The sequence below is a fragment of the Aeromonas sp. R2-3 genome, assembly GCF_040908375.1.
In the GTDB taxonomy this organism is placed as follows: Bacteria; Pseudomonadota; Gammaproteobacteria; order Enterobacterales; family Aeromonadaceae; genus Aeromonas; species Aeromonas veronii.
In genome coordinates this window covers 1-56,315 of sequence record NZ_JBFODP010000022.1, presented here as the reverse complement: position 1 = coordinate 56,315, position 56,315 = coordinate 1, and the positions used below count along the sequence as shown (strand labels likewise).

Annotated in this window: 54 protein-coding genes (1 of these 54 running past the window's edge); 23 read left to right on the top strand and 31 right to left on the bottom strand. The window is 58.6% G+C overall.

The window, feature by feature from the left end; translation table 11 throughout:
- On the top strand, positions 1-1,302 hold the 3' end of the coding sequence (gene ppc, locus AB5Z02_RS10850) for a phosphoenolpyruvate carboxylase (RefSeq protein ID WP_368215990.1). It extends 1,332 nt beyond the left edge of the window; only the last 1,302 of its 2,634 coding nucleotides appear in the window; its start codon lies beyond the left edge, outside the window; it ends in the stop codon at positions 1,300-1,302.
- A gap of 105 nt (positions 1,303-1,407) precedes the next feature.
- Here ppc and AB5Z02_RS10845 read toward each other — a convergent pair whose 3' ends face one another.
- On the bottom strand, positions 1,408-2,043 hold the full coding sequence (locus AB5Z02_RS10845; RefSeq protein WP_042079715.1) for a Vat family streptogramin A O-acetyltransferase: 636 nt from the start codon (positions 2,041-2,043) through the stop codon (positions 1,408-1,410).
- A 23-nt stretch (positions 2,044-2,066) separates the two neighbouring features.
- Positions 2,067-2,384 carry a hypothetical protein gene (locus AB5Z02_RS10840; protein ID WP_120416042.1) on the bottom strand — a complete coding sequence of 106 codons (318 nt, stop codon included), beginning with the start codon at positions 2,382-2,384 and terminating at the stop codon, positions 2,067-2,069.
- A 349-nt stretch (positions 2,385-2,733) separates the two neighbouring features.
- Between AB5Z02_RS10840 and AB5Z02_RS10835 the strand changes: the two genes are divergently transcribed.
- Together AB5Z02_RS10835 and AB5Z02_RS10830 are read left to right on the top strand one after the other, a co-directional pair.
- A complete protein-coding gene (locus AB5Z02_RS10835) occupies positions 2,734-3,624 on the top strand; it encodes a diguanylate cyclase (protein ID WP_368215989.1) in 891 nt (296 codons plus the stop codon).
- Between the two features lie 471 nt (positions 3,625-4,095).
- A complete protein-coding gene (locus AB5Z02_RS10830; RefSeq protein ID WP_005340121.1) occupies positions 4,096-5,370 on the top strand; it encodes an amino acid permease in 1,275 nt (424 codons plus the stop codon).
- A gap of 66 nt (positions 5,371-5,436) precedes the next feature.
- Here AB5Z02_RS10830 and AB5Z02_RS10825 read toward each other — a convergent pair whose 3' ends face one another.
- Positions 5,437-6,075 carry an exopolysaccharide biosynthesis protein gene (locus tag AB5Z02_RS10825; RefSeq protein WP_064341822.1) on the bottom strand — a complete coding sequence of 213 codons (639 nt, stop codon included), beginning with the start codon at positions 6,073-6,075 and terminating at the stop codon, positions 5,437-5,439.
- Positions 6,076-6,326: 251 nt separating this feature from the next.
- On the opposite strand from AB5Z02_RS10825, the gene AB5Z02_RS10820 reads away from it, so the two are divergent.
- Entirely contained in the window at positions 6,327-6,950 is a 624-nt protein-coding gene (locus AB5Z02_RS10820) for an outer membrane beta-barrel protein (RefSeq protein ID WP_368216041.1), read from the top strand.
- A gap of 90 nt (positions 6,951-7,040) precedes the next feature.
- On the opposite strand, the gene AB5Z02_RS10815 is transcribed toward AB5Z02_RS10820, so the two are convergent.
- Positions 7,041-7,964, bottom strand: coding sequence for a GGDEF domain-containing protein (locus tag AB5Z02_RS10815; protein ID WP_103252254.1), 924 nt, complete (start codon positions 7,962-7,964; stop codon positions 7,041-7,043).
- A 505-nt stretch (positions 7,965-8,469) separates the two neighbouring features.
- Between AB5Z02_RS10815 and amt the strand changes: the two genes are divergently transcribed.
- On the top strand, positions 8,470-9,897 hold the full coding sequence (gene amt, locus AB5Z02_RS10810; protein WP_128834301.1) for an ammonium transporter: 1,428 nt from the start codon (positions 8,470-8,472) through the stop codon (positions 9,895-9,897).
- A gap of 70 nt (positions 9,898-9,967) precedes the next feature.
- Here amt and AB5Z02_RS10805 read toward each other — a convergent pair whose 3' ends face one another.
- The 9 genes from AB5Z02_RS10805 to AB5Z02_RS10765 form a co-directional block, all read right to left on the bottom strand.
- Positions 9,968-10,435, bottom strand: coding sequence for a glycine zipper 2TM domain-containing protein (locus tag AB5Z02_RS10805; RefSeq protein ID WP_005340126.1), 468 nt, complete (start codon positions 10,433-10,435; stop codon positions 9,968-9,970).
- Positions 10,436-10,532: 97 nt separating this feature from the next.
- A complete protein-coding gene (locus AB5Z02_RS10800; RefSeq protein ID WP_005340127.1) occupies positions 10,533-11,030 on the bottom strand; it encodes a GNAT family N-acetyltransferase in 498 nt (165 codons plus the stop codon).
- A gap of 111 nt (positions 11,031-11,141) precedes the next feature.
- Positions 11,142-11,546, bottom strand: coding sequence for a nitrous oxide-stimulated promoter family protein (locus AB5Z02_RS10795; RefSeq protein WP_005356534.1), 405 nt, complete (start codon positions 11,544-11,546; stop codon positions 11,142-11,144).
- 87 nt (positions 11,547-11,633) lie between these two features.
- Positions 11,634-13,436, bottom strand: a complete 1,803-nt coding sequence (locus AB5Z02_RS10790) for an aminopeptidase P family protein (RefSeq protein WP_201948143.1) — start codon at positions 13,434-13,436, stop codon at positions 11,634-11,636.
- A 33-nt stretch (positions 13,437-13,469) separates the two neighbouring features.
- Positions 13,470-14,135 (bottom strand): GntR family transcriptional regulator, encoded by a 666-nt coding sequence (locus AB5Z02_RS10785; RefSeq protein WP_005340138.1) that lies wholly within the window; start codon positions 14,133-14,135, stop codon positions 13,470-13,472.
- A gap of 193 nt (positions 14,136-14,328) precedes the next feature.
- The gene (gene pckA / locus AB5Z02_RS10780) at positions 14,329-15,954 is read right to left on the bottom strand and encodes a phosphoenolpyruvate carboxykinase (ATP) (RefSeq protein ID WP_005340139.1); all 1,626 of its coding nucleotides are present in this window, start codon (positions 15,952-15,954) and stop codon (positions 14,329-14,331) included.
- Positions 15,955-16,103: 149 nt separating this feature from the next.
- Positions 16,104-16,988, bottom strand: a complete 885-nt coding sequence (gene hslO, locus AB5Z02_RS10775; protein ID WP_005340140.1) for an Hsp33 family molecular chaperone HslO — start codon at positions 16,986-16,988, stop codon at positions 16,104-16,106.
- A 77-nt stretch (positions 16,989-17,065) separates the two neighbouring features.
- Positions 17,066-17,464 carry a ribosome-associated heat shock protein Hsp15 gene (gene hslR / locus AB5Z02_RS10770; RefSeq protein ID WP_199427846.1) on the bottom strand — a complete coding sequence of 133 codons (399 nt, stop codon included), beginning with the start codon at positions 17,462-17,464 and terminating at the stop codon, positions 17,066-17,068.
- A gap of 256 nt (positions 17,465-17,720) precedes the next feature.
- Positions 17,721-18,101: a hypothetical protein gene (locus tag AB5Z02_RS10765; RefSeq protein WP_005340143.1), complete on the bottom strand. Its 381-nt coding sequence runs from the start codon at positions 18,099-18,101 to the stop codon at positions 17,721-17,723.
- Positions 18,102-18,286: 185 nt separating this feature from the next.
- On the opposite strand from AB5Z02_RS10765, the gene AB5Z02_RS10760 reads away from it, so the two are divergent.
- Positions 18,287-19,675 (top strand): phosphatase PAP2 family protein, encoded by a 1,389-nt coding sequence (locus AB5Z02_RS10760; protein WP_368215988.1) that lies wholly within the window; start codon positions 18,287-18,289, stop codon positions 19,673-19,675.
- Positions 19,672-20,757, top strand: a complete 1,086-nt coding sequence (gene ydiK / locus AB5Z02_RS10755; RefSeq protein ID WP_058059023.1) for an AI-2E family transporter YdiK — start codon at positions 19,672-19,674, stop codon at positions 20,755-20,757. Before AB5Z02_RS10760 ends, ydiK begins: the two co-directional genes overlap by 4 nt.
- A gap of 340 nt (positions 20,758-21,097) precedes the next feature.
- Here the strand turns inward: ydiK and AB5Z02_RS10750 are convergent, their stop codons facing one another.
- From AB5Z02_RS10750 to AB5Z02_RS10740, 3 genes are all read right to left on the bottom strand, one after another.
- Positions 21,098-21,469, bottom strand: a complete 372-nt coding sequence (locus AB5Z02_RS10750) for a hypothetical protein (RefSeq protein ID WP_323928441.1) — start codon at positions 21,467-21,469, stop codon at positions 21,098-21,100.
- Positions 21,462-21,899, bottom strand: coding sequence for a hypothetical protein (locus tag AB5Z02_RS10745; RefSeq protein WP_203512333.1), 438 nt, complete (start codon positions 21,897-21,899; stop codon positions 21,462-21,464). Before AB5Z02_RS10745 ends, AB5Z02_RS10750 begins: the two co-directional genes overlap by 8 nt.
- A gap of 90 nt (positions 21,900-21,989) precedes the next feature.
- Complete coding sequence (locus AB5Z02_RS10740; RefSeq protein WP_323928172.1) at positions 21,990-22,400, bottom strand: hypothetical protein; 411 nt, start codon at positions 22,398-22,400, stop codon at positions 21,990-21,992.
- 442 nt (positions 22,401-22,842) lie between these two features.
- Here AB5Z02_RS10740 and dhaR point away from each other — a divergent pair, with 442 nt between their 5' ends.
- On the top strand, positions 22,843-24,744 hold the full coding sequence (gene dhaR, locus AB5Z02_RS10735) for a dihydroxyacetone kinase operon transcriptional regulator DhaR (protein ID WP_368215987.1): 1,902 nt from the start codon (positions 22,843-22,845) through the stop codon (positions 24,742-24,744).
- 90 nt (positions 24,745-24,834) lie between these two features.
- Here dhaR and AB5Z02_RS10730 read toward each other — a convergent pair whose 3' ends face one another.
- The 8 genes from AB5Z02_RS10730 to AB5Z02_RS10695 all read right to left on the bottom strand — a co-directional run bounded on the left by AB5Z02_RS10730 (position 24,835) and on the right by AB5Z02_RS10695 (position 32,533).
- Positions 24,835-25,917 carry a glycerol dehydrogenase gene (locus AB5Z02_RS10730; protein ID WP_368215986.1) on the bottom strand — a complete coding sequence of 361 codons (1,083 nt, stop codon included), beginning with the start codon at positions 25,915-25,917 and terminating at the stop codon, positions 24,835-24,837.
- 138 nt (positions 25,918-26,055) lie between these two features.
- Positions 26,056-26,772, bottom strand: a complete 717-nt coding sequence (dhaM, locus tag AB5Z02_RS10725; protein ID WP_368215985.1) for a dihydroxyacetone kinase phosphoryl donor subunit DhaM — start codon at positions 26,770-26,772, stop codon at positions 26,056-26,058.
- Position 26,773: 1 nt separating this feature from the next.
- Positions 26,774-27,403 carry a dihydroxyacetone kinase subunit DhaL gene (gene dhaL, locus AB5Z02_RS10720; RefSeq protein WP_005341571.1) on the bottom strand — a complete coding sequence of 210 codons (630 nt, stop codon included), beginning with the start codon at positions 27,401-27,403 and terminating at the stop codon, positions 26,774-26,776.
- A gap of 15 nt (positions 27,404-27,418) precedes the next feature.
- On the bottom strand, positions 27,419-28,489 hold the full coding sequence (gene dhaK / locus AB5Z02_RS10715) for a dihydroxyacetone kinase subunit DhaK (RefSeq protein WP_005340163.1): 1,071 nt from the start codon (positions 28,487-28,489) through the stop codon (positions 27,419-27,421).
- A 238-nt stretch (positions 28,490-28,727) separates the two neighbouring features.
- On the bottom strand, positions 28,728-30,086 hold the full coding sequence (locus AB5Z02_RS10710) for an NCS2 family permease (protein WP_201995368.1): 1,359 nt from the start codon (positions 30,084-30,086) through the stop codon (positions 28,728-28,730).
- Positions 30,087-30,392: 306 nt separating this feature from the next.
- On the bottom strand, positions 30,393-30,605 hold the full coding sequence (cspA, locus tag AB5Z02_RS10705) for an RNA chaperone/antiterminator CspA (protein WP_005316548.1): 213 nt from the start codon (positions 30,603-30,605) through the stop codon (positions 30,393-30,395).
- Between the two features lie 594 nt (positions 30,606-31,199).
- Positions 31,200-31,484 (bottom strand): DUF3811 domain-containing protein, encoded by a 285-nt coding sequence (gene yjbD / locus AB5Z02_RS10700; RefSeq protein ID WP_005340165.1) that lies wholly within the window; start codon positions 31,482-31,484, stop codon positions 31,200-31,202.
- 146 nt (positions 31,485-31,630) lie between these two features.
- Positions 31,631-32,533, bottom strand: a complete 903-nt coding sequence (locus AB5Z02_RS10695; RefSeq protein ID WP_368215984.1) for a cation diffusion facilitator family transporter — start codon at positions 32,531-32,533, stop codon at positions 31,631-31,633.
- Between the two features lie 461 nt (positions 32,534-32,994).
- Here AB5Z02_RS10695 and AB5Z02_RS10690 point away from each other — a divergent pair, with 461 nt between their 5' ends.
- Positions 32,995-33,120, top strand: coding sequence for a hypothetical protein (locus tag AB5Z02_RS10690; protein WP_019445191.1), 126 nt, complete (start codon positions 32,995-32,997; stop codon positions 33,118-33,120).
- Positions 33,121-33,192: 72 nt separating this feature from the next.
- Here the strand turns inward: AB5Z02_RS10690 and AB5Z02_RS10685 are convergent, their stop codons facing one another.
- Together AB5Z02_RS10685 and AB5Z02_RS10680 are read right to left on the bottom strand one after the other, a co-directional pair.
- Positions 33,193-33,936, bottom strand: coding sequence for an ABC transporter substrate-binding protein (locus tag AB5Z02_RS10685; protein WP_103251932.1), 744 nt, complete (start codon positions 33,934-33,936; stop codon positions 33,193-33,195).
- Positions 33,937-34,085: 149 nt separating this feature from the next.
- A complete protein-coding gene (locus AB5Z02_RS10680; RefSeq protein ID WP_005340181.1) occupies positions 34,086-34,673 on the bottom strand; it encodes a single-stranded DNA-binding protein in 588 nt (195 codons plus the stop codon).
- Positions 34,674-35,099: 426 nt separating this feature from the next.
- Here AB5Z02_RS10680 and AB5Z02_RS10675 point away from each other — a divergent pair, with 426 nt between their 5' ends.
- The 9 genes from AB5Z02_RS10675 (at position 35,100) to AB5Z02_RS10635 (ending at position 44,782) form a co-directional block, all read left to right on the top strand.
- On the top strand, positions 35,100-35,747 hold the full coding sequence (locus tag AB5Z02_RS10675) for a LuxR C-terminal-related transcriptional regulator (RefSeq protein ID WP_042080923.1): 648 nt from the start codon (positions 35,100-35,102) through the stop codon (positions 35,745-35,747).
- Complete coding sequence (locus AB5Z02_RS10670) at positions 35,747-36,190, top strand: curli production assembly/transport protein CsgE (RefSeq protein ID WP_064337428.1); 444 nt, start codon at positions 35,747-35,749, stop codon at positions 36,188-36,190. The genes AB5Z02_RS10675 and AB5Z02_RS10670 overlap by 1 nt, the downstream gene beginning before the upstream one ends.
- An 11-nt stretch (positions 36,191-36,201) precedes the next feature.
- Positions 36,202-36,603 carry a curli assembly protein CsgF gene (locus AB5Z02_RS10665; RefSeq protein ID WP_005355004.1) on the top strand — a complete coding sequence of 134 codons (402 nt, stop codon included), beginning with the start codon at positions 36,202-36,204 and terminating at the stop codon, positions 36,601-36,603.
- 7 nt (positions 36,604-36,610) lie between these two features.
- Positions 36,611-37,450, top strand: a complete 840-nt coding sequence (locus tag AB5Z02_RS10660) for a CsgG/HfaB family protein (protein WP_005355003.1) — start codon at positions 36,611-36,613, stop codon at positions 37,448-37,450.
- 186 nt (positions 37,451-37,636) lie between these two features.
- The gene (locus AB5Z02_RS10655; RefSeq protein ID WP_257724934.1) at positions 37,637-38,158 is read left to right on the top strand and encodes a curlin; all 522 of its coding nucleotides are present in this window, start codon (positions 37,637-37,639) and stop codon (positions 38,156-38,158) included.
- A 34-nt stretch (positions 38,159-38,192) separates the two neighbouring features.
- Positions 38,193-39,644, top strand: coding sequence for a curlin (locus tag AB5Z02_RS10650; RefSeq protein WP_231721465.1), 1,452 nt, complete (start codon positions 38,193-38,195; stop codon positions 39,642-39,644).
- The gene (gene csgH, locus AB5Z02_RS10645) at positions 39,644-40,069 is read left to right on the top strand and encodes a curli-like amyloid fiber formation chaperone CsgH (protein WP_368215983.1); all 426 of its coding nucleotides are present in this window, start codon (positions 39,644-39,646) and stop codon (positions 40,067-40,069) included. Before AB5Z02_RS10650 ends, csgH begins: the two co-directional genes overlap by 1 nt.
- An 89-nt stretch (positions 40,070-40,158) precedes the next feature.
- Positions 40,159-42,987, top strand: a complete 2,829-nt coding sequence (gene uvrA / locus AB5Z02_RS10640) for an excinuclease ABC subunit UvrA (protein ID WP_368215982.1) — start codon at positions 40,159-40,161, stop codon at positions 42,985-42,987.
- 121 nt (positions 42,988-43,108) lie between these two features.
- Entirely contained in the window at positions 43,109-44,782 is a 1,674-nt protein-coding gene (locus AB5Z02_RS10635; protein ID WP_368215981.1) for a diguanylate cyclase, read from the top strand.
- Here the strand turns inward: AB5Z02_RS10635 and AB5Z02_RS10630 are convergent.
- Entirely contained in the window at positions 44,779-44,910 is a 132-nt protein-coding gene (locus tag AB5Z02_RS10630) for a hypothetical protein (RefSeq protein WP_019445201.1), read from the bottom strand. The two genes, AB5Z02_RS10635 and AB5Z02_RS10630, sit on opposite strands and share 4 nt — an antisense overlap.
- Positions 44,911-45,240: 330 nt before the next feature.
- Between AB5Z02_RS10630 and AB5Z02_RS10625 the strand changes: the two genes are divergently transcribed.
- The 3 genes from AB5Z02_RS10625 (at position 45,241) to AB5Z02_RS10615 (ending at position 49,517) form a co-directional block, all read left to right on the top strand.
- Positions 45,241-45,837: an OmpW family outer membrane protein gene (locus tag AB5Z02_RS10625; protein ID WP_021231644.1), complete on the top strand. Its 597-nt coding sequence runs from the start codon at positions 45,241-45,243 to the stop codon at positions 45,835-45,837.
- A gap of 222 nt (positions 45,838-46,059) precedes the next feature.
- Positions 46,060-48,039, top strand: coding sequence for a methyl-accepting chemotaxis protein (locus AB5Z02_RS10620; RefSeq protein WP_368215980.1), 1,980 nt, complete (start codon positions 46,060-46,062; stop codon positions 48,037-48,039).
- A gap of 8 nt (positions 48,040-48,047) precedes the next feature.
- Positions 48,048-49,517: an ABC transporter substrate-binding protein gene (locus AB5Z02_RS10615; protein WP_127008711.1), complete on the top strand. Its 1,470-nt coding sequence runs from the start codon at positions 48,048-48,050 to the stop codon at positions 49,515-49,517.
- A gap of 73 nt (positions 49,518-49,590) precedes the next feature.
- Here the strand turns inward: AB5Z02_RS10615 and AB5Z02_RS10610 are convergent, their stop codons facing one another.
- Positions 49,591-50,391 carry a GNAT family N-acetyltransferase gene (locus tag AB5Z02_RS10610; protein ID WP_368215979.1) on the bottom strand — a complete coding sequence of 267 codons (801 nt, stop codon included), beginning with the start codon at positions 50,389-50,391 and terminating at the stop codon, positions 49,591-49,593.
- A 329-nt stretch (positions 50,392-50,720) separates the two neighbouring features.
- Between AB5Z02_RS10610 and metF the strand changes: the two genes are divergently transcribed.
- Positions 50,721-51,611: a methylenetetrahydrofolate reductase gene (gene metF, locus AB5Z02_RS10605; protein WP_005340191.1), complete on the top strand. Its 891-nt coding sequence runs from the start codon at positions 50,721-50,723 to the stop codon at positions 51,609-51,611.
- Between the two features lie 69 nt (positions 51,612-51,680).
- On the opposite strand, the gene AB5Z02_RS10600 is transcribed toward metF, so the two are convergent.
- Both AB5Z02_RS10600 and AB5Z02_RS10595 read right to left on the bottom strand, forming a co-directional pair.
- A complete protein-coding gene (locus tag AB5Z02_RS10600; RefSeq protein WP_368215978.1) occupies positions 51,681-52,745 on the bottom strand; it encodes a DUF3103 family protein in 1,065 nt (354 codons plus the stop codon).
- Between the two features lie 122 nt (positions 52,746-52,867).
- Positions 52,868-54,043 carry a benzoate/H(+) symporter BenE family transporter gene (locus AB5Z02_RS10595; protein WP_368215977.1) on the bottom strand — a complete coding sequence of 392 codons (1,176 nt, stop codon included), beginning with the start codon at positions 54,041-54,043 and terminating at the stop codon, positions 52,868-52,870.
- Between the two features lie 119 nt (positions 54,044-54,162).
- Here AB5Z02_RS10595 and AB5Z02_RS10590 point away from each other — a divergent pair, with 119 nt between their 5' ends.
- Positions 54,163-54,732, top strand: coding sequence for a helix-turn-helix domain-containing protein (locus AB5Z02_RS10590; RefSeq protein ID WP_368215976.1), 570 nt, complete (start codon positions 54,163-54,165; stop codon positions 54,730-54,732).
- 16 nt (positions 54,733-54,748) lie between these two features.
- Here AB5Z02_RS10590 and AB5Z02_RS10585 read toward each other — a convergent pair whose 3' ends face one another.
- Positions 54,749-55,945 (bottom strand): NnrS family protein, encoded by a 1,197-nt coding sequence (locus tag AB5Z02_RS10585; RefSeq protein WP_368215975.1) that lies wholly within the window; start codon positions 55,943-55,945, stop codon positions 54,749-54,751.
- Between the last annotated feature and the right edge of the window lie 370 nt (positions 55,946-56,315).

The window sequence follows — 56,315 nt, the reverse complement described above, 5'->3', positions numbered from 1 at the left end:
AGCGCCGAGGTGCGCGAGACGCTGGATACCTGTCAGGTTATCGCCGAGCACGACCCCGATGCGTTCGGTATCTACATCATCTCCATGGCCGGTGCACCGTCCGACGTGCTGTCGGTGCAACTGCTGCTCAAAGAGGCGGGTTGCAAGTTCCGCATGCCGGTTGCCCCGCTGTTTGAAACCCAGGATGACCTGATGGCAGGCACCGCCGTAATGGAGCGTCTGCTCTCGGTGGACTGGTATCGCGGCTACATTCAGGGCCGTCAGTACGTGATGATCGGTTACTCCGACTCTGCCAAGGATGCGGGCATGATGGCCGCAGGCTGGGCCCAGTACGCCGCCATGGAATCCCTGGTGGGACTTGCCGAAGCCAACAATATTCGCCTCACCCTGTTCCATGGCCGTGGCGGTACCGTCGGTCGTGGTGGTGCCCCTGCCCATCAGGCGATCCTCTCCCAGCCGCCGGGATCCCTGCGCGGCGGTTTGCGTACCACCGAACAGGGGGAGATGATCCGCTTCAAGTTCGGTCTGCCGAAAGTGGCGATCAAGAGTCTGGAGCTCTACACCAGCGCCGTGCTGGAAGGGAACCTGCTGCCACCGCCCAAGCCGAAAGAGTGCTGGCGCGAGGTGATGGAACAGCTGGCCGCCGACTCCTGCGATCACTACCGCAGTATCGTGCGCGGTCATCCGGACTTCGTCCCTTATTTCCGTGCCGCCACCCCGGAGATGGAGCTGGGCAAGCTGCCGCTCGGCTCCCGTCCCTCCAAGCGCAAGCCCAACGGCGGCGTCGAGAGCCTGCGCGCCATTCCATGGATCTTCGCCTGGACCCAGAACCGTCTGATGCTGCCGGCCTGGCTCGGTGCCCACAAGGCGCTGCAGCAGGCCATCGACGGCGGCAAGCTGGCGGTGCTGGAAGAGATGAGCGCCCAGTGGCCCTTCTTCCGCACTCGCCTCGAGATGCTGGAGATGGTGTTCCTCAAAGCTGATGTCTGGCTTGCCGAATACTACGACACCCGTCTGGTGCCGCAGGAGCTGTGGGGCCTTGGCAAACAACTGCGTCAGGAGCTCGCCGAGTCCATCGAGGTGGTACTGAAACTGAGCCCGCGCGGGGATCTGCTGGAGGATCAGCCCTGGATCAAGGAGTCCATCAAGCTGCGCAACCCCTACACAGACCCGCTCAACGTGCTGCAGGCCGAGCTGCTCAACCGCTCCCGCAACCACCCGGAGACCCTGCACCCCGAGCTGGACAAGGCGCTGATGGTCACCATCGCCGGTATTGCCGCAGGTATGCGTAATACGGGTTGATTACCAGTCCAGGCCAGCAGGCTTCAGCAATATCCATCAAGCCAAAGGGCGCCGACAAGGCGCCCTTTGTTGTTTCTACGATCTAGCTTGGTTTACAGGTTGTCTCTATGGGGTTGCCGCTTCCAGCGCGGCTATCTCACCGCCGCTGATAAGCGGCAGATTGCGGCTGATCTGCTCCACCGGCCAGTCCCACCAGGCGATGGCGTTGAGACGGGCGATGGTGTCGTCGTCGAAGCGGTAGCGGATCACCTTGGCGGGATTGCCGCCGACCACGGCATAGGCGGGCACGTCGCCGGTGACCACGGAGCGGGCGGCGATGATGGCTCCGTTGCCGACTTTTACTCCCGGCATGATCAGGGCGTCATAGCCAATCCAGACATCGTTGCCGATGACGGTATCGCCCTTGTAGGGGAGGCTGCCCGGGGCGGGGGCGGCGCTCTCCCAGCCGTTGCCGAAGATAAAGAAGGGGTAGGTGGAGAAGCCGGAGGTCTGGTGGTTGGCGCCATTCATGATGAACTTCACCCCGCGGGCGATGGCGCAGAACTTGCCGATGATGAGCTTGTCGCCGATGAAGGGGAAGTGGTAGAGGACGTTGCGCTCGAAGCCCGCCGAATCCTCCGGGTCGTCGTAATAGGTGTAGTCACCCACCTCGATATTGGGCCCCTTGATAGTGTTCTTGATAAAGCACACTTGGGGGAAGCCGTTCATGGGATGGGGATTGGCGGGATCGGGTCCGTGCATCTGGTCTCCTTGGATTGGCCGGGCTAGAGCGCCGGGAAGTAGCAGGCGCTCATGTCGATGGGGTGATCGGGGCAATTGGGCAGATAGAACTGCCAGCCGGCATCGGAGAAGGCGCGCAGTTCGGTTTCGACAAACTTGATGGCGAGGCTCAGGGCCTGCAGGCTGTCGATGCCGTAGATAAAGGTCTTGTCGCTCAGCCCCGCCAGCTTCACCTTGCAGCGCCAGTCACCGCTGGCGGACTTGGGATCCGGCTCGGGGGCCTTGATGGCGATCTTGAGGGTGAGCTGTTCCCCTTCAAGGCTGACCGCCTCGAAACGGGCTTTGACGATGGCGTTTTTCATCTGGCGATTCCTTTTCCGTGGTACAGCCCCTGCGGTTGCGGGTGGCTGGCGTTCCTGATGGCTGATGAGGTGAAAACTGGACTCAGGACGGCCAGCGTAAATGAACTTGTGAGTTGAAACAATGGGATATGCGTGACCGGGTGAGGGGGCTTTCGCCACTGTGAGCGAGCGCAGTGGCGGGAGTAGCAACGCGCTGGTCACCGGTGGTGGCCGAGAGGCTGGCAGGCTGCTAGATGTAAAGGATTGTTGGCTGTGGCCGCAGATTTTTCTGTTCTGCCGATGAGGGCGAGTGAGTCCTCTTGAGGCAGAATATCTCCCCCCTGTTTGACGTTGAAGTACAGGAGTCTCCGTGGCGCTTTCGGTAACCCAGCTTTATGAAGTGATGGCCCAGCTGCCAGATCCCGTCTTTATCCTCAGTGAAGATGGCTATTACGTGGAATATATCGGCGGCATGGAGCAGCAATCCTATCACGACGGCAATCCGCTGGCGGGCAAGCAGCTGGCCGATGTGCTGCCACCCGAGATGGCCATGTGGGTCAAGGCGCAGGTGGCCGAGTCGCTGGCAAACGGTCAGGTGCGGGTGGTGGAGTATGAGCTCTCCGCCGTCGAAGTGGGGGGGATCAATGCTGCCGTCGGGCCGCAAGGGATACAGCGTTTCGAGGGCAAGATTGCGCCGCTGCCCTCCCTCTATGACGGCAAGCGGGCAGTGGCCTGGGTGACCCGCAATATCACCCGCCAGTACGAGTTGCAGCAGCGACTGCTGCGCCAGAGTGAAACCGACCAGCTGACCGGCCTCTACAACCGCCGGTTCTTCTTTGAGCACTGCCAGCCGTTGCGGGCAGGGGAGGCCCCCTGTGGTCTTATCATGCTCGACATCGATCACTTCAAGCAGATCAACGATCACTACGGCCATCAGCAGGGAGATCGGGCCTTGCAGCGCTTCAGTAGTTGTATCGATGCCCTGTTGCGGGCGGACGACCTCTTTGTGCGCAGCGGTGGCGAGGAGTTTCTGATCCTGCTGCCGCGGATCGATGAAGCCGGTTTGCTGCAGATGGCGGAGCAGATCCGTGCCGCCGTCGAAGCGCTGCCTGCCGATCCGGTCGCCATCACGGTCAGTCTGGGCACAACCCTGGTGCAGCCGGAGGAGGAGATCAATCAGGCGCTGGCTCGGGCCGACGAGTGGCTCTATCGGGCCAAGCGGGCAGGCCGCAACCGGGTGGCGCACTGCCCGGCAGGTTGAAAGTGCCGCTCCGGTCGCTGTTGGAAATAGCCTGCGCTTTTACCCTGAATAAATTGGCTGACATCACTGTCAATTAGTAGAAAAGTTGGCCGTATTATTTAACTCATATTCCACAGCTTAAGGTGTTAATATTATCGGCCTGATCGCTGGTCTTATTTATGTTGTTGGGCAACAGCATGAGGTTTTATCGGTATGTTATCAAACAGGTTTGAATCGGGTTTTGGGTGACGAATGTGATACATCCTGTTGTCTTTTGAAACATTCCGATTCAAACGGTCATGAATTATTAACCTTGACCCGGATTGCGATTTCAACGATGGTAGCGTGGCAGCTCCGTTTCTCTCCGGTGGCCCTGTTGGCCGCTGGCGGCGTTGTTTTTTCATGTGCATGGCGATATGCAACGACATATCTCCAGCCTGTTATTCGGGCCAATAAAAATAATGATGACAGATTAATAAGGTATATATTGCAATGAGTGTTTCTATTGCTGAAAAGAGTAACCCTGTTTCAAAATTGAAATGGGAGAAAAGCGATTCGGTATGGACCATGGGCCTATATGCCACTGCTGTCGGTGCCGGTACGTTATTTCTCCCTATTACTGTTGGCAGTAATTCCCCAGTTATTTTGCTATTTATTTTATTGCTGGCTTTTCCGCTCTCTTATTATTCCCACCGGGCATTGAGCCGCTTTGTGCTCTCCAGCTCCCACAAGGAGGGGGATATCACCCATGTGGTGGAGGAGCACTTCGGAGCCAAGGCGGGCAAGCTGTTGATGCTGGTCTATCTGATGGCCTTCTACCCCATCATTCTGGTCTACAGCATCTCCATCACCAATGCGATCCAGAGCTTCGTTGTTCACCAGCTGGGGGATGCCGAGCTGCCGCGCGGCTTGCTGGTGCTGGGGGTGATGCTGGGCCTGCATCTGGTGCTGCTGGCCGGCAAACAGATCGTGGTGTCGGCCATCAGCGTGCTGGCGCTACCGATGGTCGCCTTTCTGATTGGCCTCTCCATCTATCTGCTGCCCCAGTGGAGCCTCTCCTATTTCAGCGAGAGTCAGGCGGTGGACTGGCGTGATCCGGCGTTCTGGAAATCCCTCTGGCTGATCGTGCCGGTGATGGTCTTCTCCTTCAGCCATGCGCCCATTATTTCTTCCTTCAGCGCGGCGCAGAAAAAGCGTTGCCAGGAGAGTGCCGACCTGCGCGCCAAGCGGATCATCAAGTGCAGTAGCATGCTGATTTGCGGCAGCGTGCTCTTTTTCGTGGTGAGCTGCGTGATGAGTCTGAGTCAGGCCGAGATGGCGCTGGCCCGCACCGACAATATCTCGGTGCTGTCGGCGTTGGCGAACAAGTTTTCCAACCCGCTGATCGCCTATGTGGGGCCACTCATCGCCATTCTGGCCATGTCCAAATCCTTCCTCGGCACCTCCATGGGGGTGAGCGAGGGGACGGTGAGCATGGTGAGCGGTGCCTGTCAGGGGCTGGGCCTCTCTCTCAAGGAGTCGACCATCGCCCGGGTATCATCGGTGATCCTGTTTATGGTGACCGCCGTCATCACCTATCTGAACCCCAACGTGCTCGACATCATCGAGCGCGTCAGTGGCCCGCTGATCGCGGTGATCCTGTTTCTGCTGCCGGCCTGCTCCATCTATCGCTTGCCCGCACTCAAACGTTATCGCGGGCCGAGTACCCTTTTTGTGTTGGTGATGGGGCTGCTTGCCATCTCGGCCCTTATCTACGATCTGCTTTGACCGGGCGGTATCCCGCACAAATCAAAAAGGGCGACCATTTGGTCGCCCTTTTTCTGTGCATCGGGGTTAGCCGAGCAGGCCGCTGGCGCTCTGGCCCGCCATCAGCAAGCCGATGGCCAGCACGCTGAACCAGACCAGGGTTGCACTTACCAGCAGATAGCCGCTGGCAATGAACAGACCGTCCCGCTGCAACATGCCGGTGGCCAGCAGCAGGATGGCCCAGGCGGGCATGGCGTTGGTGAACGGGATGGCGCCCAGGGGCAGCATCAGCAGCAGGGCGGCCAGCATGATCAGCAGGCCGTTGCAGCGGTTGACCGTGTTGCTGCCGGTCAGAACCAGCAGGCGCGGGCGGATAACGCGATCGACCCGGGCCAGCAGGTCCGCCCCTTTGTGCAGGGTCGGCTTGAGCTGGTCGGCGGCGAAGCGGCGCTCCATCAGCATGGCGGGCAGCCAGGGCACCCGATTGAGGGTGATGCCGATACCGATAAAGAGGATCAGCAGGCCAAACGGGGTACTGACCCCGGGAATGGAGACCGGCAGCAGGAAGGGGACGGTGAGCAGGACGCAAAACAGCAGCATGCCCTGTTCGCCCACCAGCGCGAGCATCTGGCGCAGGCTGATGTGGCTCTCGTCGATGGCGTGCGCGGTGGCCCGCAGGGTATCCGCGAGGGTAGTTGTGGGGTCGTTGAGTTGCGCGGCAACCATTCCCTGATGTCCTTTTGAGTAGTGATAACGGGCCCCGATGACCCGATTTGGCGCCAGCATACGTGGCAGAGGTTAACCGTCGATGAATGGTGGCAGGGGGGCATAGGGGTGCCAGTGGGGCGGCTCGGCGGAGGTTCTGGCGAGAGGGACATCGCGCGATGAAAGTGATCCGGTACAGCCGCCGTTTAGGATGGGCCTAGGACGCCTCTGGTATGCTTTCTGCACAATCACACAGGGAGCAGGGGATGATGATGAAGAGAGCCGGGATAGTGATGATGGGGCTGTTGCTGCCACTGGGGCAGGCCTGGAGTAGCGAGGCCGCGACCACATCCGGTTGGCAGGTGACGCCATTTTTCGGCTACAGCTCAGCCATCGACTTCGAGAAGAGTGACGAGGTGGTGCAGCCGGTGCCGGTCTCGGCTTCGCTCGCTTCACTGCAGGGGCAGGGCTCCGGCAGCTGGGGCTTCTTTATCAGCAAGGAGGTGGATGATCCCGGCATGATTGAGCTGCTCTACAGCCATCAGTCCACCACCCTCTCTCCCGACCAGCCTGACCGCCTGACGGTGGACACCCTGCACTTTGCCGGTGCGCTGACCCTCTCTGACAACCTGATGGTGCCCTACATCGGCGCCGGGATCGGGGTGACCCGCTTTGCCGCCTACGACAGCGAGGTGACCCCTTCCATGTCGCTGGCGCTCGGGGTGCAACCGCGCCTCGCCGAGCATCTGGCCCTGCGGGCCGAGGTGCGCGGTTATGGTTCGCTGGTCAACGACAACAACCAGTTTCTCTGCAACCCGGAGCAGTGCGTGTTCAAGGTGCGCGGGGAGCTGGTAACCCAGTGGCAGGCCAATATCGGTCTTACCTTCCGCTTTTAGGCGAGGGGATTTTCCCTATGAAACAGGGGCCATTGGGCCCCTGTTTCAGCAGCAATGTTTCGCCGTGATCGGCAATCAACCTGCAGATCTTCATGCCTCCTTGTTAGTCGGCATCGCCCATACCGCGCAGTTTCTGCCCGCCTCCTTGGCGCCATAAAGCGCCTGATCCACCCGCTTGAACAGCGAGACTGCCGGTTCCTTGGGCTCGCGGATCCCCACTCCCAGACTGACCGTCATGGTATGGGCCGGGTCGGGGGCTATGGTGCGGGTCGCAGTGAGCAGGGTGTTGGCCAGTTGCTGCAGCTCGGCTTCGTGGGCGACGGGCAGCAGCAGGGCAAACTCTTCACCCCCGACACGGGCCGCCAGCGCACCGGGCGGGCAGTGCTGTTGCAACAGCTCGCCAAACTGCTGCAACACCCGATCCCCGATATCATGGCCGTAGTTGTCATTGATCAGCTTGAAGTGATCCAGATCCAGCAGGATGAGGGCGTGGCAAATCCCTTGTTCCAGAAACAGCTGCTGATGAAAGTAGCGCCGGTTTGGCAGCCGGGTCAGATCGTCGAACAGCGCCTGCTGTCTGAGCTGGGTATTGATGTGGAAGAGGTGGTGCATGGTGCTCAGGATACCGATGCTGCTGAGCAGGATGCCGCTGGAGCGCAGCAAATCCTCGGCATAGATGGCGAGCCAGAGTGGCTGTGCCACCAGCTCATCCATGATGTCGGCGGTGGCCCCCATGATCCACAACATCAGACCGCAGGAGAGCATGCGGTAGGTGTGGGTGGGCAGGTGGGCACACTGCACCACCCAGAACAGGAACAGCATGGTGAGCCAGTTGATCACCTCGAAGCCAAAGCTGACGGCGTAAAAGCGCTCGTAGGGGAAGTGGGGCAGCAGCAACAGATGAAGGGCCATGATGGCCAGCATCACTATCCCCAGCAGCGCGATGTGGGCGCGATGCTCCCGGTCGAGGTGACGGTAGTGGGAGAGGCTGATGTCGAGACGATCGAACTGCATGGTGTTCCTCGGATTGGGACTGCCATCAGGTTGCAAACAAGGGGCTGTGTAATGGCATGCCGTGGTCGGATAACAGGAAACGGCTGGTCTGTCAGTGTAAACGAGCGGGCCCGCAGCGCGCGATATCGATGACGTCAGCTTGTGGGCTGGCTCAGGGTTTGCGCACTTCTGGTGCGTGAAGTATCGCCTGCCCTGTGACAGGGCGACCCTGGGCTGGTTAGCGCAGCTCATGCGCCAAATTGGTGCATTGATGATGCGTGATCTTACTAATGCGATGATTTAAAAGGATTTAAATTTGTGGCCCGCTTTATGCTTTTTACATGTCAGACGGTCTCTTGTGGTCATCGGCGGCAGACGCAGTGATGAGGAAGTGGCAAGAGACATCCCCGTGCCGGGCGCGGGTGTAATTCTGGCGGGTTGCAGCAACACCTTGCGGTTCGCCACAGATTCAATCAGGGAAACGGAGCCGGTCTTGTACCGGTACGACAGGGAAGGAGAGTGCTCTATGGTCAAAAAATGGATGATGGCGGGTCTGACGATGTTGCCTGCCTTGCTGGTTACCCCAAGTTGGGCCGAAGAGGTCGCTCAGGTACAGGCGGCGGTGGCTCCGGTTGCCGCCATGACAATCAACAAGGGTGACAACACCTGGATGCTGCTCTCGGCGGCGCTGGTGATCCTGATGTCGATCCCCGGTCTGGCCCTCTTCTACGGTGGTCTGGTGCGGGCCAAAAACATGCTGAGCGTGCTGATGCAGGTCTTTACCCTGTTCTGCCTTATCTGCGTGCTCTGGGTGATCTACGGCTATTCGCTGGCCTTTACCGAGGGGGGCAATTTCTATGGCTCCTTCAGCAAGGTGCTGCTCAAGGGGGTGACCCCTGACTCCATCGCCGCCACCTTCAGCAAGGGTGTCGGGATCAGCGAGCTGATCTATGTGGTGTTCCAGGGGGCCTTTGCCGCCATCACCTGCGGCCTTATCGTGGGGGCGTTTGCCGAGCGCATCAAGTTTGCTGCCGTGCTGCTCTTCTCGGTGATCTGGTTCACCTTCGCCTATATCCCGCTGGCTCATATGGTGTGGTATTGGGCGGGTCCGGATGCCTATACCAGCGCCGAGGCCGCTGCCACAGCGACCGCCACTGCCGGTTATCTGTTCCAGCATGGTGCGCTGGATTTTGCAGGCGGCACAGTGGTGCACATCAACGCCGCCGTGGCGGGTCTGGTGGGTGCCTATCTGGTGGGCAAGCGTCTGGGCTACGGTCGTGATCCCATGACTCCCCACAGCCTGACCATGACCATGATCGGCGCCTCCCTGCTCTGGTTCGGCTGGTTCGGTTTCAACGCGGGCTCCGCGCTGGAAGCCAACGGTATCGCCGCACTTGCCTTTATCAACACCTGGGTGGCGCCGGCTGCGGCAGCTCTCTCATGGACCTTGGCCGAGTGGGTGATGAAGGGACGTCCCTCCCTGCTGGGTGCGGCATCCGGTGCGGTGTCCGGTCTGGTGGTGATCACCCCGGCAGCCGGTTTCGTCGGTGTGGGCGGTGGTCTGGTGATGGGCCTTATCAGTGGCGTGGCGGGTCTGTGGGGTGTCCACGGTCTCAAGCGCATGTTGGGGGCCGATGACAGTCTGGACGTGTTTGGCGTACACGGGGTGTGCGGCATTCTCGGTGCCCTGCTGACCGGCGTTTTTGCCAGCCCGGATCTGGGCGGCACCGGGGTGTGGGACTATGTCACCAATCAGGTTGCCGAGGGTTACTCCATTCTGACTCAGGTGAAGATCCAGGCCATCGGGGTCGGTGTCACCCTGCTCTGGTCCGGTGCCGTGGCGGCGATTGCCTTCAAGGCGGTCGACATGCTGGTGGGTCTGCGGGTGAACGGCGATGCCGAGCGGGAAGGGCTGGATGTGACCACGCACGGCGAGAAGGCCTACAGCATGTAATCCCGAACGTCAGACAACAAAAAACCGCCGGAACCGGCGGTTTTTTTATGGTGCAAGCGCGGTGGCGCTTTTAGTTCACGACGGCCACGTTGATGCTGCCATTGCCCTGGGTCATGCGTACACGGGCGCCCGGGGTGAAGGTGGGGCTGGCTTTCTGCACGACCACGATGGCTTCGCCGTTCTCTTTCTTGATCTCCAGCTCGACGCCGTCGACCTGATTCATCTTGTTGCCGATGGCGTTGCCTGCCGCTGCACCGGCGATGGCGCCGCCTGCGGCTGCGATGTCGCGTCCGGTGCCGCCACCCACAGTGCTGCCCAGCAGGCCACCGACTACGGCGCCGCCAATGGTGCCAATCAGGGAGTTCTCATCGGCCTGGATCTTCACCGGGCGGGTGGAGATGATGGTGCCGTAGCTGACGGTCTGTACCTGTTTGGCGCGGTCTTTGGTGTAAACATCGCCAGAGTAAACGTCACTGTTGGCGCATCCGGTGATGGTGGTCGCTGCCAGCAGGGCAATAAGGGTCATACGCTTCAACATGGTGGGCCTCCTGGGCTGCACGTAATTTGAACAATCCGGTTGATGAGTGAACTTTACTCCAACCCCGTCACACATGAAATCGGCAAAATGTAACCAATTATGCGTTCTGTAACCGGTTTTGTCCTTGAATCGCAGCTGTACCGGAGAGGGTTTTAACCAGCAGCAGACGGTCTTCTCCGGGGCCGAAATAGTCGGCTACTTCTGCCTGCAATGTGTAACCGAGCCGGTAGTAGAGGCGCTGGGCCGGATTGGCCGGATCGACCGTGAGCCGCAGTTCGCTGATCTGCAGCGCCTGCTGGTTGGCCTCCATCTGGCGCATCATTCGCTCGGCCAGACCAAAACCGCGAGCCTCGGGCAGTACCGCCAGCGAGAGCACCCAGCCTTGCGACCGCTCCTGACCAAATCCCCCCAGCACATACCCCACCAGCTGCCCCTCGTATTCGGCCACCAGCAACAACTCGGGCCACAAATCCATCGCCTGACGGAAGAAGAAGGCGGGATAGACATCTTCGCCAAACACCTTGGCATCGATCTGCCAGATGGCGTGCATGTCATTGTGGGTAGCGGTGCGTAGCAGGGGCGGGTTGTGGTGCATCAGGACTCCATCGGCAGCAAAGGATCGGCAACGCCGCTGACCTTGGGGTCAACGGCAAAAAAGGAGTCATAGGGTAGTGGTCATCCCCTGCCGGATGCAAGGGATTGGCGGCTATGGCGGCAGGGGGCGGCTCTGGGGCAGTTTGGGCGCTTTGCGCAAGCCGTCGAGCAGATGGCGGAGGGTGAGCCAGGGGTGGCGCAGCAACATGCGCGGGCCGCTCCACTTCATCACCTGCTGGATCTGTTTGCGCATCGCCGGTGCGTAACAGTGGATATTGCAGTTGGCGCAGGTGGGTTTGTGGCCGTGGCCATAACGGCAGCGACGAAGGCGCTGATGGGCGAAATCCCGCAACTGGCGACAGTGGCGGCAATGGGGATCCTGATGATGGTGCTGGCAGTAGAGGCGGATCATGGCGCTGACCGTCTGCTGCTCGCGCATGAGTCTGGGATGGTCACTCGCCTTTTTGCTGGCTGCGGCGTGTGAGCCCCGGGCTGGGCTGGCATGATGACTTTTCATGGCCGCCATTCTCCTGACCTGCTCGCTTTGGGTGTTGATACAGGTCAAAAGGGGGGATAAAAAACAGGGCCCGCAGGCCCTGTGTCATCAGATGAGGCTGGTTGCCTGCTCCAGCCAGGCGAGATCCTCGCCCTCGAGCAGTGGGCTCAGGCGGCGGAACACCTCGACATGGTATTCGTTGATCCAGCGGAATTCGGCCGGGCTCAGCAGGCTGCGGTCGATCAGGCGGGTATCGAATGGCACGTAGGTCAGGCGCTCGAAGCCCAGCATGGGCAGCTCGCCAACCTGTTCCAGCTCGGTCACCACTACCAGGTTTTCGCAACGGATGCCGAAGCCATCTTCACGGTAGTAGCCCGGCTCGTTGGAGAGCACCATGCCCGGTTGCAGGGCAACCATGCTCCCTTTCGGGGCGATGCGCTGGGGCCCTTCGTGGACGCTCAGGAAGTGGCCGACGCCGTGGCCAGTGCCGTGGTCATAGTTGTAACCGGCCTGCCACAGCGGCATGCGGGCCAGCACGTCGAGCTGGATACCGGCGGTGCCACGGGGGAAGCGGGCCTGATCCAGCGCGATATGGCCCTGCAGTACCCGGGTAAACATCGCCTTTTGCTCTTCGCTCACCTCACCCACCTTGATGGTGCGTGTGATGTCGGTGGTGCCATCCATATACTGGGCGCCGGAGTCCAGCAGATAGAGGCTGTCCTGGCCAAACGCGCGCGGGGTGCCGTTGGTGTGGTGGTAGTGGCACATGGCGGCGTTGGGGCCGAGCGCGGAGATGGTATCGAAGCTCGGCTCGACGTAGTGCTCCTGCTCGCGGCGGAACGCTTCAACCTGATCGGCCAGGGTGCCTTCATCCACCCCCTCGAACTCGCCGGAGGCGACCAGCCGATCCAGCCAGGCGAGGAAGCGGGTCATGGCCACGCCATCGCGCAGGTGAGCGGCACGCATACCGGTCAGCTCGATCTCGTTTTTGCACGCTTTCGGCAGCATGGTGGGGTCTTGTCCTGCTACCAGAATGGCACCCGCCTCTTCCATGACGAGCTGGGTCCAGGCGTTGGCGCTGTCCGGATCGGCCAGCACCTTCTGCTGATCTTCACCGATGCGCTGCAACACGTCGCCCAGCTTGTCGATGGGGTAGACGGAGACATCCTGCCCCACGTGTTGGGTGAAGGCGAAGCAGTCAATTTTGTCGGTATCGACGAAGAAATCCATGCTGGTGTTGGCGTAGAGCACGGCAAAGCCCAGCACCACCGGCAGCCGGTCGATATCGCGGCCGCGCAGGTTGAGCAGCCAGTTGATGGGCTCGGCCTGGGTCAGCAGCACCGCATCCAGCCCGCGTTTGCGCAGGTCGGCCGCCAGCTGTTCACGTTTGGACTGGCTGGACTGGCCCGCCAGCTCCTCGCTGTAGAGGATGACCGGGCTCTTGGTCGGCTCCGGGCGATCGCTCCAGTTCAGGTCGATGGGGTTCTGCTCGACGCGGATCAGCTCGATACCGCGATCGGCCAGCACGGCTTTGGCATTCTTGTACCAGGTCAGGCTGTGCAGACGGGCATCGAAGCCAACCCGGGAGCCTGACGGCAGCTGCTCGGCCAGCCACTGCACATGGGGATTTTCAATGAGGTGGAGGAATTCGAACAGTTCGGCGGGGGTTTGCATCCGCGCTTGCACCGTATAGCGACCATCGACAAAGAGGGCTGCTCGCTGGGCCATGATGATGGCGACGCCGGCAGAGCCGTTGAAACCGGTGATCCAGTCAAGCCGCTCGGCATAGGCGGGGATGTACTCGCCGAGGTGCTCATCATCGTGGGGGACGATAAAGGCGTCCAACTCCTGCATGGCCAGCTCGGCCCTGACTTGGGCGACGCGGGTTTCAATTATCTCGAAATTATTCATGTCGTTAGTGCCAGATGGTTGCTATATGAGTGTTCAGTTTTTATGGCCGCTGGCCAGGATCCGCTTGATCGACTGACCCGCTGCTTCGATATGCTGCCTGAGCAGCACCACCGCCTCGTGCTTGCGCCGGGCGCGGCACAGTTCCAGCAATTGGGCGTGTTCACGCTCCGCCTTGTCCACGCCGTCGCTGGCAAACAGCAGCTCGAAGCGGACATAGCGGTCACAGCTCAGATTGATCTGGGCGATCAGTTCAAGTGCCTGGGGGCGACCGGCTGCCTGATAGAGGGTGGCGTGAAAGCTGTGGTTCAACTCGGCCCAATGTTCAATCTGGGTGCCTGACTCCAGGGCGTGATCAAACTGGGCGAGGATCGCCTCCGCTTGTGCGAAGGTGGCTTCCGTCATCTTGTCGACGGCGTGAAACAGGGTATCGGCTTCCAGCAGCGCTCGCAAATAAAAGAGCTCTTCGATGGCCGAGGCGTCCAGCATGGTGACCACGGCGCCGCGATGGGCTTCGAACTTCACCAGCCCCTGCGCTTCCAGCTGCATCAGGGCTTCGCGCACCGGAATGCGGCTCACGGCCAGCTCTTTGGCAATGGCATCCTGACGCAAGGGGGCGCCAGCGGGGAACTCCCCACGGAGGATCCGGCCACGGAGGTTTTCCATCACCATCTGGGTTCGGGTCTTGTAGGGTGGGGTCATGGTCGGGTCACGATTGGGCGTTACAGAATTGTATATTGTATAAAGTTTGGCTGAATCTAACCTGTCACAACAGGCAAAGGCAAGGTTTTGGCCCCTTTAACGGGAGCGATGGCGGCGTTCGGGGCTCCACAAAAACAAAAATGCCGGTCAGCGTGGCTGACCGGCATGATGTCACTGATACGAAGCGAGCCTGTTACAGCTGCGGGCCTGCCGCAACCAGACGTTTGCCTTCATCGTTATCGGTGAAGCGCTCGAAGTTCTTGATGAAACGCCCTGCCAGATCTACGGCCTTGGCATCCCACTCGGCCTTGTCGGCGTAAGTGTCGCGCGGGTCGAGGATCGCCGGGTTCACATCGTGCAGCGCGGTCGGGATCTCCAGATTGAAGATCGGCAGCACCTTGGTCTCGGCCTTCTCGATGGAGCCATCCAGGATGGCATCGATGATGGCGCGGGTATCCTTGATGGAGATGCGCTTGCCGGTGCCGTTCCAGCCGGTGTTGACCAGATAGGCTTCTGCACCTGCCGCTTCCATCCGTTTCACCAGCTCCTGACCGTACTTGGTCGGGTGCAGGGAGAGGAAGGCTGCGCCGAAGCAGGAGGAGAAGGTCGGAGTCGGCTCTGTGATGCCGCGCTCGGTACCGGCCAGTTTGGCGGTGAAGCCAGACAGGAAGTGGTACTTGGTCTGCTCCTTGGTCAGTTTGGAGACCGGAGGCAGCACGCCGAAAGCGTCGGCAGTCAGGAAGATCACCTTGGTGGCGTGACCTGCCTTGGAGACCGGCTTGACGATGTTGTCGATGTGATAGATGGGGTAAGAGACGCGGGTGTTCTCGGTCTTGGAGCCATCATCAAAGTCGATGGTGCCATCGGCAGCAACGGTCACGTTCTCCAGCAGCGCATCGCGACGGATGGCGTGGTAGATGTCCGGCTCGGCCTCTTCGGAGAGCTTGATGGTCTTGGCGTAGCAGCCCCCTTCGAAGTTGAACACACCGTGGTCATCCCAGCCGTGCTCGTCATCACCGATCAGCTGACGCTTGGGATCGGTGGAGAGGGTGGTCTTGCCGGTGCCGGAGAGGCCGAAGAAGATGGCAACGTCGCCGTCCTGACCCACGTTGGCGGAGCAGTGCATGGAGGCAATGCCGCGCAGGGGCAGGAAGTAGTTCATCATGGAGAACATGCCCTTCTTCATCTCGCCACCGTACCAAGTGCCACCGATGAGCTGCATCTTCTCGGTCATGTTGAAGGCAACAAAGTTCTCGGAGTTGAGACCCTGCTCCTTCCAGTTCGGGTTGGTGCACTTGGCACCGTTCATCACCACGAAGTCAGGCTTGAAGGTTTTCAGCTCTTCATCGCTCGGACGGATGAACATGTTTTTCACGAAGTGTGCCTGCCAGGCCACCTCGGTGATGATGCGCACGGCCAGGCGGGTATCCGGGTTGGCACCGCAGAAACCGTCGACCACAAACAGGCGCTTGCCGGAGAGCTGTTTGGTGACCAGCCCTTTCAGATGTGACCACACTTCCGGGGTAATGGCTTTGTTATCGTTTTTACCCTGGTCAGACCACCACACAGTATCCTGGGTAGTGGCATCTTTGACGATATATTTATCTTTCGGGGAGCGACCGGTGAAGATACCGGTGTTTACGTTGACGGCGCCCAGCTCGGTCACCACACCGCGCTCGAACCCTTCCAGGTCAGGGCGTGTCTCTTCCGCGAAAAGCTGCTCGTAAGAGGGGTTGCGAACGATTTCTTGGCTGTTTTTGATGCCGTACTGGTCCAGTCCTAATTGTTGGGCCAGGGTGGGTTCTGCCACGATTGTCATTGTATTCTCCTGGGTTCAGAGGTTGGTAGGGTTCTATCTGACGGTCATCCTATCACTTAGGTGGTAGAGTTTAGCGATCGCCATCAAACTTTATAAAATAGGGTATTTTTTTGTTATTAAAGTTAAAGGCGGGTTTTGCCCGCCTTTAATTAGTGTAACTGGTTTGCATCATTGCCGGGAGCCCTGCTGAACAGGGTTTCGACATCGATCCCATTAAATTGGTACTGGGCGCCGCAATAATCACAGTGCATGTCGATCTTGCCGAGCTCCTGCACCATCTCCATCACCTCTTCCTTTTCTATCTGCAACAGGGCCCCTTCGCAGCGCTCGCGGGAGCAGGTGCAGCGGAACTCGACCGCCTGCGGATCGAATACCCGCACCTTGTCCTGATGGTAGAGACGGTAGAGGATCTCTTCTGCCTGCAGGCCGAACAGCTCTTCATCCTTGATGGTGCTGGTGAGCTGGGTCAGGTGATCGAAGTCGTTGCTGTGATCCTCGCTCTGGGCGGGCAGCTCTTGCAGCATGATACCCGCGGCACGCGGCGCGCCTTCGTGGTAACCGGTGCGGATCCACAGCTTGGTCGCCAGCTGTTCGGAGCGGGCGAAGTAGTGCTCCAGGCAACCCGCCAGAGTATCGGCGTCCAGCGCGATGATGCCCTGATAGCGCTCGCCCTGCTCCGGGGTGATGGTGATGATCAGCTGGCCGTTGCCGATCAGGCTCTGCAGCTTGCCATCGCTCGGCAGCTCGCCTTCATAGCGGGCGACGCCGCGCAGCTGCTGGTTGTTGTCACCGTTGATCACGGCCAGACGCACCGGGCCATCGCCCTGCAGCTGCACTGTGATGGAGCCTTCAAACTTGAGGGTGGCGGTCAGCAGGCTGGTGGCGACCAGCAGCTCGCCCAGCAGTTTTTGCACCTGCACCGGGTAGTTCTGGGCTTCCACCACATGGCGGTAGGTGTGATCCAGCTGGACCAGCTCGCCACGCACTTCGTACTCTTCAAACAGATAGCGATACAGCAGATCTTGGTTGCTCATCATGTATTCCTAGCTTTTCGGTGAGGTAAATCGGGCGGGCTGGGGTTGATGCCAGCCCGGTATCAAATCGGGGTCGGTCAGTACTGTTTGACCTTGAGCAACTGGCGTCGCTCCTGCTTGTCGGGGCGGCGCTCGGGGCTGGGGGCAAACTGGCTGTTGAAGCGGCGTGCCTCGCTGTTCTCGGCCCGCTTTTTCAGGCTTTCGGCGGTCTCTTCATAGAGCTGCTGGGCGAGCGGGGCCGATTTGCGCTGATCGCTGATGGCCAGCACCCGCACTTCCCGCTCATCCTGCCCCTGCCAGAAGCGGATCAGCGCACCCACTTCCACCTGTTTGCCCGGTTTGCTGCGCTGACCATTGTAGTGCACCTTGCCGCCGTCAATCTGATCCCGCGCCACGGAGCGGGTCTTGTAGAAACGGGCCGCCCACAGCCACTTGTCGAGACGAACCTCGAGGGCACTTTCTGCATGATTGGGCATGAACAGGCTCCATAACGGGGAAAAGAGGTGGTCGATTATACCAGAGCACGGGGTCGGGATAGAAACCGGGCAGCCGCTGCGCGGGGCGCAAACCATGTCAAGGTGATGCAACATATGGGCAGTTTGCTGATTCACAAGGGAAAGCCGCTGCTTTATCGGGTACTAATGGGGGCAGGGAGGGGCCTTCATACCGCGCATATAAAGCTGCCGCCCCGGTTGGGGGCGGCAGCGTTCAAATCCGTTGACCATGTCAGAGTCAGAAGTGATCGTGCTGATCCGGCTTCTTCTGGTCGTGGGGGCCTTCGCTGTGGGCGATGGCGGTACGGATGAGATCAACCCCGGCACGGATAATCAGCACCCCCATGTTGACCAGCTTGACGCAGACCCACATGAAGGTGATGAGCAGGATCAGCTTGAGCACGGTCTGGAAGGCTTCCAGGAAATTCTGCTCCAGCTGGGCGGTCAGGCCGTTGGCGCTGGTCATCAGCCAAGTGTAGACCTCGCGCACGAACGGGATGCGGCTTGGCATCTCCAGTACATCCAGTGCGGCAGGGAGCGCCTGGAAGATGACGATGCTGCCGAAGAGGATCAAAATGACACCGATGGCGATGCCGAGGAAAAAGCCGAACTGTCTCATGGAGGGCTCCAGCGTTTGCTGCATGAAATTGAAGATAGCCGCCAATAGTAGGGAGTGCCCTGCTTCATCGCAATCTTCCGTGTACCGCCAGCGCGGCGGGAACGGCGGCGATCCGGCCGCTACCGTTGCCCAACTATCTGATTTCTGGGAGGCTTGTCGCCATTGTGCATAGGGAAAGCAAATTGATGTCGAGAACCCTCTTTTTACTCTTGCTGGCGCTGTTTGCCGCTCTGCCAGCCCTGAGTGCCGAATCGGCAGCCCCCACGGCAGCGGCCTGCGCCATCCGCCATCAGGATCAACTGCTGCTGGTGCAGGATCGCATCTCCTCCCGCTACAGCCTGAGCGGTGGCTATATCGATGGCGACGAGCGCCCCGAGCAGGCGGCGCTGCGCGAACTCTTTGAGGAGACCGGCTTGCGGGGGGAGGTGGTGCAGGAGTTGGGCCGCTGGCAGCGGGCGGTTATCTTCGCTTGTCGCACTCTGGAACCCATCGTCGCCCAGCAAGATTCCGATTTTGTCTCGCTGCTGAAGGCCCCCAATCTGGGGGGAGAGATCCTCAATGCCAGGCTGATCGCCATCGACCTGCTTCCCCGCGAGCAGCGCCGCTTCCCGGATCAGCTCGACTGGCTGCAATCCCGGCTTGATCAGGTGCCCGAGAGCGAGGTGCACTGGCAGGTCGATTTTGTGGCGCAGGGCAATGCGCTGCATCAGGTCGAGATCCCGCTGATGATGCGGCTGCAACAGTGGCTGGGGCCCGATGTCTGGTGGCTGTCGGTCAGCAATCTGTTTGGTTCAGGCGGCTTTCAGCTTGCCCTGATACCTTTGCTGCTCCCGCTGCTGGTGTGGTCGCGGCTGCGCCAGCTGCTGTTCACCATGCTCTGGCTTGGCTTGCTGGTGCAGGCGAGCAAGGAGGGGATTGGCTGGCCGCGTCCCTTCCATCTGCAACCTGAACTGGCAACCCAGAGCGCGCAAGGCTTTGGCATGCCGAGCGGCCACACCGCCTCGGCCCTGCTGTTCTGGGGCACGCTGCTTGGCTGGCTCTGGCCTGCCCGGCGCGGGCTGCCCTATTCGCTGGCCTTGCTGCTGGCGCTGACCACAGGTCTGGCGCGGGTCTGGCTCGGGGTGCACTTTATCTCCGATGTGGCGGTTGGCCTGCTGATTGGCGCCTTGCTGCTGGCTGTTCGCCCCTACTGGCGGCTGGATCAGCGTTCATCTGCTTGGGGATTGCTGATCGTCGCCGCACTGGTTTGTGCTGGCCTGAGCCAGTCGGCCCATCTGGCCGGGATCGGGCTGGCGGCGCTGGGCCTCTGGCTCGGGGGAAGGGTCACGCTGGTGCGTGACGGTTATTCCCCATGGCTGACCGGCGCCGTGGTACTGGCGGGCATGCTGCTGATGGTGGCGGGCGCATGGGCATTGCCGCTGTTGACCAGTAGTTCGCTCACTATCCTGCTTGGTCAGTTTGTGCTCTTTTTCGGGCTGGGGCTCTGGTTGAGCGCTGGCCTCTGGTGGATACTCTCTTTCTTGAAATGCGACACACGACCCAAGGGCAACGGCTCTGACAAGGGAACTCTATGAATGTGAAAAAAGTGGATTTGGCCAAGATAACCTTGGGGGTGCTGTTTCTCAGCATCCTGATTATCTCCTGTTTCTTGGTGTTGCAGCCCTTCCTGCCTGCGCTGGTGTGGGCCACCATGATCACCATCGCCACCTGGCCGCTGATGCTGATGGTGCAGCGCCTGTTGTGGGGCAAGCGCACCCTGGCGGCCCTCTTTATGACGCTGGTGCTGCTGCTGATGTTCGTCATCCCGCTCTTTATGACGCTGGCCAATGTGGCGGAGAAGGCGCCCATGCTGATCGAGCTGGGTACCCATATCAGCCAGTCACCGCCGCCGGAGCTGCTCTGGCTGCAACAGATCCCGCTGGTGGGCGACAAGCTCTATGACTTCTGGCAGCAAATTCTGGCGAGCGGTGGTCAGGTGCTGTTTGCCAAGCTGGCCCCCTATTTCGGTCAGACCGCCCGCTGGTTGGCCTCTCAGGCCGGTAATCTTGGCTTGCTGTTCGTCCACTTCCTGCTGACGGTTGGTATCTGCGGGGTGCTCTATCACTCGGGTGAAGTGGTGGCGACCGGCATTCGCCGCTTTGCCCACCGGCTGGCGGGTCAGCGTGGTGACAACGCCACTGTGCTCGCTTCACAGGCGATCCGCGCCGTGGCGATGGGGGTGGTGGTGACCGCGCTGGTGCAATCCTCGGTGGCCGGTGTCGGCCTGCTGATTGCCGGTATCCCCTACGCCATGGTGTTGGTGGTGGTGATGTTCCTGTTGATCGTCGCCCAGATCGGCCCCTTCCCGGTGCTGCTGGCCTGTATCGGCTACCTCTACTGGAGCGGCGACACCACCTGGGGCACCTTCCTGCTGGTGTGGTCACTGATTGCGGGCACCATGGACAACTTCCTGCGCCCCTTCCTGATCAAGCGTGGCGCCGACCTGCCGCTCATCCTCATTCTGGTGGGGGTAATCGGTGGCTTGCTGACCATGGGGATCATCGGTCTCTTTATTGGCCCGGTGGTGCTGGCGGTGGGTTATACCCTGCTGGATGCCTGGATCAAGGAAGATGACCAACCGGCGACTGCGGCGGTTGAAGCGCCCAAGGCCGAGTGATGATTCGGTAACAAGACGATTCAGCCATCCATTGCTGATACAAAGAGCCGCCCATAAGGGCGGCTCTGTTGTTTATTACCATCCCATGTAGGTTCGATTAGCGAAGCGTAATCGGACGATCGAGATGCCGCCGTCCCGGTTGTATCCATGAGTCAGCGGCATCTGGCAGAGGGGAAATATGGATGGCCGTTATCGCGGGGAATTAATTTACGCGAACGTCCGATTACGCCTTACGGCTAATCGAACCTACGGGCTACTAACTTTCCGCATAATACCGTAATCACAAAAACCAACGCATAATAAAAATGCCATGCGTTGGCTATCCCTCTTGAAGCGTTTGTTAGAATTTGCCAGAATTGATGATATCGTCTAATACATCATCCATACCATATAGCTTTTCTCTAACTATTGAGTTCAACTCTTTCAATGAATCAAGTGCTTCTTTAGTACCTAAGACTTCACTAGTGTAGACGACGGAATGGATATCAGCTTCATGCCAATGTTCGCCCGGAATTGAAGCTAAAGAGTTTACGTCTGGATTGCCAGGGTAGTAATGCAAAAAGTATTTACCCTCTTTGTTTTCTATGATTGACCAAGAATGTTTCTTGTCATATATGAAGAAACACTCAGTATCCATATCTCCCTGAACTACATTAGTGATTAATTCAGGATTTGAAATCATCACATTAATCGCTGTTACAATTTTACTCATTTCCATCCCCAACTAAATGATCAATGTTTTTTACATTTAAATGCCTTAAACGTTCTCTCAACTCACTAACTAGAGCACGTTTTTTGGGCTCAGATAACTGCTTTTTGCCCAATGCATACATATCAATATCTGATAAAGATGATGAGAAATGAGCTTTTAGCTTATCATTCCCTTTTATTTGACCAACTATCTCGTTTAGAATATAAACTATTTTTTCGTTCTCTTTATCATCTTTCGCATTATACTCGTTCAACTTTTCAAGCTTTTCTTTCACCTCTGACAGAGACAACTGGTATGTATAGTTCACTAAGAGCCTAAAAACTGCCGTGAAGCTTTCTTTCTTAGCAAAAAACAAATATATAGCTATCGAAGATGCACCAATCGTAACAATATTGGAAATCAAAGATATCCATTTTACTAAATCATCCAATTCTATCTCCTATGTTAATGCAAATTATAACGTTGGAGGTAAGGGGTGCGGAGCCGGCTTGCCGACGGAGCGTCCCTCTTGACCGATTTGTTAGGCATCCTCATTTGTTGTCACAAGCGATGTGTTAACGCCACGAAATTTGTAGATTCGCTTTGAAACTCTGCGTCCTGAAGCAGATGCTCCTGCTGTAATTCCTTTTTCATCGGCCTTGAGCCCGACACTGCCTTCCCCATTCAGATCATAGAACTCTTCGATCTCTACCTCTTCAGCAATCTCAATTCGTTTTGCTATGGCTAACTCCTGCGCAACTTTTGCCTGAGCCTCGGCCATTTGCATTTGCAATTCTTGTCTTTTTGCAAAAAGCTGAAGTTCCTCGATGGATTTTTTATTCGAGTCGTCTTTGGTCGAGTCAACTGCTGACTCCGCCACTTTCTCGACAAGGTAGCCGATAGGATTGATGTAGATCTTAGCTGCAACGATTGCGGTGTCTTTAAGAGACATGCTGAATTCCTATTGTTTATGCCTAACAGTGATTAGATGGAAGGCGGTACTAATCCGTTAATAGAGCCTTCCATATAACTCCGGTTCGCCATGATCGATTCCACGAAAAAATCATTTTAAAGAAAAATGTTACCGTCACACCTATAGTGCTGGGCGCGCTCGAGCAACATCCTCTTTTGGCTCTACTTTTGCCGCTTGGCAAAAAATACACTTTTGGGGCGGCAATGGAAAGCGCCATCCAGCCTCCTTTTTATAAACAAGTCAGTAGTGTGAGCGGGGTTATATATCAAAAGATCGAAGGAGTGCCTCGGCCAGCAATTTGCCGAGGGTGAAGCCGAGCGGGAGGAGGACGGGCTTGCCACCCTCTGAGGCAGGTCACTGAATCGGGGGCGCTGGCGTGGTTAAATGGTCGGCTCACATCTTGCCGGATATTGCTGTGACCATGCCATCTGACCTTCAGCCGCTGCTCGCTTGGCCTGACTATCTGCAGGCATCCTGGCTGCGCTGCGCCCACCAGACCAGTGCCACCCTTTGGCATCCGCCTCACAGCGCCAAGGGGCAGACCTTGCAGAGCCTGCGCCAGCGCAAGCGCGACCTGCTCACCACCGGCGAGATGGCCCTCGAGGATCTCTACGAATTTATGGAGGGGCGCCCCTGCGCCCTGCTGCTCACTGACGAGAGCGGCTGCCTGCTGGCCCAGACCGGCCATCCCGACACCTTGCGCGAGCTGGCGGCGCTGGGGTTTGGCCCCGGCGCCTTTTTCAGCGAGGGGCGCATCGGCACCAATGCCATCAATCTGGCGGCGCTGGAGGGAGTGCCGCTCTGCGTCAGCGGCCCCCAGCACTTCAACCAGACCCTGCACCCGTGGCACAGCTGCGCCAGCCCGGTCTACAACAGCAATGGCCGTCAGGTCGCCATCATCGCTCTGATCTGCAAGGTGGAGGAGGCGAGCGCCGGCGATCTGGCGCTCACCGTCAGCGCCGGGCGCGAGCTGGCCCATCTGCTGCAGATGGAGACCCTGATGCAGGAGTCCCAGCACCACCTGAGCGAACTTTACGCCCTGCTCGACGGCATGGATGATGGCGTGCTGGCCTGGGATCCGCAGGGCCGACTGCGCTACCTCAACGCGCTGGCGGCACAACGGCTGCGGCTCGATCCCGCACTCTGTCTCGGTCAGCCGCTGGAGCAGCATCTGCTGTTGCCCCAGCGGTTGCAGCTGGCCATCAGGGGGCAGACGCCGCTCAGCCATGTGGAGGTGACGCTGGAGCGGCTCGGCGCGCAGGAGGGGGAGTTTATCAATGCGCTGGTGAGCCTCAAGCCGTTGCCGGGGCCGGAGGGGGTCAGCTTTATCGCTCTGCTGCACCCGGTCGATCGGCTGCGGGCCATTCACCAGCTGCGCCAGACGGTGCCCGAGCTGTCGGCGCTGGTGGGGGAGTCGAGCGCCATGCGCAAGCTGCTGCGCTACGCCCGGCAGGCGGCCCAGAGTCAGGGGCCGATCCTGCTGCGCGGCGAGGAGGAGGTAGGCAAGGCCCAGCTGGCGGAGGCGATCCACTTTGGCAGCGAGCGGGCCGCCGGGCCGCTCATTACCCTCAACTGCAAGGCGCTGCCGAGCGAGCGGATGGCGCTGGAGCTGATGGGTTCCGATGAGGCGGGGCAGGAGCGGGCGGGCAAGTTCGAGCTGGCCCACGGCGGCACCCTGGTGCTGGAGCAGGTGGAGTGCCTCTCTGCCCCCATGCAGGCGGCGCTGCTGCAACTGCTCAAGACCGGCCGCATCCAGCGCTTCGATTCGGCCCGCATCCTGCCGCTCAAGGTGCGGATCATCGCCACCAGCAGCGCCCCACTGGAGCAGCTGGTGCAGGAGGGGTTGTTTGGCCGCCAGCTGCTCTATGCCTTGCAGGCGTGCGAGCTGTGGCTGCCGGGATTGCGGGAGCGCACGGCGGATCTGCCGGGCCTGATCAGCCAGCAGCTGGCGGCGCAGGGGCGCGAGCCGGTGCGCCAGTTCAGTCCGGCGGCCCTCGATTGTCTGCTCGCCTATCCCTGGCCCGGCAATCTGGGGGAGCTGCGCAGCGCCGTCGAGCATGCGCTGCTTCATGCCGGTCAGGGGCCGATCCCGCCGGAGGCGCTGCCTGCCGCCATTCGTCACGGCTATCAGCGGGTGGCAGACGAGGTGGTGGGGCAACCGCTGCTCACCCTGGCGGAGCTGGAGCGCCAAGCCATTTTGCGCTGCGCCCACGCCTGCAAGGGGCAGGTGAGCCAGATGGCCCAACATCTGGGTATCAGCCGCACCACCCTCTGGCGGCGGCTCAAGCTGCTCGAGATCGATCCCGCCGACTATCACTGCTGATGGTGAGCCGTCGCGAACCGGCCCGCAGAAAACGACAAGGCCCCGCAGATGCGGGGCCGTTTTTATATGGCAAGGTTAGCTTTGGCGCGGTTACAGCCCCAGCTGGTGGGCGGTGACGATGGCCGCCAGCACATCCTCGGCAGTGACCTTGAATGGCATGTTGTGGATGGTCTCGCCCTCGGCGGTGGAGGCTTTGGCCACCTCCATCAGGCGCGCCATATCCAGCTCCTTGACCCCCATCATATGCAGGTTGGTCGGCAGGCCCACCGAGCGGCAGAAGGCCAGTACGGTTTCGATCTCCGCCATCGGCGCATTCTCCAGCACCAGCTGCACCAGGGTACCGAATGCCACTTTCTCACCGTGGTAGAGGTGGTGACACTCGGCCAGCTGGGTCAGGCCGTTGTGGATGGCGTGGGCGGCGGCCAGCCCGCTGCTCTCGAAGCCGATACCGCTCAGGTAGGTGTTGGCCTCGATGATGTTCTCCACCGCCTTGGTGCAGAGCCCCTGCTCCACCGACAGCTTGGCCTTGTAGCCATCGGCCAGCAGGGTCTTGTAGCAGAGCTCGGCGATGGCCTGCGCCGCCAGCGTGGAGGCGCCACCTGCCATGGTCTGGCAACCGGAGACCTTGTTGGCGCGCGCTTCGAAGTAGGTGGAGAGCGCATCCCCCATGCCGGAGACCAGCAGCCGCACCGGCGCGCGGGAGACCACACCGGTATCCATGATGACCATGTTGGGGTTGGTCGGGATCATCAGGTATTCGCTGAACTGCCCTTCCGGGGTGTAGATGACCGCCAGCGCGCTGGTGGGGGCATCGGTGGAGGCGATGGTCGGCACTATGACCACCGGCACCTTCTGGTAGAAGGCGACCGACTTGGCGGTATCCAGCGTCTTGCCGCCGCCGATGCCGATGATGACGTCAAACGGGGTCTGGTTGCAGCGGGCCAGCAGGCGGTCGATCTCGGGGCGGGAGCATTCGCCGTTGAAGCAGTCGAACTCGGGCTTGATACCGGCGCCGTGGAAGCTGGTGGCCACGGTATCGCCCACCAGCTTGGTGACGAAGGCGTCGGCCAGAATAAGCGGCTTGCTGCCGAGCGCTTTGACGTAGTTGCCGATATTGGCGAGGGCCCCGTTGCCTTGCACGTATTTGCTGGGGCTGATGATAATGCGGTCCATATTCTATCCCTCTCTCTAGTTCATAAGACTTCTTTTGAAACTAACAGGGGCGAAGGGGCGGCAGTGCCGGGGACTCCTTCGTCTTGAATGGTGCTGCACAGGCTCTGCGAGCGAGTGCAGCACCTTGAAACAGTGGCGTCAGTCGTCGAAACGCTCGTCGGCCAGCTGCTGGAAGCAGGTCAGTGCGGCGGTGGCATCCTCGCCGCGTGCCAGCAGGGTGAGCTGGTCGCCCTGACGCACGTTGAGCATGGCGAGCCGGGTCAGGCTGCGGGGGTTGGCTTCTTTATCCCCCTTTTGCAGCTTGAGTTCAGCGGCAAAGGGCTTGAGGGCGGCCACCAGTCGGGCGGCGGGGCGCACATGCAGGCCGTGGGGGTTATCCACCACCACCTCGCAGCGCAGCCAGCCGTCGTCGGTAACGGGGGCGGTCTCGGTGGCGGCCTGCGCAGTGCTGGTTGGCAGCATCGCCTGTTTCGGGCCCAGCGCGCCGAGTGCCTCGGCGGCTACCTCATCCAGCGTCATGCCGGAACCGGCCGCCACCACGGCGGCCAGGGTGCCCTCGACCAGCGGGGCGGGGCAGAGCCGCACCCGGGCGCTCAGCTCCGGTGGCAGCAGTTCGAGGGCGGTCTCGGCGCTCAGGAGGGCGCTGCCCAAGTCCATCAGCACCAGCACGCCGCTGCCGTCATCCGCCTCTTCTATCGCACTCATCACGGCGATGGCATCGGTGCCGATGGGGTGGTCGGGGTCATCGACCCCAGCCGCCAGCAGCAATCGGGCCGGGCTGCCGAGCTGGTCGGCCAGCGCTTTCAAACCGGCCGCCAACATGGCGCTGTGAGAGACAACTACGATTCCGATCATGTCACAACCTCGCTCTGTCACGCAGGGCGGTCAGCAGCAGCAGGGTCGAGGTGGCCCCGGCATCCTGATGGCCGATGCTGCGCTCGCCAAGATAGCTGGCGCGCCCCTTGCGGGCCTGCATCTGGATGGTCGCTTCGGTACCGGCTGCTGCGGCTGCCACCGCCTTGTCCAGCGCTTCGTTGAGGGGCAGCTCTTGCTGCTGCGCCTGTTGCAGGGCGGCCAGTGCCGGCCACCAGGCGTCGCACATGGTCTTGTCGCCCGGCTCGGCACGGCCGCGGGAGACGATCCCCTCCACCCCGTCGCTCAGCATTTTGCACAGCTGGCTGAGACTGAGGCTCTGGCAGGCATCGCTGCTGGCCGCGGCCCGGATAAAGAAGGTGCCGTAGAGCGGGCCGCTGGCACCGCCGACCGAGGAGAGCAGGGTCATGCCGGTGGTTTTCAGTACCTGCCCGATATCCTTGTCCGCTACTGCCGGCAGCTTCTCGGCCACCTTGGCGAAGCCGCGCTGCATGTTGAGGCCATGGTCGCCGTCGCCGATATCGGTATCCAGCGCGGTGAGGTAGTCACGCTGCTCGGTAAAGATGTGTTCGCAGTCGAGCAGCCAGTTGACGATTTGGTGTTTGCTTAGCATGGCTATCGGCACTCCTTAGCAGCCGCGACGCAGGGCGGGGGTGTGAACGGGGGCATCCCACAGGGTCATCAGCTCATCATCCACCTTGAGCAGGGTGATGGAGATACCGGTCATGTCGAGGGAGGTGCAGTAGGGGCCAATCAGGTTGCGCACCAGATGGATGCCCGCCTCCTCGCACAGTGTGGCGAGGCGACCATAGACGCCATAGAGCTCGGAGATGGGGGTACCGCCCAGGCTGTTGACCAGCGCGATGACCCGATCGCCCTTGTTGAGCGGTTCGATAAAGGTGTGCTCCTCCTGCCAGCTGCCGCTGGTGCGATCCCAGTGGCGCAGTGTGCGGCCATAGGGGGTGTTGTCAGCAAGCTCGCTGAACATGTCGTCCACCAGGGTATTGAGGTCGGTGAAGGGGCGGCGCTCGATGCCCGGCTCGCCGTGGATACCGACGCCGAACTCCAGCTCGTTGTCCGCCAGAGTGAAGGAGGGCTTGCCAGCGGCAGGCACGGTGCAGGCATGCATGGCCACGCCTATGGTGCGGCTCTGGTTGTTGATGCGACGTGCCAGCGCCTCGCAGCGCGCCAGATCGTAGCCTGCTTCGGCGGCGGCACCGACCAGCTTCTCGCACAGCACGGTCGTGGCAACCCCACGGCGACCTGCAGTGTAGAGGCTGTCTTTGACCGCCACGTCGTCATCGATCAGGGCGAAGCCTACCTTGACCCCGTCGCCGTGCAGCAGCTCGACTGCGGTTTCGAAGTTGAGCACGTCGCCGGTGTAGTTCTTCACCAGAAACAGCACGCCCGCGCCGCCATCAACGGCCTGACCGCACTCGTACATCTGATCCGGCGTCGGGGAGGTAAAGATCTCGCCGGGGCAGGCGCCATCCAGCATCCCTTTGCCCACCAGACCGCCGTGCATCGGCTCGTGGCCGCTGCCACCGCCGGAGACCAGCGCCACCTTGCCCATCACGGGGGAGTCGGCGCGAGTGATGTAGTGGGGTTCGATACGTACCTTGAGCTCGGGGTGGGCGGCTGCCATCCCCATCAGTTGTTCACGGACCACGGCATCGACGGCATTGATCAGTTTCTTCATGGCTCACTCCTTGGCTTGCCACCGCTCGGGTGGGCAAATGGTTGATGGAGCCAGTCTAACGACAGAAAAAGGGATAAAAATGACGGGCGATTTGGTTCGGATTTGAAACAGCAGAAGGGGGATGGATGTTTCAATCTGAAACGGCGTAGGGCTAGCGGGCGGGAAACTGTTAGCGGCCTCACAGCCATGAAAAAGGGCCCCGCAGGGCCCTTCGCTATAACCGGAATATACGGGCAGGTTAGATGGCCCAGCCACCGGCATAGAAGATCACCAGTGCCAGGGCGATGATGACGGTGCCGACGTTCAGCTTCTTCCACTCGGCAGCGAAGATGCGGCCAACGACCAGCGCCACGAAGCCCAGCATGATGCCGGTCACGATGTTGCAGGTGAGCACGATGAAGACGGCGCACAGCATGCCGGAGAGCGCATCGACCGAGTCGCTGAAGTCCAGCTTGGTGACGTTGCCCAGCATCAGCAGACCGACGTACATCAGGGCTGGTGCGGTGGCGTAAGCCGGTACCAGATAGCTCAGCGGGGAGAGGAATATCATCAGCAGGAACAGCACGCCGACCAGCGCAGCGGTCAGACCGGTCTTGCCACCTGCTGCGGTGCCTGCTGCAGATTCGATGTAGACGGCCGCCGGAGCACCGCCAACGACGCCTGCCACCATGCTGCTGACGGAGTCGGCAGTCAGGGCTTTGCCGCCGCTGATGATGTGGCCACGTTCGTTGATGAGACCCGCCTGTCCGGCCACGGCACGGATGGTGCCGGTAGCGTCAAACACAGCAGTCATCACCAGCGCCAGTACGGTCGGAATCACCACCGGATTGAGGGCGCCCAGCAGGTCCATGCTGCCTACCAGAGAGCCCTTCTCTCCAGTCAGGCTTGGCATGGCGAAGAAGCCCTGCCAGGTCACTTTCGGATCGAAGATAAGGCCGAGGATGGAGATGGCGATAATCACCATCAGGATTCCGCCCGGCACCTTGCGACGCTCCAGACCGAAGATGGCGGCCAGACCCAGCACCGTCATGATGACCGGGAAAGCGGTCACTTCACCCAGCTGCACCGGCAGACCGGCCCCTTCGTTCTTGATCACCATGCCGACGCCGTTGGTGGCGATCAGCAGCAGGAACAGACCGATACCGATGCCGGTGCCGTGAGCGATGCCGGAGGGGAGGTTATCCAGGATCCACTGGCGCACGCCGGTGACACTGATCAGGGTAAACAGCACACCCATCAGGAAGATGGCGCCCAGAGCGACCGGAATGCTCAGTCCCTGACCCAGCACCAGACTGAAGGCGGTAAAGGCGGTGAGGGAGATGGCGCAACCGATAGCCATCGGCAGCTTGGCCCACAGGCCCATCAGCAGGGAGCCGAAGGCGGCGATCAAACAGGTGGCCACAAACACCGGGCCCTGCTCAAAGCCGGCAGCACCCAGCATGTTCGGCACCACTATGATGCTGTAGACCATCGCCAGGAAGGTGGTCAGCCCCGCGACCAGCTCCTGACGCACGCTGCTGCCGCGCGCAGAAATGGAAAAATAAGAGTCCAGAAAGCCGCCTGTCCCTGTTTGGGCGGCCATATCTTGCTTTGCCATAACTAATCCTGAAAGTGTGAAGGAAATCGTTTGCGTTGGTGGCGCGCAAAATAGCAAGAATTCGCGGCAAATACAGCGGATAACCGGACTTTTTCGTCACTATTTTACATTTTGAGTCCATTCGGAGCTCATTCTAAGACTCAAGCGGTGAGAGCGTGTAAGGAAGGGATCAAGCGGTCGGGGGAGGGGAGATCAGTGAGGAAAAAAGCGGGGAACAACAAAAAACCCGCCGAAGCGGGTTTTTTTAAATTCTTGCAGAGCTGTCAGCAGTTGGCATAAGCCATCAGCAGCATGCTCCGGCTTGAATTACAGACCAACTACGTTGGCAGCAGCCGGGCCTTTCTGGCCTTGCTCGATAGTGAACTCAACGCGCTGACCTTCGTCCAGGGTTTTGAAGCTGGTGGACTGGATAGCGGAGAAGTGTACGAACACGTCTTTGCTGCCGTCAGCCGGGGAGATGAAACCAAAACCTTTCTCAGCGTTGAAGAACTTAACGGTACCAGTCATTTTGTTAGACATAATAATTTCCTTAAATAGTGTTGAATGCCACCTAAATGGCAATTTTTGATTTTTCGTCAGCAATACGTATGGGGAGCACTAAAGAAGGAGAATTATTTGATAAGAATTATCCGAGGATAACGCTTATGCTAATCACTGCTTTACTAAAATGACTGCCTAACATAATCAGGTCTGAACTGCCGAACCATCGAGAAAGATTAAAACACGCTCTCATTTTTAAAGCAAACTTTATCTCGATATTAATGTTTTGTAACAACCAAAAATATCATTTTTTATAGTAAACATGATGCATTTCAACGGCATAGAAAAATCCGTGCAGACTCATATCACCCTGTTGCAAGCCGGATTCGGCTTTTTTGTCCTGACTATGTAGCCAGTTCTGGCAAAAAATATGAGAAAAAATGAAAAGGTGGCGATAGATGGGGATTGTCAGTTGGCGTTCTCTCTAACTCACAATGTAAATCACTTCTTTGCTGCTGCGATTAGCTTCTGAGCGGCAAAACAATGGCAGCGCCAAATCTGGCTCATCGAGCATCGCCCAGACATGCAAACGCCCGCAGGCACAAGTGCCAGCGGGCGTTTTGCAAGAAGGGCTCAGCGCTTGCTGCGAAACTTGTTGCTGACCGAATCAATCCAGCTGAAGGTTTCCGGCAGTACCTGGTTCTTGGCACGCTCTTTGGCTTTCTCGCGAGCCAGCTTGGAGGCAGCCTTGGCCGCTTCGGCGCGGTCGGCCACAATTTTCAGGCGACCCTCTTCGCGGATCTTGTTCCGCTCTCCGTTGGTCAGCTGGTGGTCTGCATTGGCTTGTGCCTTTTGCAATAACAAGGCTATCTCGGCTTTTTCGGCCTCGGTCAGATCTTTCATTTCCAGCTTTTTCACGGCGCGCTCCTGCGGCAGGGTGGTTAGACACCCTAACACAGTTGTGCCGATCACTTCTTATGCAATCGGCTTTCCGGCAGTAAAAATGCGGGTTTGTGCCAACTTTCCGTTATTTCGCTGCCACTTTCCCGCCTGTTTGCCACATTTCAATTTATGGCGAGCGGTGAGGGCAGCTCTTGCTCCTCCGGCTCGACGTGGATCAGCACGATGGCGTGGGGCAGCTGTGCCATGATGGCGTGTTCGATGCGATCACAGATATCGTGGGCTTCGCCGATGCTCATCTCCGGGGGCAGGGTGAGGTGGAAGTCGATATGGCGACGACGACCGGCACGACGGCTGCGCAGATCGTGAAAACCGCTGGCGGCAGGGCAGCATTCGGTGATGATGCGGCTGGTCATCGCCAGCTCTTCCGGGCTCATACTCTGGTCGATCAGCGGCTGGAAGGCCTCGTTGAGCATGCTGATGGCCTCTCTGACAATAAAGATGGCGACCGCAATGGCGACCAGTGGGTCGAGGATGGCGAGTGAATGGCCGAACAGACCGGCCAGCCAGATCCCGCCAAGACCGACGGCGACTCCGGCTGAAGTGAGCACATCCGCCTTGAGATGAAGCGCATCGGCAGCCAGCGCGACCGACTCCTCCTCTCGGGCCACCTTGTAGAGGTAGGCCGAGACACCGCTGTTGACCAGCGCCGAGATCACCATCACCAGCACGCCCCAGCCAATGCTTTCAATCGGGCTGGGGGTGATCAGCTTGTTGACGGCTTCGAAGATGATCCAGCCCGCGGCCAGCAAGATAAGCAGTGCTTCGATGACGCCGGAGACATTTTCAATCTTGTCGTGACCATAGGGGTGCCGTTCATCGGGCGGGAGATCGGACTTTTTCACCGCGAACAGGGCGATCAGGGCCGCCACCAGATCCATGGCGGAGTGGATCGCCTCCGAGATGATACTGACCGAGCCGCTGGCGAAACCGGTCACCATTTTCATGATGATCAGACTGATATTGGAGCAGACCGACACCATGGCGGCTCTGGTTTTTCTGTTCATGTCACAGCTTCCTGAATAAAAACGGATATTTTGGTGCGGCGCGCATTATATCCGGCTGACCGGAAATAACCTATTCGGTGTTGTAACCTGATGTTTCCGGTGATATTGCGAATGCTTATTAAAATGGTGGCCTCTTGAACGGCAATAAATAATGAGAGGGATTTATATTTATCCGTGAAAATATCTAGCCTACGATGGATTAATATAAGCGTGACAACATTTAATAATGCGAATTACTCTTTTTTGGTCTTTCCTGTCGAGGTCCTTTGGCCTCTGCGCTCAGGGGACGGAGCACAGCATTTTTTGGACGAGAATGAGGCTGGATCCGGATGCCGCTGGAGGGTATGCTGGGTCTGGTGATGGTCTTGCACCATCCCACCAAGCGTACTGAAGTTGATGATTCGGATGGCATGCTGGCTCCCATGAGGAACCAACTGTCTGGGTAACATTTTTGGAGTTTGATGATGAGTAACAAAGAACATCACAACGGCAAAGATGCCAAGAAAAAACCGCAGATGTCACTGAAAGAGAAACGCGAAGCCAAACGTCAGAAAGCAGAACTGAAAAACGGCAGCGCAATGAAGTAACGCTCCCCTACTGCTGTTCCTTCGGAGCCAGTACAAAGCCAGCCCTTACCGGCTGGCTTTTATGTTTGTGGCTCACGGCGTGGCGCCGTAAGCCGCGAAAATCTGGTGATAACGACCATCCTGACGCATCGCCTCAAGGCGCTTATCAAACAGATTGCGGGCATCGGCCGTTCGGAAGGCAAAGTGATAGACGGTGGGCGGGAAGAGGTCTGCTTGCCTGACCTGATTGCGCTCGTAGTGCTCGCCTGCCTGGGCGGTGGCAATCAGCTGGTCGAGGTAGTAGTAGAACACCCGCTCCTCCAGTACGACTGCATCGACCCTGCCGCGCATCAGTTGGTGCACCTGCACCTGCTGCTTGGCTACCTCCTCATAGTGGGGATTCTGGTTGGCCATGGTGGCGAACGCGCCCCCCAGAATGATCCTTGCCCGTTGAAAGGCGGTAACCCGTTTTGAATGCAGGTCGTCCAGAGTATTGATGTGGGTGCTGCGCAGGGTGAAGATCCGGTTATGGAAGGTGATAACGGGCTGGGTCAGAACGTGAGGATCAACCATCCCGGGTCTGACGTTGATGATGGCATCCAGCTTTCCTGACTCGAACAGGCGGAAGGTGCGCTCCAGCGGCAGAAATTCAAAGCTGGGTTCATAGCCGCTGCCAGCGAACGCCTCTTTCAGCAGATCCAGCTCAATGCCGCGATTCTCGCCTTCGATGACATAAGGGGGGATGGCAAAGCTGACCCCGACCTTGAGTGGCTTTGCCTGCAACTGGCCGGAGAGCATGCTGGTCAGCATTAGCAATAAAGGGGTGAGCAGTTTCATTGCACTTTTCACAAAGCGCTCCTGTGGAGAATATCCATCACTGTAGGGGAGGCAGCCAAAAAGCGTTATATCCCTTTCGGGCTGAGAGGTTCAGCCTGAGTGCATAAAAAAAGACCCTGAGTTATCAGGGCCTTTTCAATATTCTGTTCTTAGAACGGGATATCGTCGTCGAAATCCATCGGCGGCTCGTTATATACCGGCGGCGCAGATTGCGGCTGCTGGGCAGGACGGCCATAACCGCCTTGCGGCTGCATGTTCTGCTGCGGAGCCGGTGCCGGGCGCTGCTGATTCATCGGCTGCTGGGCAGGCATGCTCTGCTGTGGCTGACCCCAGTTACCCTGGGATTGGCCACCCATGTTCTGGCCCATACCCTGACCGCCTTGCGGACGGCCACCCAGCATCTGCATCACGCCAGTGAAGCTGTCGACCAGCACTTCAGTGGTGTAGCGCTCCTGGCCGCTCTGATCTTGCCATTTGCGGGTCTGCAGTTTGCCTTCCACATAGACCTGGGAGCCCTTCTTCAGGTACTCGCCAGCCACTTCGGCCAACTTGCCCATGAATACGACGCGGTGCCATTCGGTACGCTCTTTCTGCTCACCGGTCTGCTTGTCGCGCCAGGTTTCGGAGGTAGCCAGAGTAATGTTGGTCACAGCACCGCCACTCGGCATGTAGCGTACTTCCGGGTCTTGCCCGAGGTTACCGATCAGAATGACTTTATTGATGCCTCGACTGGCCATAATCTCTCTTCCACCTTATTTACCGGCCAGGTCGAAACCTGGTCCAACACGACTAGATACCTGATTAGTTGCTGTGTGCGGGGCGCAATGTCCCGCAGACGCATGTGACGGTCATAGTAACAGTTGCGAAGCGGATTGGCAGCATCCTTAACCGGCTTGATGCGCCAAAGGTAACTGTTGGCTCCTGCTGTAGTGATGGTCGGGTTGCAGCTGTTTCCGGCGCGTCCGGCATCACATTTCTGCCATATATTCCTGTTATGCTGGCCGATTGGCGAATTGAAATAGGTTTTTAAATCGACTAAAAACATATGGTTACGATATTTATGAGATCCATTCTCATACTTTTTTAATATTGTGCTCCCATACCTCCTTGGTAGACTCAGTCGGCCAGATTAGGTGGTTTACAGGTTCAAGGAAGAGCACACAATGAAAGCCGCATGCCCGATCGCACTGGTCACTGAAAATAATGTGCAGGCCAGCACATTTGCTGCATACCTCATCTCTCATTTGAGCCGTCCCGTCCAGCTAATCCACGAGATTAATCAGCTAGATAACCAGTGTGACGGCACGCTGTTTCTCATCGATCTCGACTATATCCGCTCCGGCCAGTCACTGGGCTGGAACCGGGCGATCTCCGAACGCTTTGGCATGGCGACCACAGTGCTGCTCAATGCTCCCACTGCGACGGATCGCGACCTGCTGCTGATGTGGCCGCAGATCTGTGGTCTGTTTTTCCGTCAGGATCCGCTCGACCGACTGGTTGCCGGGTTGCAGAAAATCCTGCTTGGCGAGTACTGGATGCCGCGCCACCTGCTGTGCGAGCTGGTCGAATACTATCGCCAGGGCAATAGCTACCTGCTACGCAACGACACCCTGCTGACAGCCAGAGAGCAGGAGATCATCCGTTATCTGATGACGGGCGCCTCCAATGTCGAGATCGCCGACAGCCTGTTTGTCAGCGAGCACACCGTCAAATCCCACCTCTATAACGTCTTTAAAAAGCTGAATGTGAAGAACCGGATCCAGGCGGTGAGCTGGGCCAAAGAGTATCTCGATGCTCCGGACTCCCACTGATGAAAGCGCTCTCTGTGGCGTGTTGCCTTGCGCTGCTCTGGGGCTGCACGACCGTTGTGGCGGCCGAGGCCGATGCACCGCTGGAGCCGGTGCAGCCGGAGCAGGAGAGTGATCGGCTGGATGTGGATGGTCTGGTACTGGATCGCACTTTTACCCGCTTCGGTCAGGGCTTTTATAACGAATTTACCCGGTTGCGCAGCGATGAAGACCCGGATGCCAGAGAAAATCTGACGATTCATGAGCGCCCGACAGCTCGCTGGGGCAGCCTGATCTGGATCACTCATAACCGGAAGGTGATTTTTAAAACCGCGCTCTCTCCCGGCCGCAATCAGCAGGAGCAGAGCGCCAAACTGGCTTGGTCACAGGTCAGGCAGACCCTCGAACAGCAGAAGATCGCGACCCTGTTCATGGATACCTTCGATTTGGAACATGATGAACTATAAGGATATTTTTCATGCGTGCCCGGTTATGGCTAGTTGCTGCACTGATAGCGCCAACGCTCCATGCGTCGGAGCTTGTCTATCGCCCCATCAACCCCAGCTTTGGGGGTAACCCTCTCAACAGCAGTCATCTGCTTGGCACCGCCAATGCGCAGAATGATTACAAGGATCCCGCCAGTGGCAGCGGTAGCAGCGGCACCTCGGCGCTGGATCGCCTGACCTCCAACCTGCAATCCCGCCTGATCAGCCAACTGCTGGCCGATATCGGCAAGGATGGCAGCCAGAGCGGCAGTCTGGTGACCGATGATTTTGCCATCAATGTGGTGGATGAAGATGGCACCCTGGTGGTTTCGATCACCGACCGGGTGACCAACCAGACCACCATGATCGAAGTGAATGGTCTGATTGCTGACTGAGGGCGCGATGAAACGACAACTGTTATTGATAGTGCCCCTGCTTGCGCTGGCTGGCTGTGCGACCCATATCGGCTCGCCCGTTGCTGATGAGAAGGCAACCCTGATGCCGCGATCCGTCTCTTACAAGGAGCTGATCAGTCTGCCCAAGCCAAAAGGGAAAATTGTCGCGGCCGTCTACGATTTTCGCGATCAGACCGGTCAGTACCTGCCAGCACCAGCCTCCAACTTCTCCACGGCAGTCACCCAGGGCGGGGTCGCCATGCTGAGCACGGCCTTGTGGGACTCTCAATGGTTTGTGCCGCTGGAGCGGGAAGGGCTGCAGAACCTGCTGACCGAGCGCAAGATTGTGCGGGCGGCCCAGAACAAGCCCAATGTTCCCGGCAACAATGCCAATCAACTTCCCTCGCTGGTTGCCGCCAACATCCTGATCGAGGGGGGGATCGTCGCCTATGACAGCAATGTGCGAACCGGCGGGGCGGGGGCCAAGTATTTTGGCATCGGCGCCAGCGGGGAGTACCGCGTCGATCAGGTGACGGTCAATCTGCGAGCCGTCGATATCCGTTCAGGCCGGATCCTGAACAGTGTCACCACCTCCAAGACAGTACTGTCGCAACAGGTGCAGGCCGGGGTATTCCGTTTCGTCGAGTACAAGCGCCTGCTGGAGGCCGAGGCCGGTTTCAGCACCAATGAGCCGGTACAGATGTGTGTCATGTCGGCTATCGAGTCCGGGGTGATCCGGCTGATAGCCAATGGCGTGCGGGACAATCTGTGGCAACTGGCTGACCAGCGGGATATCGACAATCCGATCCTGCAGGAGTACCTGCAAGACAATGCCCCGCTACTTTGAGCTTTCCCGCTCGCGCAATGCCCTCCCTGGTGGAGGGCATTTTTTTGGCCTCCATCGAATACGAATTAAGACTTTCTGCTCAGCGACAGGGCGGCGCTTTTCATCCTCGAATCAGCGGAGTGCCTGATAGGCCGCCTCTGGTCTGACAGGGATACTGTGGGCGTTTTCCAACAAGGCGATGGCGCGATGAAACACCTGTTGAGTGCTCTCTTTATTCTGCTGATATCGGGCGCCCCGCAACTCGCCGCAGAGCCTGCCGTCTTCGACGAGCTGGCGATGGCAAGCGAGCTGGATTCCGGTCTGCAGAACGATGGTAATCAGGCGCTGTTGTGGCAACTCGGTAGCGAGCAGCAACTGCATCTCACCCAGCAAGGGGAGCTGAATCAGGCGCGTCTGCTGCAACAGGGTTGGGCCAATGAGTTGGCGCTCTCCCAGGTGGGAGATGAGAACTGGGTCAATGGTGCGCAACTGGGCGAGGGCAATAGCGCCGAGCTCTATCAGGCGGGCATCAATAACCGGATTTGGCTGCTGCAACAAGGCAGCGGCAATGAAGCCTGGATCAGTCAGCAAGGGGCAGATAATCAGGCCCGGGCGATCCAGCTGGGTGATGGCAATCAGGCCAGCATCGAGCAAAACGGGTATGGATTGGCGGCAACCGTTATTCAGACGGGAGCCAATCAGCAAGTAAATGTCGTTCAAACCAACTGAGCCTAGGCTCAACCATTAGCACGAGAGGGAAATCATGTTTAAACGTACCATCATTGCCTCGGCAGTTCTTCTGGCGACCAGCACCGCTTGGGCGGCATCTACTGGCAACCAGGCTACGGTGAACCAGGCCCAGAGCGGCAATACCGCCACCATTAACCAGGTGGTGGGAAGCGTCGATAACAAGGCTAACATCGATCAAACTGGTAACGACAACACAGCTGTTACCACTCAAAAGAATACCGGCCAGTCAGATGCCGATACTCGGCAGGTAGGTGACCGCAACCGTGGTTACATCTTGCAACAAGGTGACACTAACCTCTCCAAAGCCTCCATCGATACAAAGGGGAACGACAACTTTGCTGATGTGATTCAGCAATTTGAGAATGGCGGTGCGGTTGCCGGGGTTGTGCAGGATGGGGAGAGCAACGACGCCAAGATCAAGCAAGATAATGGTGACGGAGCTGACTCCATGATCACTCAAATCTCGGATGGTAATCAGGCTGTCATTAATAACCAGATATCCGATTTCGCTCGGGCGAGTGTACAGCAGCTAGAAGGGGGGGCTCACAAGGCTGACGTGACCCAGACAGCGGCTGATGGAGCCAACGCCGAAGTGGTACAACGTGGAGAGAGCAATATCACCAAGGTGCTGCAGGCAACCGGTAACTATGACTATGCACCGGCGGAAGGAACATCTGCAGTGGTGACTCAGAGTGGTTCTTTGAACAATGCAGACGTCACTCAATACGATAGTGCCAACGTAGCGACTGTTGAGCAAAGTGGAACCGGCGGTAAGGTGGTGACCCTGCAACAAGGATCTGATGCTGGGGAGGGCAACCACCTGCTGGCAAAACAGAGTGGTAGCAGCGAGTTTGCTGAGTTGAAACAAGATGGTAATCGCAACCGTATTGAGACCGACCAGCAAGGTACTGGCAATGATGCCTTGATCAACCAGACAGGTGATGACAACAAGGCCGTGGTCAATCAGTTAGCCAGCAGTACCGATGGTGCGGTCACCATTGATCAGGTAGGCAATGACAACTATGCCAATGCAGTGCAACAAGCAGGCAGCGGCAATACCATCGATATCGACCAGAACGGAACTGGCAACCAGGTTGCATCTGCTCGTGATGGTGAAGGCAAAGGCGCATGGACCTGGGGCTCGGACAACGAGCTGGTCGTTGCTCAGAAAGGTACTGACAACTGGGCTTATGCTGATGCGTCTCACTCTGAGTCTGTGGTCAAAGTGAGCCAGGATGGTGAGCTGAACAATGCCAAGGTTGAGTCCTACTTGGGTAGCGAGAACAAACTCACCGTGACCCAGAACGGCGCTGAGCACGAGGCTAATGTCTACGTCAATGCTGGGGTTGGTGGGGGGCGCAACACCGTTGATGTGGTGCAAAACGAAAGCTTCAATACTGCCAATGTGACCGTATTGGGCAGCGATAACCGTGCCTATGTCTATCAGGGTTCTGGTAGCAACTGATGGTCATCTCCGGATTAAGGGGCCTGCGGGCCCCTCTTTTATTGGTGCTGCTCTGTGGGTTGATGCTGGTTTATCGCGTTCCTTCACCAGCAACTGCAAGGGAAACCGAGATAGAACCCGATCCGTCGATCCGCTTGTCCCTCAATATGGTGCAGAGCGAACAGGGGCTGTCACTTGCACCGACGCTGTTCAGCAAGCGCGACGTGACGGTGAGTGTCAGGTTGCTGGTGCGCAGCGAAGGGGCAGCCGGGAGCACGACTCAGCGCCAGAGCCGTAATCTGTCGCTGCAGGCTGGAGTGGTCATGGCGGTTGGCAAAATAGGGCTGGGTTTGCGTTGCCCCTATCGGGTCGAGGTCACCGCCCGGATATGGCAAAACGAGCGGCTGCTGGTAGAGAAAAAAGAGCAGATGGCGTGCGCCGGATGATGCGCATTTCCTCTCATGACTGTCTATTCATCCAGTAGTCTCTATGCCATACTGACTCGCTCAGGTTTCTGTATCGAGCGTGCAACAAGATGGAAAAGATCGTGGTCCGGGGTGCTCGCACCCACAACCTCAAGAACATCAATCTGACCCTGCCCCGCGACAAGCTGATCGTGGTCACCGGCCTCTCCGGTTCGGGCAAATCCTCTCTGGCGTTCGATACCCTCTATGCCGAGGGACAGCGCCGCTATGTGGAGTCCCTCTCCGCCTATGCCCGCCAGTTCCTCTCCCTGATGGAGAAGCCGGACGTCGACCATATCGAGGGGCTCTCGCCCGCCATCTCCATCGAACAGAAGTCCACTTCCCACAACCCGCGCTCGACCGTCGGTACCATCACCGAGATCTACGACTACCTGCGTCTGCTGTTTGCCCGGGTCGGTGAGCCCCGCTGTCCGACCCACGCCATTCCGCTCGCCGCCCAGACCATCAGCCAGATGGTGGATCAGGTGCTGGCTCAACCGGAGGGGAGCAAGCTGATGCTGCTGGCCCCGGTGGTGCGCGATCGCAAGGGGGAGCACACCAAGCTGCTGGAGAATCTGGCGGCCCAGGGCTACATCCGTGCCCGTATCGACGGCGAGGTGTGCGACCTCTCCGATCCTCCGACTCTGGAGCTGCACAAGAAGCACACCATCGAGGTGGTGGTGGATCGCTTCAAGGTGCGCGATGACCTTGCCTTGCGTTTGGCCGAGTCGTTCGAGACGGCGCTGACCCTCTCCGGTGGCATCGTACTGGTGGTGCCGATGGACGGTGAAGAGGGGGTTGCCCCCATGACCTTTTCCGCCAACTTCGCCTGCCCGGAGTGCGGCTACTCAATTTCGGAGCTGGAGCCACGCATCTTCTCCTTCAACAATCCGGCTGGTGCCTGCCCGACCTGCGACGGCCTCGGGGTGCAGCAATATTTCGATCCAGCCAAGGTGATCGGCGATCCGGCCATCAGTCTGGCCAATGGCGCCATCCGTGGCTGGGACAAGCGCAGCTTCTACTACTTCCAGATGCTGAAATCCCTCTCCGAGCACTACAAGTTCGATCTGGAGACGCCGTGGGAAGATCTACCGGTCAAGACCCAGGAGGTGATCCTGCGTGGCTCCGGTCGCACCGAGATCGAGTTCCGTTACATGAACGATCGCGGCGATGTGGTAGTGCGCAAGCACCCGTTCGAGGGGATCCTGCACAACATGGAGCGACGCTACCGGGAAACCGAGTCCAACTCGGTGCGCGAAGAGCTCTCCAAGTACATCGCCAACAAATCCTGTACCAGCTGCGGTGGCAGCCGACTGCGGGAGGAGGCGCGCCACGTGTTCGTCGACAACCGCAATCTGCCGGCCATTGCCGAGCAGTCCATCGGCGATGCACTGGCCTTCTTCGAGGGGCTTAACCTCACCGGCCAGCGCGCCCAGATTGCCGAGAAGATCTTGAAAGAGATCGTCGAGCGGCTTGGCTTCCTGGTGAATGTGGGTCTCAACTATCTGAGCCTGTCCCGCAGTGCCGAGACCCTCTCCGGTGGCGAAGCGCAGCGCATTAGACTGGCCAGCCAGATCGGTGCCGGGCTGGTGGGCGTCATGTATGTACTCGATGAGCCTTCCATCGGTCTGCATCAGCGCGACAACGAGCGGTTGCTCAAGACCCTCACCCATCTGCGCGATCTGGGCAACACGGTGATCGTGGTGGAGCACGACGAGGATGCCATCCGCCTCGCCGACCATGTGCTCGATATCGGCCCGGGCGCTGGCGTGCACGGTGGCGAGATTGTTGCGCAGGGCACCCCCCAGCAGATCATCGACAATCCGGAATCGCTGACCGGTGACTACCTCTCCGGTCGCAAGCAGATTACCATTCCGGCCGAGCGCACGCCGCTCACCGGCAAGTGGCTGAAACTCAAGGGGGCAAGCGGCAACAACCTACGCAACGTCAACCTGGATCTGCCCATCGGGGTGATGACCTGCGTTACAGGTGTTTCCGGCTCCGGCAAGTCGACCTTGATCAACGACACCCTGTTCCGCATCGCCCACCGCGAGCTCAACAAGGCGACCGAGTCCACCCCGGCACCCTATCGCAGCGTCGAGGGGCTGGAGCATCTGGACAAGGTGGTGGATATCGACCAGAGCCCCATCGGTCGTACCCCGCGCTCCAACCCGGCCACCTATACCGGCCTGTTTACCCCGATCCGCGAGCTGCTCTCCGGTACCCAGGAGGCGCGCTCCCGCGGCTATCAGCCGGGCCGCTTCTCCTTCAACGTGAAAGGGGGCCGCTGCGAGGCGTGTCAGGGGGATGGGGTCATCAAGGTGGAGATGCACTTTCTGCCGGATGTCTACGTGCCGTGCGACGTCTGCAAGGGCAAGCGCTATAACCGCGAGACCCTGGAGGTGAAGTACAAGGGCAAGAACATCCACGAAATCCTCGAGATGACGGTGGAAGATGCCCGCGAGTTCTTCGATCCGGTGCCGGCGGTGGCGCGCAAGCTGCAGACCCTGATGGACGTGGGCCTCTCCTATATCCGTCTCGGCCAGTCGGCCACCACGCTGTCGGGCGGCGAGGCGCAGCGGGTCAAGCTGGCGCGTGAGCTCTCCAAGCGGGACACCGGTCAGACTCTATACATTCTGGATGAGCCGACCACAGGGCTGCACTTCCACGATATCCAGCAACTGCTCAAGGTGCTGCACCAGCTGCGGGATCGCGGCAATACCATCGTCATCATCGAGCACAATCTGGATGTGGTTAAAACTGCCGACTGGATCGTCGATTTGGGACCGGAGGGAGGCGCCGGTGGTGGTCGCATTCTGGTGACGGGGACGCCGGAAGAGATTTGCACCAATAAAGAGTCTCATACAGCTCGTTTTTTGCGGCCACTATTGGCGCGATAAGCCGTTATAATCGAGGGGCCTTTGGCCCCTTTTTGTTATAAAAATCGGGAGCATAGGGGGAAGCTCGTCAAGTGTGGGCAGGCTTGGCATCTCAGCATCATGGTAATGGATATATCGGGTTATGGCTCAGGCTCCGCGCACGATTGATCATCAGTTGGCTTACTCCATGTTCCCCATCTGGCTGGGGGCGATCCTGCTATTGCTGGTCCTGCTGGCGTGGGCCCAGATCCCGGCTGCCAGCCGGATTGAAGAGCAGCGAATGAAGGAGCATCTGCTGCGCGTGACCAAGGCGGTGCAGGCGGATGTGGCCGCTCTGGATGCATTCAGTCGGGATTGGGGCATCTGGGATGACAGTCACCGTTTTATGAACAACAAAAGCAGGGCGTACATCGAATCCAACCTGTTCAGTGATATGCCGATGCGGGATTTTAGTCTCAACCTGATGAGCTTCATGGATCTCACCGGCTACGAAATCTGGACGCGCACCCTGCTACCCGATGCGCCGGGGATCAATCCGGACCAGTTTCCCTACTTCCTTGATGAACTGAAAAAGCAGTTAAGGGCGCGCTCGGTGGCGCAAGGGGGCATCAATCTGCACGGGATCCGTGCTTCCCAGTGGGGGCCGCTGATGTACTCGTGGCAGCCGATCAGAAACAGTGACGAGTCGGCACCGTTCAACGGTTTCTTGCTGGTTGTACGTTGGCTCGACAAGGCCTATCTCGAGCAGGTATCGGAGCGTACCGCGATGCCACTGGCGATTTCCCACGCCAATCTGGATGTCACCGCTACCTTCAAACCACTGAAACCGCAAATAACGTATCGCCTGATCGACCTTGGGCTGACCCGGCTCAGGGGAGAGGTGCGACTGCTCAACAGCGATAACCAGCCGGTACTGACTCTGGTGATTGAGGAGGAGAGAAAGATCTTGAGTGGCGTCATGGAGGGGGCGCTCTGGACCTTTATCGGCATGCTGTTTATCAGTTTTATCTGCGTCATGATCGCCATGTACCGGCTCAACAGCATTGTGCTCACCCCGTTGCAGCAGCTGGTGTCGGCGCTGCAACGCTTTGGCGATCGGCCAGATGCCACCTTGATCCCCTATATCGACAGCAGCGCCGAGATGGCGACCCTGAGCGGCAAGTTCAAGGAGATGGCCAGCAAGGTCAGTCAGCAACACGATGATTTGTTGGAAAAATCCAGCCAGATGGAGATGGCTGCATTCACCGACCCCTTGACCCGTTGTTTCAATCGTCGCTATCTCGATGGCTGGTTGCAGGCCAACCGGGCCAAACCTTGTCTGTTATTGCTGCTGGATCTGGATCATTTCAAGCGGATCAATGACCGCCTTGGCCATGACATCGGGGATCTGGTGCTGAAACAGTTGGCGGATCTGCTGCGCAAGGTGGTGACAGGAGAGCGCGAGCCTATCATCCGGCTGGGCGGGGAGGAGTTCTTGTTGCTGCTACAAGTGGATGACGAGCAAGAGTTGGCGCTGCGGGTCGAATATCTGCGCCAGCGTGTCGCTCAGCACCGCTTTGGCAAAGAGGATGCGCCACTCTGGTTGACGGTGTCGCTGGGGTTCTGCCGCTATCCGTTGCACCCGGAGTACCCGGATTCATTCTGGAGTCATAGCTTCAAACTGGCGGACATGGCGCTGTATCAGGCCAAAGTCGGTGGGCGAAATCGGTGGTGTGGCTACGCTGGTCCCCTCTCTGCGGAGGGAATGGGCCAGACTCCGGAACAGCTTGCCGAAGGGGGGCATATCACCCTGCTGCACTCTGTCAATCCGGATTAACCCTGCCGTACCAATACCAGATAGGCCAGGGCGACAATAAAACCGAGCAGGATAAAGAGAAAGGATCCGATTCCCCACACGGCCGCGAGAAAGGCCCCCACCTTTTGCCATTTCGACTCATTTTTCATAAATAAACCATTACTTACCAGTAACTTGTATGGCGCAAAAAATACGCTGATTTACCCATATAAACAACAATTAATCGCCGCACTGCCGTGCAATAAGATGTGGTTTGTTTGCTCCTTTTGGCGCTGGATGCGGGTAGTTACAACCTGTCGAAACAGGTATTTCAGCTTGTTGTCTGGGGGCTCAACGAGATTGGGATGGCGCGCAAAGATGTCACACCAATCGATTTATTTCTGTGCAACCTTTGCTCCAAGTCAATAACTTTGCATTTACAAGGGCATATAGTCAGCGGGCTTACAGCATCAAATGAAAACAAAAAAAGGGATTACGTGATGAAAAAATTACTTCCTCTGATGATTGCCGCTGCAGTGACCTCTCCTTTCGCCATGGCCCATCAGGCTGGTGATATTCTGGTTCGTGGTGGTTTGGCATTTGTATCGCCGCAGGAAAGCAGCACGCCTGTAGAGCTGGAAATTAATGACAACATGCAATTGGGATTGACTCTCTCTTACATGATTACTGATAACTGGGGTGTCGAATTGCTGGCCGCAACCCCTTTCTCTCATTCAGTCAAACTGGGTGGCGCTGAAGTTGCCAAGATCAAGCATCTGCCGCCGACTCTGATGGGTCAGTACTATTTTGGCGATGCCCAGAGCAAGGTTCGCCCGTATGTTGGTATTGGCGTGAACTACACCACCTTCTTTGATGAAGAGGGCCGTGGTGCATTGGCCGGGACCGATGTCAAAGTCGATGACTCCTGGGGTGTTGCCGGACAAGTTGGTATCGATATGGCGATCACTGACCGCTGGTTTGTCAACGGTTCAGCCTGGATCATGGATATCGATACCGATGTGCATACAGCGATTGGCACCATTAATACCAAGGTCGACCCGATGGCCTTTATGGTGGGTGTTGGCTACCGCTTCTAATGATTCTGACTGCGGTTCTGAACGGATCGCGGAAGATAGCAAAGTACGTCTCTTTCAGCCCGGCTTGTGCCGGGCTTTTTTCGTATGGCTGATTTTGTCTGTACTGTGATCCAACCCGATACAAATCAATTAAATACCTGCCGCTTTATTTCAGTTATTCGCCACCCCTGCCGATAGTGACTATGTTCACTTTACCTTCCCCCAATGAGTGAGGATGTCTCCATGGGTTTATCTATCGTGCAGCGGATCATCGCCGGATTCGTGTTGATGCTGCTGTTGCTGATCCTGCTTGGTGTGATCAGTACCTTTAAAATCAAGGGTATAAATGACGGCCTCTCTGCCGTATCTGACCGGGCAACCCCGCTGGTCGTGGCTGTCGCAGGTCTCAAGGGGGCACTGCAGGATAGTAACCGCTGGGTGCTGGTCTACCGCACCAGTGAAGATGCCGCCCAGTTGCCGCAGCTGGCCAATCAGTTCAAGGAGCAGCAGAACCGCTTCGCCCAGCTGAGTCAGGAGATGGGTAAATTTACCGACGTAGCGGATGCTCGTGCCCGCTTCCAGCAGGTCGAGAGTGCTACCACCCAATTTTATGGCTTGGCGGATCAGGTGTTGGCACAGCATCGACAGTGGGTCAGTGCGCTGGATCAGCGCCACAAGCTGGAGATGGAATTTATCCGCCTTGAGGATACCTACCAGTGGGCGGCGGATTTGCTGCTGCAACAGACTGCCAGTAAGCGCTCCATGCGCAACAAGGCGGAGCTTATTACCTCGGGTATCGCCCGCGATCTGAAGAATATCCGCCGTGCCGATGCCAGAACCGACCTGAACGAGCTGGAAAAGGTGTTGAGCAAGGACATCGAGATGGCCCGCAAGCGGTTGGAGCGGGTGCTGGTGCCCGATGATGTGAAAGCGCGCTTTGTCTCCAATCTGGATCGGATGCAGGAGCTGGCACTTGGCGCTCAGGGCTTGCTGGCAACCATGCGTCAGGCTCAGCAGCTGGCGCTGTCGCTGGCCACGCAAAATCAGCAGCTGGATGCCAGTCTGGTCAACAGCCTCAATTTGCTCGATGAGATGGGCAAGTCTGCCGGAGCCATCGCCAGCGATAGCCGGATCAATGCCGATGCAGCGGTCAGTAGCGCCAGCTTCTGGATCCTGGTGGTTGCTGCGATGTCGGCCGCTGCCGCGCTGGTGATCGGCTATACCACGGCGCGCAGCATTCAGCGCCCGTTGCAGATGATCAACAAGGAGCTCGATTACATGGCGGCCGGTGACATGACCCGCCGCATCAACTACCGCAGCAGTTGCGAATTTGGCAGCCTCTCTCGCTCCATCGATACGCTGGCGGGCAAGACCGGCGAGCTGCTATCTCAAATCAATGCGGGCTCTCGCCATCTGGTGGATGAGGCGAGCCGCGCCGCCGAGATCAGCGAACGGGCCATGTCCCGGGTGCAAGAGCAGAAGAACCAGACCGATCAGGTGGCCGCCGCCATTACCGAGCTGGAAGTGAGCGCCACCGAGGTGGCCCGCTCTACCGATGGCACCAAGCGGGAAGTGGACCAGGCCGATGAAGAGGCGCGCAATGGTCGCCAGAAAGTGGCCACCACTCGCCGGATCACCGAGCAGCTGGCTGGCGCCATGGAGGAAGCGGTCGGGATCACCTACAAGCTGGGCGAATTCAGTAACAACATTGGCAGCATTCTCGATGTGATCCGCAGCATCGCCGAGCAGACCAACCTGCTGGCGTTGAACGCCGCCATCGAAGCGGCCCGTGCTGGCGATGCCGGCCGCGGTTTTGCGGTGGTGGCCGATGAGGTGCGGGCGCTCGCCAATCGCACCCAGACTTCGACCGAAGAGATCCAGGGGATGATTGAGAACCTGCAGAGCTCCAGCAAGCATGTGGTTGAAGTGATGGGGCGTAGCCAGGAGCAGACCCAGAGCTGTGTCGAGCAGACTCGCGAGATGGATGTGGCGCTGCAATCCATTGCCGATCGGATGGGGGCCATCAAGTCGATGGCGGATCAGGTGGCCCATGCCGCGCAGGAGCAGATCTCCGTCAGTCAGGGGGTCGCTCGTCATATCGCCGGTATTGCCGATGTGGCATACGAGACCGAGCGGGAGGCGCGCGAATCCGCCAGCAGTAGCGAAGTGCTGGCCGACCTGGTCGCCAAACAGCAGCAATTGATCGCACATTTCAAGGTCTAGGAGGGCTTATGTCTAAAAAGTGGATTGGAGCCCTGAGTCTCCTGTTGTGTGGCCAGCTGATGGCCAGCGAGCTGGTGATTGAAAGCTGGCGAACCGATGACAAGGCGTTGTGGGAGCAGAAGATTATCCCGGCATTTGAAGCGGCGCATCCCGGCATCAAGGTGAGTTTTCATCCGGTGCAAAATGTCAACTACATGCCCACTCTGTGGGAGAGCCTGAAAGGCGGTAAGGCGGGGGATCTCATTACCTGTCGTCCGTTTGATGACTCGCTCGCCCTGTTCAAGGCGGGCCATCTGGCCGAGCTGACCGAAATGGCAGGGATGGAGAACTTCCCGAGTTTTGCCCAGTCACCCTGGCAGACGGATTCCGGTGCCCAGACTTTCTGCGTGCCGATGGCCTCGGTGATCCATGGCTTCTTCTATAACAAGAAGATCTTCAGTGAGTTGGGACTCACCTTGCCGCAAACCCGCGATCAGTTCTTCGCCGTGCTGGACAAGATCAAGGCCGACGGTCGCTATGTGCCGCTGGCCATGAGCGGTTCCGAGAGCTGGGTTGCCTCCGAACTGGGGTTCCAGAACATTGGCCCCAACTACTGGAAGGGAGAGGACGGCCGTCTGGCTTTGATTGGCGGGCAGGAGCGGTTGGACAACCCGCAATATGTGAAGGTGTTCGACGAGCTGGCCCGCTGGCGCTCCTACCTCGGTGAGGGTGGTGAGAGCCGCGATTACGCGACCAGCAACGAGTTGTTCACTTCGGGCAAGGCTGCCTTCTATGTGGCGGGCTCCTGGGAGATTGCTCCCTTCACCGGCAAGGTCGATTTTGGCGTCATGCGTCCGCCGGTGGCCAAACAGGGTGATGGCTGTTTCTTTACCGACCATACCGATATCGGTATGGGGATGAACCCGGCCAGCAAGAACAAAGAGGGGGCGATGGCCTTCCTGCAGTGGCTGACGACGCCGCAATTTGCCGAGCTCTATACCAACTCGCTGCCGGGATTCTTCTCCCTCTCCAACCACTTCTTCGATGTCACCAATCCGGCGGCCAAAGAGATGATGGAGTGGCGCGATCAGTGTGACTCGACCATTCGGGTGGCGACCCAGATCCTCTCCCGTGGTACGCCCAAGTTGGGGGATGAACTGGCAGAGGTGAGTCAGGCTGTGCTGCTTGGCAAGATGGAGCCCAAAGCTGCCGCGGATCGACTGGAAAGTGGTTTGAAGGGCTGGTATGCCCCTCATCAGGGCAATAAGGCCAAGAGCGCGGATTGTCAGTGTGATACGGTTGCCCCTGCCTCGGTTTCAACACCGACAGCTGAGGTGTCAGCAGCCCCCGCGACCAGTGAAACACCGGCCGTGGTGGCACCAGCTGTGACTCCCGCAGAACCCGCATCAGCGGCCGCTGCCCCATTACCGGCGCCGTCGGATGAGGTGGAGCAGGCGCTCTCCAACGAGCTGGAGGCGCCACAGCAGCCACAGCAATAGGTCATCTGCATCAATAAGAGCGGGAGGCATCAGCCTCCCGTTTTTTTATGGCTCGCGGCCAGCATGTATCGCTTTATTGTGCTTCGTGGGGCCAGCGGCAGAGGCTGCCGATGCGGGCTACCGGGGCAAACCCCAGAGAGCGGTAAATGCGCTGGGCATGGTAGTGCTCGTCAGCCACTATGATGAGTTGTTTGGCGCGGGACAATCCTGCGCGAGCCACTTGACTCAGCAGCTGGCGGCATAACCCCTGGTTGCGCCAGGCATGGTGCGTGCGTACCAACTGGAAGCGCCCAAGTGTGCCGCAAAAGAAGAGGCCACAGCTAGCGACCAGTTGTCCCTCTTGCCAGATCCCCCACCAGTCCCCGAGACCATCGGCAATCATGGCCTGATAGAGCGCCTGACGGGATCGAAGATAGGGGAGGTAACTCTGTTCCGAGTGCCCCTCATCCCGCTCATGGAGTTCGAAGTCGAGCCACTCAGGCCAATCAGCAGTGGTGAAGGTGCGTGCCTCAACCTTGTTCATGTCGTCGTGAGGAGGTGGGCAGCTCTGTTCATCCAGCGCCAGTACCACGCACTCCATATATTGGTAACCCGTTGCGACAAAACCGGCGATCCGGCTGTTTTGTCCGGCTGCTAGTGGCCATTGGAATGTGCGGTGGTGCACCCGAGGATCCTGGCCGATCAACTGATCGAATGCGGCTTCCAGCCAGCCTTTGTCGCGGTCGCTGGGCGGGGTGGGGAGCAGCAGGTAGTTGCCGAAGTAATAGTCGGGAGCATCCGGCGTGCGAACCGCCCAGAACTGCTCATGCTGGGTTACCTCGCCCTGGTAGCGATCGAACAGCAAGTCGGTGGCAAAGCCGGGGTGGGTATCCATGATGGTGCTCCTGCAAAGACTCATTCTGTTATCGGCAGGAGTGGGAAATAGATGAAAAGGGGCCGGAGAAACCTCCGGCCAAACAATCACACGCAGATTCAGAACGTCCAGGACGATCTGCCCCCATCATAACTCGACTGGGGCGATTTTGGGATGGGCACTTTTCGGTTACGTACCGTTAATTTTGTAAATATGAAGTTCGTCAGATCGGATGTGAGGTAAATCCCTGTTGACTTTGTGTCGTTTTGCTCATAAATATAAAGACGTTTAGACGTCCAAACATCCGTTTTGACGTAGGCAGATGGATTGCAGGACAGGGAGAAGAGCAGATGGGATTTCACAGTGCACGTCAGGTTGAGGCGCTCAACCAGAGCTTGGCAGATTTGAATGGCGATATATCGGTCAGTTTCGAGTTTTTTCCGCCCAATAGTGAAGGGATGGAGAATACCCTCTGGCAGTCCATCGAACGGCTGAAAGTGCTGGAACCCAAGTTCGTCTCCGTCACCTATGGCGCCAACTCCGGCACCCGTGATCGCACCCACAAGGTGATCAAGGACATCAAGGAGCGGACCGGCCTGATTGCGGCGCCTCACCTGACCTGTATCGATGCCAGCCGCGACGAATTGCGCACCATCGCCCGCGATTACTGGAACAGCGGCATTCGCCATATTGTGGCTCTGCGCGGTGACTTGCCGCAGGGGTTGGAGAAGCCGGATATGTATGCCACCGATCTGGTTGCCTTGCTCAAGTCAGAGGCGGACTTCGATATCTCGGTTGCCGCCTATCCGGAAGGTCACCCGGAGGCCAAGAGTGCGCAATCCGACCTGCTCAACCTCAAGCGCAAGATCGATGCCGGTGCCAACCGTGCTATCACCCAGTTCTTCTTCGATGTGGAAACGTATTTGCGCTTTCGGGATCGCTGCGCCGCCATCGGCATCGATGCTGAAATCGTGCCGGGGATCCTGCCGGTCTCCAACTATCAGACCCTGGCCAAGTTTGCCGGTTTTACCAACGTGAAGATCCCGCGCTGGATGCATCAGCGTTTCGAGGGGCTGGATAACGATCAGATGACTCGCAATCTGGTGGGGGCGAGCATCGCCATCGATCAGGTGCGCGTGCTGAGTCAGGAAGGGGTGAAGGATTTCCACTTCTATACCCTGAACCGCTCCGAGCTGACTTATGCCATCTGCCATACTCTGGGGGTTCGTCCCAAGGGTTGACCGGTGGTCACCGCGATAAAAGCAAAAAGCCAATGAGTTGCTCATTGGCTTTTTCGTTATGGCCGATTATCAAGGTCTGGTCGGGGCGATCTCTTTTGGCTCAAGATCGATGACCGCATTACCGGCAGCCCCCGGATACTGGCGATAGACCTGATCCTGCTCCAGTGTGTAGAAGGTATCCAGATAGTCGTCGTTGTTGGTCATCCAGGAGTCGGGCAGCGCCTTGACGATGCGACCGCCGAGATCGAGGAAGGGCAGGGCTTCCGGCACGCCACCCGCAGTAAAGCCGAGTTTGAGAGCTTCAATCAGCAGGGTGCTCAGCTCCTTGTAGTTGACGTTGTCATCCTGCTCCATCATCACCACATCGACGGCACCCCAGCGATAGCGATCCCAGTAAACCAGGATCTGGTTGGGGGTGTAGTCTGTGTTGTCATAGTCGAGGTAGGGCATGTCGACAATATCGACCACTGGCTCATCCCGACTGGGATTGACCCCTGCGACCACCGCATACACTTCGGCTGCGCCGAGCAGCCAGGGCTCCTGATCATCCTTCAGTCTGATCTTTTTCAGGATACTGGTCTTGAGCGGCGCCGTGCTGGCCGCCACTCGCGGGGCGCTTTGCAGATCCGCATCGGCCAGCGCTTTGCGCATCACCTTCAAGCCTGCGTTTTTGGCTTTGACGGGATCGGCTTCGACTACCAGAACCGGCCGGGCCGGTGCCTTGTCCACATCCAGATAGACGGGATTGCCAGCGCTGTCGAACGCTTCAATGGCGCTCCAGCTCTTCTCATCCCCACTAGGAACATAGGCGACCAGCGGTTCGACGCCCTGTTGCAGTGCGGCGGCCTGATCGGTGTTGGCCAGTCGCAACTGCATCAGTTGCTTGACCTCGCCATCCAGTCCTTGCCGGCTGATGGCCGCCTGGTTGGCATCGCTCGCCTGCCGTTTAAGCCGTGGACTGGCCTTCTGCAGCAGGTTGGGAAGCGGGCTCTGGTATTGCTGATTGCTCAGCAGGGGCAGCAGGTTTTTCTGCTGAAGTGCGAGCTGGCGAGCCAGCTCTCGATCCGTATCGGCAGCCTGGACGCTCGTAGCACCCAGTATGGCCAGTAGTAACAAGACAGCCTGATTTTTCATTTTTATTCTCCGTTGCATGGAACCTGACTGGGCACCATGTCCGGGAAGATTGGTGCCCTGACGCCACTAGAAGGAAATTAGTTTCACTTGTGAATCATTTTATCTGGATAGTGTGCAGAGGTTCACGGTTTGAGGTTCAATTGATTCCTTTGTCGATATGATTGGAACTGATAGATAGCCAGACCAATCAGCAGACCCCAGCAGGCTGCCGCGATGCCGAGCAGGCTGATCCCGGACGCGGTAATGATAAAGGTGAGCAGCGCAGCTTCTCGCGCTTCATCCTCTTGCAAGGCAGAGTGCAGGCTGCTGCCGATGGTGCCTAGCAGGGCCAATCCGGCGACGCAGGTGACAAGGGCTGCCGGAAAGGCGCTAAACAGGGCCGCGACGGTTGCGCCGAAGCAGCCGGTCAGGAGATAAAAGCAACCCGCCCATACCGCAGCTGGCCAGCGGCGCTTGGTATCCGGGTCGACCTCTTTGCCCGTGCAGATGGCGGCAGTGATGGCGGCCAGATTGAAGGCATAGCCGCCAAAAGGGGCGAGCAGCAGGCCAGTCAGGCCAGTCCAGCTGATCAGCGAGGAGGTGGCAGGCTGATAGCCGTGGGCCCGCAAGATGGCAATTCCCGGCATGTTTTGCGATGTCATGGTGACAATGAACAGCGGCAGCGCGATACCAAACAGAGCATCAAGGGAGAAGGCTGGCCATGTCCAGACCGGGCTGGCGAGTTGCCAGTGAAGGGTGCCCATTTGCAAATCCCCCCGCACGCTGCAGATCAGCATCCCCACTCCCAGTACTAGCACCATGGTATAGCGGGGCCAGAGATGACGACCCAGCAGGAAGGCCAGCAGCAGGGTGCCAAGCAGCAAGGGATCTTGCTGGGCGACCTTGAACAGCTCCAATCCGAATCTGAGTAGCACGCCAGCGAGCATGGCGGCGGCCAGTGGAGCCGGAATATGTTTCATCAAACGGTCGAACCAGCCGCTGATGCCACACAGCGTGATCAGCAGGGACGAGATCACAAAGGCGCCGATGGCTTCCGCCAGAGTGAAGTTGCCCAGCGTGGTGATCAGCAGTGCCGCGCCCGGTGTGGACCAGGCGGTTAGTATGGGTATGCGGTAATAGAGAGAGAGGCCGATGCAGCTCACCCCCATGCCGATCCCCAGCGTCCAGAGCCAGGAGGCAACTTGGGCAGTATCAGCACCTGCTGCCGTGGCGGCCTGGATGATCAGGATAACGGAACTGGTGTAGCCGACCATCACGGCGATAAAGCCTGCGACCAGATGGGGGATGGCGAAGGGCATGACTCTTCCTCTTGGCGTTGTGACGCGCTGTGCGTTATTACGTACAATACAGCTTTGACTATATCGTCGTGCGCTATAGCGCACAAGGCGCATCGTGCAAGAGTAATAAAGAGGCAGTTATGCAAGAGATGAGTCAGCATCTGGCTGCTCGACTGAAGGGGCTGCGCAGCGAGCGCGGCTGGAGCCTGGATGCCACTGCGCGCGAAACGGGGGTCAGCAAGGCGATGCTGGGGCAGATTGAGCGGGGAGAGTCCAGCCCGACAGTGGCGACGCTGTGGAAGATCGCCACCGGTTTTCGAGTCTCATTTTCCAGTTTTATTGAGCCCACACCCGCTGCGCAGGCCGAGGTGCTCTATCGCACCGCCGATGCCATTCGCCAGCAGCCAGCGGGAGAGGGCATGCAAGTGGCACCGCTCTTCCCTTATGAAAACCGGTTTGGTTTCGAGTTGCTTGAGCTGACCCTGTTGCCGGGTTACCAGCGTGAATCCGAGCCCCATGAGCCGGGAGTGACCGAGCATGTCATCGTCATCAGCGGCATGATGGAGGTGCTGGTGGAAGGGGAGTGGCGCTCACTGGTACAAGGGGAGGCGGTGCGTTTTGCTGCCGATCGTCCCCACGGTTATCGCAATCTCGGCATAGCCCCGGCGATCTTCCACAACCTGATCCACTATCCGATGGCAACACCCTGAACATGTTTCGCAGTCATCAACCCGGTCGACCATCTGCTCTGGGGCGGATCAGTATCGGGGTATAGACCCAGACAAACAGACCATAGGCAGCGATCCAGGCAAGCGCGCTGAGGTTCCAGCCATGCAGGGTATAAGCAGGCCAGAACAGCGGAATCGCCACCCGCATTGTAGCGGCAGCGATGACCAGGGCGAATGCGCCAGTGATCCTGCGTCCTATCAGCAAGGCCCGACCGCTATGGCCGAGGGAGACTCGCGCAATCATGCCCAGGATCATGGTGCCCATACAGCCTGCGCTGAGCAGGTGACTGGCCATCGACAACGTGATGGGCAGACCCGCGCTATGTGCCGCAAGGGCGAGCAGGCCAAGAGGGATAAACAGATAGGCGAGATGGAGTGACCACAGCAGGGGATGCGCAACGGTCGATGGCAGATGCCAACGCAGTTGTCGCCACAGATGCAAACTCGCCGCCACTATATAGAGAGGCACTATATATATGCTGGTGACCCATTGGGTGGGGAGCAGCAGCCAGCACAGCAAGATAAGCCACAGTGTCGCGAGCGCCGCCCGCTCCAGCCAGAGCTGAGGTGCGGGTTTCTCCTGACCGGTTGCTCGGGCGGTGAAGAACGGAATCACCCTTCCACCCATCACGGCGATCAGGGTGGTAAACAACAGCACAGTGGTGATCAATAGGTGCTCAACGGTGGTCCAATCGGTCTGCCATAACCAGCTGGCACCATTGAGCAAGGTCAGTATCAGCAACAGGGGCACGAAGAAGAGGTTGCGCCATTGCCGGGTTATCAAGATAGGCTTGGCAAGGAACCAGGCGCACAGCGGCAGCCAGAGCAGGTCTGCCACCATCAGGAGCGTATTCTCTTCACCCAGCCAGGGTAACAAGGTCCTTGGCAACATCCACAACCCCGCCACCATTGCCAATGGCCAGCTTCGAACACCGGGATGGGCCGTCCAATTCTGCACCGCGGTGAGCAGAAAACCCGCGACGATGGCAGCCCCGAAACCAAACAGCATCTCATGACCATGCCACCAGATCGGGTTGGCAATCCCTGGCAAGGTTAGCCAACCGTTGAGCTGCCCCAGCCAAAACAACATGGCGACGGCCGCAAACAGAGCCCCGAACAAGAAGAAGGGTCGGAACCCCAAGCGGAACAGCGGGACGATTTGCTCTTCCTTATGGCTATCGAGGATTTGATGCATGAGGGTATTCCAATTGAACATTTGAGATGGCAATTATGAAATTGGCTTTTCAAATATTCAATTTAAATCCGGCAATAGTCAAAATTGATGCTATTTCGAGCAAAAAAGAGGTGCTTGCTTGATATCTGAGCGAACGAACTTTTTTTATGAAAAAGCCCTTGTCATCCCGGCGCGGCTCCCTATAATGCGCCCCTACCAGCACGGCGGAACACGCCGAACTGATGAGCCAGCTTCCTAGCGAAGTGGGCGCCGAAAGAAAAGCGAAAACAATCGCTTGACTTTCGAAGTGAGAAGCGTAATATGCGCCTCCTCAACGCGACAAGCGTGACGCTCTTTAACAATTTGAATCAAGCAATCTGTGTGGGCACTC

Coding starts and splice junctions, on each gene's coding strand:
- metF (WP_005340191.1), top strand. CDS start 50,721: ATGGGATTTCACAGTGCACGTCAGGTTGAGGCGCTCAACCAGAGCTTG.
- AB5Z02_RS10620 (WP_368215980.1), top strand. CDS start 46,060: ATGGGTTTATCTATCGTGCAGCGGATCATCGCCGGATTCGTGTTGATG.
- AB5Z02_RS10655 (WP_257724934.1), top strand. CDS start 37,637: ATGAAACACCTGTTGAGTGCTCTCTTTATTCTGCTGATATCGGGCGCC.
- AB5Z02_RS10805 (WP_005340126.1), bottom strand. CDS start 10,435: ATGTTGAAGCGTATGACCCTTATTGCCCTGCTGGCAGCGACCACCATC.
- dhaM (WP_368215985.1), bottom strand. CDS start 26,772: ATGATCGGAATCGTAGTTGTCTCTCACAGCGCCATGTTGGCGGCCGGT.
- AB5Z02_RS10675 (WP_042080923.1), top strand. CDS start 35,100: ATGAAAGCCGCATGCCCGATCGCACTGGTCACTGAAAATAATGTGCAG.
- AB5Z02_RS10650 (WP_231721465.1), top strand. CDS start 38,193: ATGTTTAAACGTACCATCATTGCCTCGGCAGTTCTTCTGGCGACCAGC.
- AB5Z02_RS10595 (WP_368215977.1), bottom strand. CDS start 54,043: ATGCCCTTCGCCATCCCCCATCTGGTCGCAGGCTTTATCGCCGTGATG.
- AB5Z02_RS10825 (WP_064341822.1), bottom strand. CDS start 6,075: ATGGTTGCCGCGCAACTCAACGACCCCACAACTACCCTCGCGGATACC.
- AB5Z02_RS10660 (WP_005355003.1), top strand. CDS start 36,611: ATGAAACGACAACTGTTATTGATAGTGCCCCTGCTTGCGCTGGCTGGC.
- dhaL (WP_005341571.1), bottom strand. CDS start 27,403: ATGCTAAGCAAACACCAAATCGTCAACTGGCTGCTCGACTGCGAACAC.
- AB5Z02_RS10765 (WP_005340143.1), bottom strand. CDS start 18,101: ATGAGACAGTTCGGCTTTTTCCTCGGCATCGCCATCGGTGTCATTTTG.
- AB5Z02_RS10625 (WP_021231644.1), top strand. CDS start 45,241: ATGAAAAAATTACTTCCTCTGATGATTGCCGCTGCAGTGACCTCTCCT.
- AB5Z02_RS10840 (WP_120416042.1), bottom strand. CDS start 2,384: ATGAAAAACGCCATCGTCAAAGCCCGTTTCGAGGCGGTCAGCCTTGAA.
- AB5Z02_RS10590 (WP_368215976.1), top strand. CDS start 54,163: ATGCAAGAGATGAGTCAGCATCTGGCTGCTCGACTGAAGGGGCTGCGC.
- AB5Z02_RS10730 (WP_368215986.1), bottom strand. CDS start 25,917: ATGGACCGCATTATCATCAGCCCCAGCAAATACGTGCAAGGCAACGGG.
- AB5Z02_RS10610 (WP_368215979.1), bottom strand. CDS start 50,391: ATGGATACCCACCCCGGCTTTGCCACCGACTTGCTGTTCGATCGCTAC.
- ydiK (WP_058059023.1), top strand. CDS start 19,672: ATGAATGTGAAAAAAGTGGATTTGGCCAAGATAACCTTGGGGGTGCTG.
- AB5Z02_RS10800 (WP_005340127.1), bottom strand. CDS start 11,030: ATGCACCACAACCCGCCCCTGCTACGCACCGCTACCCACAATGACATG.
- AB5Z02_RS10760 (WP_368215988.1), top strand. CDS start 18,287: ATGTCGAGAACCCTCTTTTTACTCTTGCTGGCGCTGTTTGCCGCTCTG.
- AB5Z02_RS10795 (WP_005356534.1), bottom strand. CDS start 11,546: ATGAAAAGTCATCATGCCAGCCCAGCCCGGGGCTCACACGCCGCAGCC.
- csgH (WP_368215983.1), top strand. CDS start 39,644: ATGGTCATCTCCGGATTAAGGGGCCTGCGGGCCCCTCTTTTATTGGTG.
- hslO (WP_005340140.1), bottom strand. CDS start 16,988: ATGAGCAACCAAGATCTGCTGTATCGCTATCTGTTTGAAGAGTACGAA.
- AB5Z02_RS10790 (WP_201948143.1), bottom strand. CDS start 13,436: ATGAATAATTTCGAGATAATTGAAACCCGCGTCGCCCAAGTCAGGGCC.
- AB5Z02_RS10785 (WP_005340138.1), bottom strand. CDS start 14,135: ATGACCCCACCCTACAAGACCCGAACCCAGATGGTGATGGAAAACCTC.
- AB5Z02_RS10830 (WP_005340121.1), top strand. CDS start 4,096: ATGAGTGTTTCTATTGCTGAAAAGAGTAACCCTGTTTCAAAATTGAAA.
- pckA (WP_005340139.1), bottom strand. CDS start 15,954: ATGACAATCGTGGCAGAACCCACCCTGGCCCAACAATTAGGACTGGAC.
- AB5Z02_RS10615 (WP_127008711.1), top strand. CDS start 48,048: ATGTCTAAAAAGTGGATTGGAGCCCTGAGTCTCCTGTTGTGTGGCCAG.
- AB5Z02_RS10685 (WP_103251932.1), bottom strand. CDS start 33,936: ATGAAACTGCTCACCCCTTTATTGCTAATGCTGACCAGCATGCTCTCC.
- cspA (WP_005316548.1), bottom strand. CDS start 30,605: ATGTCTAACAAAATGACTGGTACCGTTAAGTTCTTCAACGCTGAGAAA.
- AB5Z02_RS10665 (WP_005355004.1), top strand. CDS start 36,202: ATGCGTGCCCGGTTATGGCTAGTTGCTGCACTGATAGCGCCAACGCTC.
- AB5Z02_RS10845 (WP_042079715.1), bottom strand. CDS start 2,043: ATGCACGGACCCGATCCCGCCAATCCCCATCCCATGAACGGCTTCCCC.
- AB5Z02_RS10750 (WP_323928441.1), bottom strand. CDS start 21,469: ATGAGTAAAATTGTAACAGCGATTAATGTGATGATTTCAAATCCTGAA.
- AB5Z02_RS10630 (WP_019445201.1), bottom strand. CDS start 44,910: ATGAAAAATGAGTCGAAATGGCAAAAGGTGGGGGCCTTTCTCGCGGCC.
- AB5Z02_RS10710 (WP_201995368.1), bottom strand. CDS start 30,086: ATGGCAAAGCAAGATATGGCCGCCCAAACAGGGACAGGCGGCTTTCTG.
- AB5Z02_RS10585 (WP_368215975.1), bottom strand. CDS start 55,945: ATGCATCAAATCCTCGATAGCCATAAGGAAGAGCAAATCGTCCCGCTG.
- uvrA (WP_368215982.1), top strand. CDS start 40,159: ATGGAAAAGATCGTGGTCCGGGGTGCTCGCACCCACAACCTCAAGAAC.
- amt (WP_128834301.1), top strand. CDS start 8,470: ATGGTCAAAAAATGGATGATGGCGGGTCTGACGATGTTGCCTGCCTTG.
- AB5Z02_RS10740 (WP_323928172.1), bottom strand. CDS start 22,400: ATGTCTCTTAAAGACACCGCAATCGTTGCAGCTAAGATCTACATCAAT.
- AB5Z02_RS10600 (WP_368215978.1), bottom strand. CDS start 52,745: ATGAAAAATCAGGCTGTCTTGTTACTACTGGCCATACTGGGTGCTACG.
- dhaK (WP_005340163.1), bottom strand. CDS start 28,489: ATGAAGAAACTGATCAATGCCGTCGATGCCGTGGTCCGTGAACAACTG.
- AB5Z02_RS10635 (WP_368215981.1), top strand. CDS start 43,109: ATGGCTCAGGCTCCGCGCACGATTGATCATCAGTTGGCTTACTCCATG.
- dhaR (WP_368215987.1), top strand. CDS start 22,843: ATGCCATCTGACCTTCAGCCGCTGCTCGCTTGGCCTGACTATCTGCAG.
- hslR (WP_199427846.1), bottom strand. CDS start 17,464: ATGCCCAATCATGCAGAAAGTGCCCTCGAGGTTCGTCTCGACAAGTGG.
- AB5Z02_RS10820 (WP_368216041.1), top strand. CDS start 6,327: ATGAAGAGAGCCGGGATAGTGATGATGGGGCTGTTGCTGCCACTGGGG.
- AB5Z02_RS10815 (WP_103252254.1), bottom strand. CDS start 7,964: ATGCAGTTCGATCGTCTCGACATCAGCCTCTCCCACTACCGTCACCTC.
- AB5Z02_RS10670 (WP_064337428.1), top strand. CDS start 35,747: ATGAAAGCGCTCTCTGTGGCGTGTTGCCTTGCGCTGCTCTGGGGCTGC.
- AB5Z02_RS10690 (WP_019445191.1), top strand. CDS start 32,995: ATGATGAGTAACAAAGAACATCACAACGGCAAAGATGCCAAGAAAAAA.
- AB5Z02_RS10680 (WP_005340181.1), bottom strand. CDS start 34,673: ATGGCCAGTCGAGGCATCAATAAAGTCATTCTGATCGGTAACCTCGGG.
- AB5Z02_RS10695 (WP_368215984.1), bottom strand. CDS start 32,533: ATGAACAGAAAAACCAGAGCCGCCATGGTGTCGGTCTGCTCCAATATC.